Genomic DNA, 57671 nt, shown 5'->3' on the forward strand with positions numbered 1-57671 from the left:
GTCGAGTTCGTTCAGATCCAGCGCGTTTTCGAATTCGTCGCGGCTGTAGATCGCAAAATCCGCCTCGGTCGATTCCTTGAACTTATACGGGTTCTCCACCAGCTTCAGCAGGCTCCATTGCGGGAACCGGTTTGCGATGTCCGTCGTGAACTTGCGGTGCCGGACATGCGACGCGCCACGAATATCCGGGCCGTCGAAATTGGAAGCATAGATAATCACATAGCGCTGCGGCAGGGAGAAGAGCTGGTCGAGGTAATTGACGTAAATATTGTCGTCAACCAAATGGTAGAGAACGTCGAGTGACAAGGCGCAGTCGTAGGCGTCCTCGTGCATTTCCCAGTCAAGCGACTGATCGCCCAGCCAGACGAAATTGTAGTTCGGCTTATCTCTATACATCATCATCGTGCGTTCGATGACCGTCTTGGAGACATCGAAGCCGGTATAGCGGTCGAACGAGAAGTATTTCAGCTGATTGCCATCACCGGAGCCCATCTCCGCAAAGGATTTCAGCCCTTTCTTCCGGGCGAGACTATTCAGAAACTGGCCCTTGTACTTGGCGAGCACATCATAAGAGCCGGCACCCGAGTTGCCGCCATTGCGATAACGGCCCTCCCAATAGCCGGTGGAGTCAAAGGAAGGCGCAGCTTCCGATCGACGCATCGGCTGTTCCAGCGGCGTAACGGGAGCAAGCCGTTCCACAGATGGTGCCGGGATGGGTTGCGGCTGTGTCGGATAGGGCTGCTGCATCGGCTGCATCGGCTGCATCGCCACCTCGACAACCGGCATGGCTTCACGAACCTGCTGCACCGATATGGCCTGCGGAATAGGCGCGGGCTGTGGGGCCTGCTGTGCGGGGCCTGGCCGCTGCGCCAGCCAAAGCGGGACGGGCCGCTTCATATTTGAACCCGCCTGCTGTTCCAGGGATGCCCAATTCAAGGTCTTGGGTGCTTCTGCTACCCGGTCACCCATAACAACATCGAGTTCGCGCAGCTGCTTGGCGAGCGGGAATTTCTCGTGGACATATTGCGTCCATTGATGGGTCTGACCGGTAATGATCTTTTCGACGGCCTCATCCACCGACGAGAAACGGATTTCGTCGGGCCAGAATTCTTCCGCACCGGGATAATCATGGATCACCGGCAGGGCGCCGACAGCCATGGCTTCGGCGATGTTATAACCAAAGCTCTCGTGCACCGAGGTCGACAGTATCACGCCCTTGTCGGCGAGGAACGCCGGCATGTTGCGCTGCCAGCCATGGAAGAAGACGTTGCGGGTGAGGCCGAGCTTTTCCGTCGTGCGCTTCAGGTACGGCATCATGACGTACTCTTCCTGTTCGCCGGCCACATGCAGCGTGTAGGAAGGATCGCGCTTCACCAGCGAGTGCATGATTTGCAGGAACAGCGGCTGGTTTTTGCGCATGAAGGGCTTGGCGGCCCAGGCGATCTTTTTCTTGTCGAGCGAAGGGATCGGCTTGAACTTGTCGAGATTGAGGCCGTTCCACACGACGTGAGTACGGGTTTTCTGGGTGACCTGAGGCGCCCTGAGTTTCAGGACACGCAGCATGTCATGGGACACCAGAATCAGATCGTCGATGGCGCCGAAATCGATACGGTCGGGAAAATTCGATTCGACGATCTCGAAGCGATGCCAGCGCGCGATGACACGCTTGCCGCGCCGCTTGATGTTCTGGTTGATCGCGTGGACGAAGAGCTCGTTGCAGAATTCGAACCAGACGATGTCGGCCCATTCCACAGCCGTCTCGATCTCCTTGAAAGTCTTTGGCTGTATGGCCATGACTTCGTAGGTTTTTGACAGATGTTGGAATATGTCGCCGATGAAGCTATCGACTTCGATGATTATGGCCAGCTTTTTCTTCTGATGCATCTTCTGCTACCGTAAAAGAGACGAGTGGTTCTTAGTCTCGACCTGACGGACGACACGACCGACCTTCGTGTCCGCCGAGCACCGACGTTCTTGGCAATATTCTGAACGCGCGATTGTCCCCGCACAGAAATCCCAGCGCTGAGATTATGCCGGCCAACTTTCGCGAGGCTGGATTGCTCGAAATGCGTTCTGGGCGACAGTGTTCCGGGCGGCAAGCGGCCTTTGATTTCCCGCACAAGCTTCGCAAAAGGAATGGTGGCCAAAGTGCCGATCAAACGAGCTCGATCGCGAGCGAATCTCCGGGAGCCACGTCGTCTGACTGCTTTCCTCGGATCGGGCCGTTACCTGAGGTTCGGAATTAGGGAACAGTCCACATGTCATTGGCAGCGAACAGCCTGCATACGCCCGCCTACGAAGTGCATCCGGCGAGCCAGATACAATGGTCCGATGCGCCGCCGCTGACCCAGGACATGTTGAACGGCACATTCTGGAGCCTTGGCGACGTCAATCGCGGAATGTTTTCTCGCTTCATGGTTTTGGCGCCTGAAGGCATGATCGGCAATTATTTCGATCCGAGCGTCGACTTCTGGCATGTCATGGGTGGTCGGCTTTGCCTGATCGACAGGGATGGACTGCCGTCGGTCATCTTTGATTCCGCCCATATCGAGGGCGGCAATCTTATGGCGCTTGCTGGACGAGGCGTCGTTGGCGGCGTTGATGCGACCTATCTGCTCGTGCCGGCAGATCATCCTCCTCATCCGCTGTTTTCGACACCCGTGGGCGTCGAGCGCAAGGCAAACTTTCTTGTTCAGCCTCAGGAAGGATTGCGGCGTCCCAATCTGGTCGTTGTGCCGGCCGGTTCGAAGTCGCTCCATCCGCGCTGGTTCGAGAAGATCGATGATGCCTCGCGCAACTGGGATCTCTGCATCGGCTATTATGGTGCGGAGACGCCGGAAGTTTCCGGCAGCCCTTACGAATATCTGGCGCATCTGCCGAAGACCAAGAAGTTCAGGATCATCTACGACCTCTTCCATCAAGGCAGCCCGCTTTGGAATTACGAGCGAATCTGGCTGCCGGATGACGATCTGCTGTGCGACGGCGAGGACATCAACAGGATGTTCCATCTGTCGCACAAGCATGGTCTGGATCTGGCACAGCCGTCCCTCAAGAAAGGACCAGGCTCTTACCCCAATCATCCTTTGACGGTTCAGCGACCTAACAGTGTCGTGCGTTTCGAAGGCTTCGTCGAAATCATGTGCCCGGTCTTCTCGTTGCGTGCGCTGCATATCTGCATCGAGTCCATGAAGGATGTCGAATCCGGATACGGCCTCGACCATCTTTGGCCGTCATTCCTCGGGCGGCCGGTGGCACGCATGGCAATTATCGATGCCATCTCCGTCGCTCATACCCGGCCGCTGGGTGCGACCTACAACGTCAATGCAGCGGTGGAAGAACAGGCAGCACTCTTCAGGACGTATCAATATACGCCGCTAAAATACGCTGGCGTCTGGTAAGCGTGCCTGGATTTTTCCAAGTGCTGCCGACAGGTTCTTGCCGACGTCATCCTTATATATCCAATTCCGATTGCCATCTTCGATTGCAACCGCCACCGAGATTTGGTGGCAGCGAGAATTTAGAGCATGATTGATTTTTCCAAGGTAGATTTATTGATCGTCGGCGCCGGCTTTTATGGCGCGACGATTGCTGAGCGGGTGGCGAACGAGCTGCAGAAGAATGTGCTTCTGATCGACAGGCGCAGCCATATCGGCGGCAACGCCTATAGCGAGTTCGACGGCGAGACCGGAATTGAGGTTCACCGCTATGGTGCGCATCTCTTCCATACACCGAACGAACTGGTCTGGACCTATCTCAACAGATTTACCGCTTTCACCGACTATAAGCATCGCGTCTATTCGACCTATCGCGATCAGGTCTATTCGATGCCGATCAATCTCGGCACGATCTCGCAGTTCTTCAACCGGCGCCTTTCGCCCGACCAGGCGAGGGCACTGATTGCGGACCAGGCGGCTGAAATGGCCGGCCGCCATCCGGCCAATCTGGAAGAGAAGGCGATTTCGCTGATCGGCCGACCCCTATACGAGGCGTTCATCCGTGGCTATACGGCCAAACAGTGGCAGACGGATCCGCGGGATCTGCCGGAGCATATCATCACGCGCCTGCCGGTCCGCTACACTTTCGACAACCGCTATTTCAACGACAAATATGAAGGTCTGCCGGTCGACGGCTATACAGCGATCTTCGAGAGGATGCTGAAGCATCCCAAAATCCAGATCGCCCTCGACGTCGATTTCTTTTCGCTGAAATCCTCGCTGCCGGCCGGGCTTCCGATCGTCTATACCGGTCCTATCGATCGCTATTTCGATTATTCCGAGGGCGAGCTCGGGTGGCGGACCATCGACTTCGAAAAGGAGACGCTGAATACCGGCGATTTCCAAGGGATGGCGGTCATGAACTATGCCGACGAGACGATCCCCTACACACGTATCCTGGAGTTTCGCCACTTCAATCCGGAGCGCAACTATCAGAATGAGAAGACGGTCGTGGTGCGGGAATATTCACGCTCTGCAAGGCGCGTTGACGAGCCCTATTATCCGATCGACACGCGGCAGGACAAGGAGCTCTTCCTGCGCTATCGCGAGCGCGCCGGGGCGGAGACCAATGTCCATTTCGGCGGGCGGCTCGGCACCTATCGCTATCTCGACATGCACCAGGCGATCGGTGCGGCCTTGAAGGCGTTCGACAGCCGGATTGTTCCGCATTTCACCGAAGGACGCGCCATCGGTGGTGAGAAATAGCAGGCGGCAGGCGCTGGCTTACTTTCGGCATGTTTGAAGACGCGGCCGAAGGAAGATCTCTGTGGAAGCAATTGAATGATGAAAAGCCCGGCAACCAGGCTTTCTCTTTTTTCCTTAGGATCGTCTGCGGCGTTCGCGAGCGGGTGCCGCGCCGCCTTCGTTGGCGGTCTTGTTGCGAAGGGGGCCGATCCGTTCGATGATCGTTTCCAGCGTCGGGCGAGGGCCGGGTACGTAGCTGTCCAGCGCCTCCCGCATGGCGGCGAGATGACCGCAGGAGGTCCCGCAGCAGCCGCCGATGATCTTGGCGCCGGCATCGCGGGCAAGGCGGGCATAGTCAGCCATCAGCGGCGGCGTGCCGGAATAATGGATTTCGGCACCACGATATTCGGGAATGCCGCAATTGCCCTTGACGATGACGATTGCGGAAGCGTCCGCCTCGGTCATGTCGAGGAGGCTGGAGAGGATGTCGGAAGCGCCGACGCCGCAATTGGCGCCGACGGCCGCCGGGCCTGCGCCGATATCGGTCGCGACGGCATGAATGTCCTTGGGATGCAGGCCCATCATGGTCTTGCCGGCGGTATCGAACGAGCCGGTATAGGTGTAGGGCAGGCCGACCTTGGCGGCGGCTTCGGCTGCAGCCCGGATTTCTTCCGGCGACGACATCGTTTCGATCCAGGCGATATCGGCACCACCCGCCTGCAGGCCTTCCATCTGCTCGACGAAGGCGGCGACGGCATCTTCATAGGTCAGGGCGCCGAGCGGCATCAGCAACTCGCCGGTCGGTCCGACGGAGCCGCCAACGATGACCTTTCGGTCGGCCTTGTCGGCCACCGCTCGAGCGATCTCGGCAGCCGTCTTGTTGAGGCTATGCACGCGATCCTGCGCATGGTGTAGCTTCAGGCGATGACGGGTGCCGCCGAAAGTGTTGGTGAGGATGATATCTGCGCCGGCATCGACGAAATCCTGATGCAGCTTCGTGATCCGGTCCGGATGCTGTTCGTTCCAGAGTTCGGGGGCTTCACCGGCCTCAAGGCCCATGGCGAAGAGGTTGGTGCCGGTTGCGCCGTCGGCAAGCAGTACGCCCTTTTCGGCAAGGAGATCGGTCAGGGGATTGATGGCGACGGTCATGGTGCGTCCTCGGATACGTCGGATGTTCGATATCAAATGCAGATATAAACATTTCTTTATGTGAACACAACGACAAGATGGCTACCTCTATATCGACGCGGCAATGGCGGCAGAAAAAAGCGCCCCGGTGAGGGCGCTTTGCCGTTTGCGATGAAGATCAGCCGTCAGGCTGCCGCCATCTGTGCCGTCTCGTGCGATGTCGGCGTGACCATGGCGGCGATGATGCTTTGCAGATCGATCGTGCCGATAGGCTTGCCGCCCGCATCCGTGACGACGGCTCCTGTCTGGCCTGCCTCGGTGATCTGCTTGGCGGCGACTTCCAGCGTCATATCGCCGGGTACGCGCGCGCCGCCCGGCTCGCCGGCAAGCGGCTTCATGATCGTCTGGGTCTGGATGACGCGACCGCGGTTCACTTCCTTGACGAAGGCGGTGATATAGTCGTCGGCCGGCTGCAGCACGATCTGCTGGCCGGTGCCCTGCTGCACGACCTTGCCGTCGCGCAGGATCGCGATCTTGTCGCCAAGGCGCAGCGCCTCGTCGAGATCGTGGGTGATGAAGACGACGGTCTTCTTCAGCTCCTTCTGCAGATCGAGGAGTACGGTCTGCATGTCCACGCGGATCAGCGGGTCGAGCGCCGAATAGGCTTCGTCCATCAGCAGGATATCGGCATCGTTCGTCAGCGCCCTGGCAAGGCCGACACGCTGCTGCATGCCGCCGGAAAGCTGGTTCGGAAAGTGCCGTTCGAAGCCCTTGAGCCCGACGCGCTCGATCCAATACTGGCCTTTCTTCTCGCTTTCGGAGCGCGGCACACCCTGGATATCAAGGCCGTAGATCGTGTTTTCGATGACGGTGCGGTGTGGCAGCAGCGCGAATTTCTGGAACACCATCGCCGTCTTGTGACGACGGAATTCGCGCAGGTCGTTTTCGCTCATCTTGCAGACGTCCACGCCGTCATAGAGCACTTCGCCGGCCGTCGGCTCGATCAACCGGTTGATATGACGGATCAGCGTCGACTTGCCCGAGCCGGAGAGGCCCATGACAACGGTGATGGCGCCGGCCGGCATGTCGATGTTGATATCCTGCAGGCCGAGCACATGACCGTGCGTTTCATTGAGTTCGGCCTTGCCCAAGCCGTTCTTGACCTGATCGATATAGTTGCGTCCGCGAGGACCGAAAATCTTATAAAGGCTTTTGATCTGGATCGCGTGACTAGCCATGGATGACCTCCGAGTGCTTCTGGAGCCGTCTGCCATAGGCTTGGCTCGTGCGATCGAAAATGATGGCAATGGCGACCAGCGCGAAACCGTTGAGGAAGCCGACGGTGAAGAACTGGTTGTTGATCGCCTGCAGCGTATTCTTGCCGAGCCCGCCGACGCCGACCATCGAGGCGACGACGACCATGGCCAGCGACATCATGATGGTCTGATTGATGCCGGCCATGATGGTGGGCAGGGCAAGCGGGATCTGCACGTTGAAGAGTTTCTGGCGGTGCGACGAGCCGAAGGCATCGGCGGCTTCCAGCACCTCTTTGTCCACGAGGCGGATGCCTAGATTGGTCAGGCGGATCATCGGCGGAACTGCATAGATGACGACTGCGATAAGGCCCGGTACCTTGCCGATGCCGAAGATGACGACGACGGGAATGAGATAGACGAAGCTCGGCATGGTCTGCATGACGTCGAGGATCGGATTGACGATCGACTGCAGCCGGTCCGAGCGCGCCATCAGGATGCCGATCGGCAGTCCGATGACGATGGCGATGAGCGTACAGACCGTCACCATGGCGAGCGTGACCATCGTATCGGTCCAGAGGCCGAAGACGCCGATGAGGATCATGGAGATCGCTGTGCCGGCAACAATTTTAAGGTTGCGGCTGGCGGCATATACGACGAGCATCATGGCGACGAGTATGATGAACCAGGGCGTGTTGGTGAAAACCCATTCGAGATAGTTCAGAAACCATTGCAGCGGCTGCACGATGGCGTCGATGAGATTGCCGTAGGCGCGTACGGACGCCCTGAAACCGTCATCGATGTTCTTGCGTGCGAGACGTATGATCGACTCGTCTATTGCCGGAAAGTTGCAGAGCAAATTCGGCAGGATCGTACACTGGATAGCCATGTATTTCCCCTTCTTAGTCCGGTTCTGTCCCGCTGCGCTCGTGTGGCCATCACATGCGGGCAGCACTGCAGCGCTGCGACCGGTTCTTCAGGCTGCCCCTGAATTCTTACAGCATTCGCCGCCGTTAATCTGCACTCGTTGCGACCTTGCGTCATGTCGCTCTGTCGGTATGAGCGTCATACCGATTACGGCGCGCGAATGTGAAATCGGCGGCAGGCAGGCGCCTGCCGCCGATTCTGCAGCACGGATTAGAGCGACGCCTTGACCTTGGTGGCGACGTCCGGAGCAACCCACTTGGTCCACATGTCGGGGTAGGTCTTGAGGAAATACTTGGCGCCGTCCTCGTTGGTACCCTGATTGTCGGTCATCCAGGCGAGAACCTTGCCGACGGTGCCGTTATCCCATTTGCGGGTCTTCATGTAGTCCATGGCGATACCGGCCTTTGCGGCAAAGTCCTTGGTCACGACGGTATAGACGTCCGAAACCGGATAGGAGTTCACCTTCGGATTGGCGCAATCCTGCTGTGACGTGCAGGCATCCCAATCCTTCTTGTCATGCGGCACGTTGAAGCTCAGGCGAACCATCTCGTACTTGCCGAGGATGGCTGTCGGAGCCCAATAGTAGCCGAGCCAGCCGGTCTTCTTTTCGAAGGCATTGGCGATCGAGCCGTCGAGACCTGCCGCCGAACCGGTATCGACCAACGTGAAGCCGAGCTTTTCGGCGCCGAGGGCCTTGTAGAGATTGGCGGTCGAAATCTGGCAGTTCCAGCCGGCCGGGCAATTATATACCGCGCCCTTGGAAGAATCTTCCGGGGCAGGGAAGAGTTCCGGATGCTTCAGCGCGTCCTGAACGGTCTTGATATCCGGATGGGCGTCGGCGAGGAATTTCGGAATCCACCAGCCTTCCACGCCGCCATCGCTCAAGAGCGGTGCCGCCTCGATCAAGCGGCCTTCGGAAACGGCCTTGTCGAGCGCTGTGCGCACTGCGTTGACCCACAGCTCGGGCGCAACGTCAGGCTGGCCTTTTTCATCCATGGAGGTAAAGGTCGGCTGCGTGTCGCCGGTCACCAGAGTGACGTTACAGCCATAACCGTTTTGCAGGATGATCTTGTCGACCTGAGCGGCTACGCCTGCCGATGCCCAGTTCATTTCAGCGATGGATACGCTGCCGCAATCCGCGGCGTGCGCCGAGCCAGCCAAAGCATAGGCGCCGAATGCGAAAATGGCTGAAGCGAGAAGCTTCTTCATTGATATCGTCTCCCAATTTTTCGTTACGTTGCGGAAATCGACTCCAAACGCGTTCGATTTCTGTCGATCCCCTGTCAGCGCGGTCTGATTGCAACCGTTCATACGCCGCTGACGACGCCCGTACGGTCCCCTTTGCTGCCGTCGTGCATTTGGTCTTTTTGCGACCGCGGAACTCTGTCGCGGCCGGGCATTCTTTGCATCGACAAAGGGTAGCGTAAGGATTTGAAAGAAGAAATCAACAGCCTGCCAGCCGAAGGAAGTTATCACGCCCCTTGGAGAAGCTTAATTAAGCGCCTGAATTAGCCTGTTTTCTGCTATTCACGGCTGCAAAACAGGCATTGTGTGGCTTTCGTGAAGCTTTACCATCAAGACGGAATTAAATGGCGCTGGAATATCGCGTCCCTGAAAGACGTTTTGTATTCCATTTGCGTCGTTTGCGATTTCTCAACGCAAAGCGGAAAATTTTCAAAAAATTTTCAGATTCACTCTAATTTAAGCACTTAATAACCCTCCGGTAACGATGTCGGTTTATCAATCGATGCGTGGCGGGGGACATACCGCTGCTTCCCTGGATCAGGTATTGCGTACCGGGGAAAGCGAACCTTGTGGTGTTTGTGCAGGGAAGCCGGCGTTTTTGGCAAACCGCGTTGATCCTCGGATCGCGCGGTTTTCGCGCTTTAGAGGGTGCCGTTACGAGACAGTTTGATGTGCGGGAAGCAGGAGCCTGCTCCGATCCCGATAACGATCAAAAATAAAGCCGCCGATGCTGTTGCATGGCGGCTTCTCATGTATGGGGCTGGCAGCTTGACGCGCTCTCAGCCGACATTATAGGTGCGGATGAAGCCGATCGTGCCGAAGCGCGTGTCGAGTTGCTGCAGGCGGCTCTCCGGGCGGCGAACCGGAAGCTTGCCATTCCAGGCGATCTGAATGGAATTCTGTCTGTTGAAGATGAAGAGCATTGGGGTATCCTCCGACCGGACAGGCCGGTTTCGTTGTTTGTTTTCACGATGCAGATAATCCTCCTTCGCGTAACTCACAACGGATGAAATCGTCATCCAATGTCGCAAATAGAGCATGTTTGAAGGTGATGTATTTTTGTATCGTGGCCGCTCTTTCCGGCAGCTGGATATCGCGGCAAAATCAAGGCGGAATCTAGCGTTTTCAGTGGCTGTGGCGTATCGAGGTGGTGGGCAATGACAAGAGCGATCATGCTACAGGGAACCGGTTCCGATGTCGGAAAAACGGTATTGGTCGCGGGACTGTGCCGGCTGTTCGCAAACAGGGGCGTGAGGGTGCGCCCATTCAAGCCGCAGAATATGTCGAACAATGCCGCCGTTGCTGAGGATGGCGGCGAGATCGGACGGGCGCAGTGGCTGCAGTCGCTGGCGTCGCGCGTGCCATCATCGGTTCACATGAATCCGGTGCTGTTGAAGCCGCAATCGGAGACCGGCAGCCAGATCATCGTTCAGGGCAAGGTCTGGGGGCAGGCCAAGGGCAGGGACTATCAGGCGCTCAAGCCGCAATTGCTCGGCGCGGTGCTCGAAAGCTTCGCCACCATGCGGGCAGGGACCGATCTCGTCATCGTCGAGGGAGCGGGTTCGCCGGCCGAGATCAATCTGCGGCGCGGCGATATCGCCAATATGGGCTTTGCGACGCGCGCGAATGTCCCCGTCGTGCTGGTCGGTGACATAGATCGCGGCGGCGTGATCGCGTCACTGGTCGGCACATATCATATATTGCCAGAGGAAGACCGGCGGATGATCCGCGGCTATCTGATCAACAAGTTCCGTGGCGATGTCTCGCTGTTTGGTGAGGGCATAGAGGCGATTGGCAGTTTCACTAGATGGCAATGTCATGGCGTCGTCCCGTGGCTGAAGGCGGCGGCGCGTCTGCCGGCAGAGGATTCGGTCGTATTGGAGCGACTTGCTCGAGGTTCCTCCGGCGCGCTGAAGGTCGCCGTACCTGTGCTGTCGCGCATTGCCAATTTCGACGATCTCGACCCGCTGCGGGCCGAGCCCGATGTCGATCTCGTCTTCGTCCGGGCTGGCGAGCGTTTGCCCGCCGATGCGGGGCTTGTGGTATTGCCGGGCTCCAAGTCGACGATCGGTGACCTGCTCGATCTGCGCGAACAGGGATGGGATCGCGATATCGCTGCCCATGTGCGCCGCGGCGGTCGCGTCATCGGCATTTGCGGCGGTTATCAGATGCTCGGTCATACCGTCCACGATCCGCTCGGTATCGAGGGATCGGTGACCGAGACGCCCGGATTGGGTCTTTTGGATATCGAGACGGAAATGGCCCCTGAGAAGACGGTGCGCAACAGTCTTGCGGTCTCGAAAGAGTATGACGTGCCGCTGTCCGGCTATGAAATCCATCTCGGTGTGACGCGGGGTCCGGACTGCGAACGGCCATCGGCCATGATCGACGGGCGGCCCGATGGAGCGGTATCGCCCGATGGCCGCATCATGGGCACATATCTTCATGGGCTCTTCGGCAGCGACGCTTACCGGGCAAAGCTGCTGGCAAGCTTCGGCCTTTCCGGCGAGCGCGTGAACTATCGCGCCAGCGTCGATATGGCTCTGGACGAAGTTGCGGCAGAGCTGGAAAGCGTACTCGATCCGGCCTGGCTCGACGGTCTGGTCGCCTAGAGTTCGCCGGAAACTTCCCGCCGACGGCGGTCGAGTTCTTCGCTGTAGCGGCGCAGCGTATAGCTCTCCGTCAGCAGACCGATGACCTTGCGTTCGATCAGGTCGTTGACGACGACGAGCGCTTCGCTCTTGGTCTGCTCGAACATGGCGGCTGCCTGCTTGGCGTTCATCTGCGGCTGCAGGAATTCGTTGCGGAGCCGGATGAAATCGGAAAGACCGTGCTCCTCGTCGTCTTTTTCGATCGGGCTCGCATAGACGTCGGGCACGAGAACCATTCCGGAATATTTCTCGTTCTTGTCGATCAGGATGACGCGCTGCGCCGAGCCGATCGGAAAATTCTTGCGGAATTCCTCGATGCTCATGTCGATGCTGCCCGTATGCACGTCGGGGCGCATCATGCGGGCGACAGTGAGATTGCGGATCCAGCCGACGTCGTGGGCGCTGCGGATGCTCTCGCCACGCAAGTGGAAGCGCCATGTGGCGAAGGAGTAGCCGAAGGTCGTGCGCACCACGAGCGACGAGGTGATGACGGCGGCCAGCACCAGAGCAGTGATCGGAAAGTCCCCGGTGATTTCAAGCGCCAGGAAGGTCATGGTCAGCGGGCCGCCGATGATGGCAACAGCAAGCGAGCTCATGCCGACGACGGCATAGACGGCCGGCGTCAGCGTAGCGTGATCGAAATAGGGCGCGCAATAGGCGAAGATCTTGCCGAGCAGCGCGCCCATGAACAGCGAAGCGAAGAAGAGGCCGCCTCTGAAACCGGAGCCGATCGATATTGCGGAGGCGAGCGATTTCAGCAGGAATAGACCCGCCAAGGCGCCCAGCGTCACGTCCGTAGACAGATTGAGATGCAGCGCGCCATGGCCGGCCGAAAGGACTTGCGGCGAGATCAGCGCCAGTGTTCCGACGACCAGGCCGCCGAGCGCAGGCCGGAAAGGCGGCGCGATCGAGCTTTTGCGCGCCAGTTCCTCGACCCAGGCGACGCCCTGCATGATCAGGATGCCGATACCGGCGCAGAAGGCACCAAGCAGGATGGCCGGAAGATAATCCGCCGGAACGATCGTCCCGAAGTGATCGATATCGATGGCAAAGTCGTCGCCGGCAAGCAATCTTGCGATCATTGTGGATATCAGCGCCGAGACGACGACGGGTGTCAGGGTGACGATCGAATAGCTGCCGATGATCAGCTCGAAGGCATAGAAGGCGCCGGTGAGCGGCGCATTGAAGGCGGCTGCGATGGCGCCGGCGGCTCCGCAGCCGACGAGCATGCGCAGGTCAGCGCGGCGCATCTGCATCTTATAGCCGAATTTGGAGGCAATGCCGGCGGCGAGCTGCGTATACCCTGCTTCAAGCCCGACAGAGGCACCGAATCCATTCGAGATCAGATTCTGCACCGCGACGATGATGCTGTCGGTCAGCGACATGCGGCCGCCGTGCAGCGCATTGGCCTCGATCGGGTCGACCATCGGCTTCTTGCGCGTGCGCGATAATATGTAGAGCAATATGCCGAGAATGATGCCGCCGGCGATCGGCGCGATGAACAACACCGACTTGTCGGGGATCGCCATTGCCGCTGAGCTCAAGCGTTCATAGTCGGTTATGCCGTAGATGACGCTATGAAGCTTACGCGAGATATAGCTCATCGCGGTTACGGCGCAGCCGGATGCTATTCCCACTAACGCGCCGGCAAAAACAAGTCCCAATTCGCCACGACGCAGCAATGCCCTGAAGCGACCGAGATCGAATAGGACCGAGAAGACGCCGAGACGTCGCGGTTGGAATTTCTGCAGCATGGGAAGCGGACGATACGTTTTTACTCGAATGTGAGGGCTTACCCTCTATAAACTCCTAACATCAAAGAAATACGGCAAAAAAGCCGCTGGTTACATGGGAATTTTTGACCGATTTCGCAATCAGGTTGGCGCAGGTCGCATCCATGCCCTTGATTGACTTGAACTAAGTGAAAGCCTAATCATTGCGGCATAACGAATGGTTCCTGAGCGGCGATCTGTCGCATGGGATGAAAAGGGAATGTGAAGGGGCGGACCCAATCCGGGCGTTCTCATCACAGCCGACCCCGCGACTGTAGAGCGGTCAGGGTCTTTCGTTCGGTTTGAAGTCTATTCCGTTGATGGTTCGCATGGGGCGAACGGGGCGGGGCAGGCTCAAGTCGAAAAAGCCACTGGTGTGGCATCATGATCAACCGGGGCTGGACGCCTCTTATTCTACGAATCGTCCGCCTTTTCATGATGGATGCCGGGAAGGCGAGAAAGATCCGCTGGCGCACGATCGGGGGCGACCGGTTTTGGTCTGCCCCCGTCGCGGCGCCTTATCCGCGAGCCAGGAGACCTGCCATGCGTGCCGGGCGCAGAGCCTGTTCTGGGACGTAAGTTCCGCTGCCAGCACGGAGGTTGTCATGGCGCAAGACGAATTTTCGGCGTATAGGCGCCCGTTTCCCGGTTCCAGCGACATGCTGCCGACCTCCGCTTTTGCGTGGGAGCGGACATAGCGCATGTCGACTTCAATTTCCCAAGCGATCTTCGTCCTTGGCGGCGCGCGTTCCGGCAAATCCAGGTTTGCCGAATCTCTGATTTCGGACACTGGTCTCGAACGTCACTATGTGGCGACGGGACGCGCATGGGACGACGAGATGCGCGAGCGCATCGCCCAGCATCGTGCCGACCGCGGCGATCTATGGCAGACGCATGAGGAGCCGATGGATCTCGTCGGGCAGCTAGCCGCCATTGACGCCGAGGGGCGGGCAGTGCTTGTCGACTGCCTGACGCTATGGGTCACCAATCTGATGATGGCCGAGCGAGACATGGCGGCGGAATTTGCCGCTCTCACTGCATTTCTGCCAACTGCACGATCATGGCTCGTTTTCGTCTCCAACGAGGTGGGCTTGGGAATCGTGCCGGAAAATCGCATGGCGCGGGAATTTCGCGATCATGCCGGCCGCCTGCACCAGATGGTCGCGGCGGCGAGTGCCGAAGTTTATCTTATCGCAGCGGGCCTGCCGCTGAAAATGAAGGGTTGATCCATATGAACCAGGAAAAGATTCCCGCCACCGTCATCACCGGCTTCCTGGGAGCCGGCAAGACGACGATGATCCGCAACCTCCTGCAGAATACAGGCGGCAAAAAGATCGCGCTGATCATCAACGAATTCGGCGATCTCGGCGTCGATGGCGATGTGCTCAAGGGCTGCGGCGCGGAGAACTGTACGGAAGACGATATCATAGAGCTGACCAACGGCTGCATCTGCTGCACCGTCGCCGACGACTTCATCCCCACCATGACGAAGCTTCTGGAGCGCGATGCGCGCCCGGACCACATCGTCATCGAGACCTCGGGCCTTGCTCTGCCGCAGCCGCTGGTCGCTGCCTTCAACTGGCCTGATATCCGCACCCACGTGACCGTGGACGGCGTCATCACCGTCGTCGACAGCGCCGCCGTTGCCGCCGGCCGCTTTGCCGACGATCACGACGCTGTCGAGGCTGCCCGCGTCGAGGACGACTCGCTGGACCACGAAAGCCCGATCGAGGAACTGTTCGAAGATCAGCTGACCTGTGCCGATCTGATCGTGCTCAACAAGACAGATCTGATCGACATCGACGGACTCGGCCGTGTGCGCGCCGAGGTTGCCTCGCGCACCGCCCGAAAGCCGACAATCATCGAAGCAAAGAACGGCGATGTGCCGGCCGCCATCCTGCTCGGCCTCGGCATTGGCACGGAAGACGATATCGTCAACCGCAAATCCCATCATGAACTGGAGCACGAGGATGGGACGCCGCACGACCACGACGAGTTCGACAGCTTCGTTGTCGAGCTTGGTCCGATCGCCGATCCGGTGGCCTTCGTCGATGCGCTGAAGGGCGTGATCGCGGAGCATGACGTGCTGCGCCTCAAGGGTTTCGTCGATGTCCCCGGCAAGCCCATGCGCCTGCAGATTCAGGCCGTCGGCAGCCGCATCGACACCTATTTCGATCGCGCTTGGACGCCGGGTGAAGCCCGCGCGACCCGGCTTGTGGTGATCGGCCTGCACGAGATGGACGAGACGATCGTGCGCAAGGCGATCGAAGCGCTGGTCTGATCGATGCTGCGTCTTTGCCGTGCGATACCCCCCTCTGTCCCTTGCGGGACATCTCCCCCACAAGGGGGGAGATTGGAAGCTCGTGGCTGCTACATCGTAAAACAACCGATGTCGGGAGTAGCTGGGGCTTGGGGAGGTAAGTCCAGCGAAGCATGGCACCAAACAATCTCCCCCCTTGTGGGGGAGATGTCACGAAGTGACAGAGGGGGGTATGCCGCCGCATACTCTGACGCCTGATGCATCTCCTCCTGGCTCAAAAGGGAACGATCAGCGACGGCGAGGAGGCGATCGATCTCGGGCAGTCGCCCGGCGATATCCTCTTTCTGTCGGCTGCCGATACCGAGCTTGCGGCGATTGCCGCAGCGCATGGTGAGGGCGATCGTTCCCTTCGGCTTGCGAGCCTGATGAGCCTCAAGCATCCGATGTCCGTCGATACCTATGTCGACAGGACGGCTCGGCATGCGAAGCTCATCATCGTGCGGGCGCTGGGAGGGGCGAGTTACTTCCATTATGCTCTGGAAGCGCTGCACGCCTGCGCGGCGCGCCAGGGTGCCTTGATCGCAGTCTTGCCGGGAGATTCGAAACCCGATCCGGGGCTGATGCCATTCTCCAACGTCGCTCTCGATGATCTCAACGCGCTCTGGTCCTATCTGATCGAGGGCGGTGAGACGAATTCACGGGCGTTTCTTGTCTATGCCGAGGCGATGCTCTCGGGTGGCGAGAAGCCGATGCCTGCCGTACCTTTGATGAAGGCCGGCATCTGGTGGCCGGGCCGGGGCGTGATCGGCGTCGAGGAGTGGCGGAACGTTTCTGCGTTATGCGACGGTACCCCCTCATCCGCCCTTCGGGCACCTTCTCCCCGAGGGGAGAAGGTAGATGCTGAGAGTGCGGCGAATTTCCCCTCGCCCCAGCGGGGAGAGGGTGGCGCGCCAACGCCGGGTGAGGGGGCGTTACAAGCAGAAAAGCCATTGGTGGACCTCAAGGCCCCGACCGTCGCGATTTCCTTCTATCGCGCGCTCGTCCAGAGCGGAGAGACGAAGCCGGTCGAAGCTATGATAGAGGCTCTTATCGCCGAGGGCATGCGGCCGTTGCCGGTCTTTGCCTATAGCCTCAAGGATGCCGTGTCGGTCGGCATTCTCGAAAGCGTCTTTATGGAGCTGAAACCAAGCGTGGTCATCAATACCACTGGCTTTGCCGTTTCGGCGCCGGGCGCGGATCGTCAGGCGACGGTGCTGGAAACGAGTGATACCGTGGTTCTGCAAGCCATCTTCTCTGCTTCATCGAAGGAGGCATGGGAGGCATCCTCGCAGGGGCTTTCGGCCCGCGATCTCGGCATGAATGTGGCTTTGCCCGAGGTCGATGGGCGTGTCCTTGCGCGCGCTGTGTCCTTCAAGGCTGCTGCTCGCTACGACGAGCGGGTCGAGGCCAATATCGTCGCCAGCGAACCGCTCGAGGATCGCATGCGCTATACGGCGCGGCTCGCCGCCAATTGGGCGCGGCTGCGCAAAACGCCGCCCGGAGATCGCCGCGTTGCGCTCGTGATGGCAAACTATCCCAATCGCGATGGGCGCCTGGGTAATGGCGTCGGGTTGGATACGCCGGCCGGCACGATCGAGGTGCTGAGGGCGATGCGGGCGGTGGGTTACGGCATTGCCGATCTGCCTGCCGACGGCGATGCGCTGATGCGGCATCTGGCGGAAGGGCCGACAAATTCGGGGCATGATGGCCGCGTCGTTCGCGAGAGGCTTTCTTTTAGCGACTACAAGGATTTCTTCTCGTCGCTTCCCAAACAGATTCAGGATGAGATCATGGCACGCTGGGGCGAGCCTGCGGCGGACCCTTACGCGCTCGACAGCGGATTCGCCCTGCCGTTCGCGCACTTTGGCGATGTACTTGTCGGCATCCAGCCGGCTCGCGGTTACAATATCGATCCGAAGGAGAGCTACCACTCTCCCGATCTCGTGCCGCCGCACAGCTATCTCGCTTTCTATGCCTTCCTGCGCCGTTCTTTCGACGCGCATGCGGTCATCCACATGGGGAAGCACGGTAATCTCGAATGGCTGCCGGGCAAGGCGCTGGCACTGTCGGAAAGCTGTTATCCGGAAGCCATTCTCGGGCCGCTGCCGAACCTCTATCCTTTCATCGTCAACGATCCGGGCGAGGGTACGCAGGCCAAGCGTCGCACGAGCGCCGTCATCATCGACCACCTGACGCCGCCACTGACACGCGCCGAAAGCTATGGTCCACTGAAGGATCTGGAGGCGCTGGTCGACGAATATTACGAGGCCTCGGGCGGCGATCCGCGCCGCATCCGTCTGCTGCGCAAGCAAATCCTCGATCTTGTCGCCGATATCGGGCTGGATCAGGATGCGGGCATCGCCAAGGGCGAGGGTGAAGACGAGGCATTGCGCAAGCTCGACGCCTATCTCTGCGATCTCAAGGAAATGCAGATCCGCGATGGCCTGCATATTTTCGGTGTTTCGCCTTCCGGGCGGCTACTGACGGATTTGACGGTGGCGCTGGCAAGGGTGCCGCGCGGCCTGGGCGAGGGTGGCGATCACAGCTTGCAGCGGGCGATTGCTCGGGATGCTTTTGAGGGTGTGGAGCGTGGGGAGGGTACGGTAACCCCCTCTGTCGCGTTCGCGACATCTCCCCCACTAGGGGGGAGATCGGTAAGGCGTGGCACGCTCTCGCATCAAACCGAGATCGGATTCGCCGATGCTGTTAATAAAGATTTGGGACGGCCGAGCGACATATTCCCTCCAATCTCCCCCCTTGTAGGGGAGATGTCAGCAAAGCTGACAGAGGGGGGTATCTCTCCACAGAAGCCATTCGATCCTTTGGATTGCGACATGGCCACCGAATGGACAGGCCCGCGCCCGACGATCCTCCAAGATGTCTCGGATGCCCCCTGGCGCACCCAGGGCGATACCGTCGAGCGTATCGAACTGCTGGCCGCAAAGCTCGTGGACGGCGAAATAGCCTGCCCCGACAACTGGCCGAACACCCGCGTGGTCCTCGACGAAATCGCCTCGAAACTCCAGCCTTCCATCCTCGCTTGTGGCGATGCGGAGATCTCAGCTCTGCTCAAAGGCCTCGACGGCCGTTTCGTACCTCCCGGACCATCCGGCGCACCGACACGCGGTCGACCGGATGTTCTACCGACAGGGCGGAACTTCTATTCGGTCGATAGTCGCGCCGTGCCGACGCCGGCGGCTTACGAACTTGGAAAGAAATCGGCCGAATTGCTGATCCGCCGTTACGTGCAGGACCATGGCGAATGGCCCGTTTCCTTCGGACTGACGGCCTGGGGCACGTCGAACATGCGCACGGGTGGCGACGATATCGCGCAGGCGCTGGCGCTGATCGGCGTCAAGCCCGTCTGGGATATGACCTCGCGCCGCGTCACCGGCTACGAGATCATCGCGCCGGCAATGCTCAACCGGCCGCGTGTCGATGTTACGTTGCGTATCTCAGGCTTTTTCCGCGATGCCTTTCCCGAGCAGATCGCCTTGTTCGACAAGGCAATCCGTGCCGTCGGCATGCTTGATGAAGATGCTGCGGATAATCCCATTGCGGCGCGCATGCGGGGCGAGATCGCGCGGCTCGAAGCCGCCGGCCTCGATACGGTCTCCGCTAGCCGCAGGGCCGGCTATCGCATCTTCGGCTCCAAGCCCGGAGCCTACGGTGCCGGTCTGCAGGCGCTCATCGACGAGAAGGGATGGGAGCGGCGTGCCGATTTGGCCGAGGCCTATCTCGTCTGGGGCAGTTATGCCTATGGTGCTGGCGAAGAAGGAAGAGCCGAACGGGGCGTCTTCGAGGAGCGGTTGCGTTCGATCCAGGCGGTCGTGCAGAACCAGGACAATCGCGAGCATGACCTGCTCGACAGCGACGATTATTATCAGTTCGAGGGCGGCATGGCGGCGGCGGCCGAGCAGCTCGGCGGTGCGCGTCCCTCGATCTACCACAACGATCATTCGAGGCCGGAGAAGCCTGTGATCCGCTCGCTCGAAGAGGAGATCGGCCGTGTGGTGCGCGGGCGCGTCGTCAATCCCAAGTGGATCGAGGGTATCATGCGCCACGGCTACAAGGGCGCCTTCGAGATCGCGGCAACGGTCGACTATCTCTTTGCCTTTGCCGCGACGACGGGTGCTGTGCGCAATCATCATTTCGAGGCCGTCTATCAGGCCTTCGTCGCCGACCAGGGCGTGCGCGATTTCATGGCGGAGAAGAATCCGGCAGCACTTCGGGACATGCGCGAACGTCTGCTTGAGGCGATCGATCGCCAGCTCTGGACGCCGAGAAGCAATTCGGCGCGGTTCGATCTGGAAAGCCTGGATAAGGGCAAGGACGCGGCGGAATGAGTGCGATCGACGAGCTTCTGGTTGGTTTTCGGGATTACGTGCTGTCGCGCAGCGATCTGATGCTGCAGCATTTCGTGGAAGGCTTTGACTGGCCGGCGCAACCGCGCTCGCTTGCGACGCACGGCTTGCCCGTCGTCGATTACCTTCGGAAGCATGATCGGTTGGGGGAGGGTGCAGAAGGCGTGCTGTTCGACAGGCTCTTTCAAGCCGCGAACGAGCTGCATTGGGCCCAGACCTACAGCATCACAGATTTCGGCGCAGACTTTCTGCAGCGATATGGCTGGGTCGAGCTGTTCGGCACGCGCGGCCATTTTGCGAGCGAGGAGATGGCCGGCGGCTTTCTGCTGCTTGGTCCCAATGTGCATTATCCGAACCATCATCACGAGGCGGAGGAGATCTATATCCCTCTGACCGACGGCTCGCTATGGAGCAAGGACGCTCAGCCGTTCCTGCCACACTGGTCAGGCGAGATTATCCATCACCCCTCGAATATCCGCCACGCGATGCGCACGGAAGACCAGCCGCTTGTCGCGCTGTACCTCTGGCGCGGCGGCCCGCTGGCACAGAAATCGATCATATCAGGGAGAACGCAATGAGCGACGAATTGGCCGAAACCGGCACGGATGCACCGAAGAACGACGATGCCCGTCACGCCGACAAGATGGCCAAGAAGAAGGCCGCGCGCGACAAGATCATGGCGACCAAAAACGATGAGAAGGGTCTGATCATCGTCCACACAGGCAAGGGCAAGGGAAAGTCTTCCTCCGCCTTCGGCATGATCTTCCGCCATATTGCTCATGGAAAGCCGAGCGCCGTCGTGCAGTTCATCAAGGGCGCCATGTGGACCGGTGAGCGCGATCTGATCGAGAAGCATTTCTCCGATCTCTGCCAGTTCCATACCATGGGTGAGGGCTTCACATGGGAGACGCAGGACCGCGCCCGCGATGTGGCGGCGGCCTCGGCCGCATGGGAAAAGGCCAAGGAGCTGATCCGCGACGAGCGCAATTCCATGGTGCTGCTGGATGAGATCAACATCGCGCTGCGCTATGACTATCTCGACATCAACGAAGTGATTGAGTTCCTCAAGAACGAGAAGCCCTACATGACTCATGTGGTTCTGACGGGCCGCAACGCCAAGGAAGAGCTGATCGAGATTGCCGATCTCGTCACAGAGATGGAATTGATCAAGCATCCCTTCCGCTCCGGCATCAAAGGGCAGCCGGGCGTCGAGTTCTGATCGCTTGCCGGGCGTTTAGCTGCCCGGCAGCATCGCCTTCAGCGCTTCCGCCGTCTGCGGGTTTGCAGGAAAGAAGGACTCGATCGCGAGTTCCGACAGTGTGACGTCGACGGGCGTTCCGAAGACCGTCGTGGTGGATAGAAACGATAGATGTCCCGCTTCGGTGACAAGCTCCAGAGGCACGGCGATGCCTGCGAAATCTCGTTCCGGAGCCGCCGATTTCGGTGCAGGCGGTACCGGATAAACTGATAGTTCTGCAAGCAATTTTATCAGAACCGGATCGCCGGATACCGATATCTGTTGGCGTAGGCGCTCCAAGAGATGTGCGCGCCATTCGGGTAGATTGGCGATGCGGGATGCCAGACCTTGAGGATGCAGGCTCAATCGCAGAACATTAATTGGTGTCTCGGTCAACGAGGTATCGAGGACACCGGCAAGCAGCGGAGCGACGGCGGCATTGGCGGCGATCAGCGTCCAATGCCGGTCTACGGCTAGGGCTGGGAAGGGCTCGTGTCCCTTTAGAAGCATGTCGATGGCACGTCGTGCCGGAGCAAGCGCCGGATCATCCAGTTTGCGCTCTGGAAAGACCGGCGCAAATCCGGCTGCCAGGAGCATTGGATTGCGTTCGCGCAACGGCACCTCTAGCCTTTCGGCGAGATGCATCAGCATCTCGCGGCTTGGAAGCGCCCGCCCGCTCTCGATGAAGCTCAGATGTCGCTGCGATATATCGGCTTCAAGGGCGAATTCGAGCTGGCTCAGGCGGCGGCGTTGCCGCCATTCGCGCAGATGATCGCCGAGAGAGCGGGCCGGGTTCATCATGCGGCAGCCGGCAGCTGATCGATGAAGCCGTGAACGGATTTCAGTCGCTCGCCTTCGAGGATGGCGAAATCCGTGCCCTTGATCAGCGGTTCGGCATCGGCCGGACCGAAGCCCCAGGAGAAGCGAAGATTGTCGCCGTGGCGATCGCCGTTCGTGATGAGCGTGAAGCGGAAGCCGGGGAAGCGCTCGTGCGCCGCCGTGACCAGCGCGTGGATTTCTTCACGATTGTCCGCGCGCATCATCGGGTCGACATAGCTGCAGTCTTCCGTCCATGCCTCGGCGATGAGCGCGCGCCGGCGGTCGGCATCTGCCTCGTTCCAGATTGCGATGTAGCGGTCTGCAATGGTGTTCGCGTCAGTCATCGGTCAACTCCTTTGGATCGCCTGAACCGTTCAGGCAGGGCGATCATCGGCGCGTACCGAAGCACTATCAATTACGTCGGAGGTAATCAAAGGCGCGTTTCTTACAGTCCAAGCCAGATCCTGACGGGATGGGTGGGATCCGCCAGCAGCTTGATCGCAAAGGCGATGCAGACGATGACGAGCAGCGGCTTGATCAATTTCGCACCAATGCGCATGGCAAGCCGCGAGCCGAGCTGCGCGCCGAGAAATTGGCCGAACCCCATCGTCAGTCCGACTTTCCAGAGGATGGCACCGGAGAAGATGAAGACGATCAGGCCGCCGAGATTCGAGCCGAAATTGAGCAGCTTCGTATGCGCAGTCGCCTTCAGCAGGCCGAAGCCAGCGAGTGTGACGAAGGCGAGCATCAAGAACGAACCGGTTCCGGGGCCGAAGGCGCCGTCATAAAAGCCGATCAATGGCACCAGCGTCACGCCGAAAAGCCCAGCGCTCATGCGCCTATGCTTTTCAACATCGCCGAGATTGGGTTTCAGGGCGAAATAGAGCGCGATTGCGATCAGCAGGAAGGGCAGAATGATGCGCAGGACCTGGCTGGGCATGATGGTCGCAAGCATCGCGCCGAGCATGCCGCCGATGACTGCCATCAACGCCATGGGAAGCTGCTCGCGAAGTTTGACGTGTCCCTGCCGGGCATAAGCGATCGTTGCCGAAGCCGCGCCGCAGATCGACTGCACCTTATTCGTGCCAAGCGTCTGCAGCGGCGGAATACCGGCCAACAGCATGGCAGGCACGGTAATCAGCCCACCGCCGCCCGCAATGGAATCGACGAAACCGGCGAAGAACGCGGCGGCAAAGAGCAAAAGCAGGAGTTGAAATGTAATATCTGGCAAGGCGGGAACTCGGAGGCGGGGAAATCAGCGGCCTTCTGGCACTTCGCCCGCCGCAAGGCAATTGCTATCAGGACACACCAGGCGAAATTGACGTGTCGAAAGCTGCCCGCTACAGCTGTTCTATCGGTCGATGCTGCTGGGAGCGAATATGACGATCTATGCCGATTCCACCCGCCGCTATCTTCTGGGTCTTGGGTGCGAGCGCGGCACGGACTGGAATGAAGTGCGGATGCTTGCGGAAAGGGCATTCCAGGAGGTCGGGATCGGGAGGGATCAGGTTCTGGCCGTTGTATCAATCGACACGCGCATGGATGAACCAGCCATCCTCGAGACAGCCATGCATTTTCGCCTCCCGGCACGCTTCTTCAAGGCGGCTGCACTGGAGCGGGAGACACCCAGACTGAAGAACCCGTCCGAGATTGTTTTCGCCCACGTCGGTTGTCACGGCGTTGCAGAGGCTGCAGCGCTGGCGGCCGCAGGCCCTGATTCCGAGCTCGTGCTTCCCAAGATCAAGTCCGGCTTTGCTACGGCGGCGATCGCCAGGATTGCCTGAGTAGCGAATTCGCAACGCAAGTCTCGGAAATGATCAGCGGCAGATCTCGACGGCATTTCACCGCCGCCTGTTCTCGTGTATGCCGGTAGGTCAAGCGCTGGTCCCAAGCGAAGTAAATTTCCGGAAGATCAAGCTTATTCAATATGTTGGTAAGGAAAAATCATGCATAAGGTCATTTATGATACCGATCCTGGCGTCGATGACGCCATGGCGCTTCTCTTTCTGCATCGTCACCCGGGTATCGACCTTCTCGGCGTGACGACGGTTTTCGGCAATGCCTCCGTAGACACGACGACGCGTAACGCGCTGTTCCTGAAGCGCGAGTGGAATATTCCGTGTCCGGTCGCGCGAGGCGCCAGCGTTACCTTCGATTCTTCGCGGCACGAGCGCCCCTGGCCGACGATGGTTCACGGCCATAACGGTCTCGGCGATATCGACGTGCCTGAAACGATCGACCTGCCGACCGATCCGCGCCCCGCCTATCAATTCATCATCGACACGGTTCGCGCCCATCCGGGTGAGGTGACCCTAGTCGCCGTCGGCCGCATGACCAATCTCGCTTTGGCGCTGAAGCATGATCCCGAGATTGCCAAGCTCGTGAAGGGCGTGGTCATCATGGGGGGCAATTTCTATGTGCCGGGCAATGTTTCTCCCGTCGCTGAAGCCAATATTCACGGTGATCCGGAAGCTGCCGATTTCATCATGACGGCGGCCTGGAAAGTCGTCGTGGTCGGTCTCGATGTGACGTCGGTGACGACCATGAGCCGCGGCTATCTCGCTGATATGGCAAAAGCGGGCGGACCTTCGGTGCAGCTCCTGGCCGACCTGTCGCAGTCCTACATCGATTTCTACAAGCATGCGGTCGAAGACGGCATGATGGTCCACGACAGCTGCGCCTGCGTCTATATCGTGGCGCCCGAGCTGTTCGACACGATCGAGGGATCGATCCGCGTCGTCTGCGGCGGGATCGCCGATGGTCAGACTATTATCAAGCAGGACGGCCGCCGCTTTCCGCCGGGCGATTGGGATAATCTGCCCAGCCAGATCGCCTGCACCGGTATTCGCTCGCAGCAGGTTCTCGACCTGATCCGCGACGTGATTCTGGGCAAGGTACAGCATTAAACCCTGTGAAGGGGCGGCAACGCCCCTTCACAATTCGCTGAAGACCATTTTCCAGCTCTATCAAGAGCCTATTTGAGTGTCCGGAAATATCGAGTGCGGAGCGTCATGCGATTGGCAAACCCGATTTTCGTTTCCTGTCGTGGTTGGAAAAGCTCATAGCGTGCTGTCGCTCATGTCGAGGAGTTGCGTGACGTAATGTCCGCAATGGGAGCGATGTCGAACCGAGATCGCCTTATCCCGTTCTCAACATTGCAATTTCGCCCATCCGGGCATAGGACACATGGGATGAACGATATCGCTTTTTCCACTCTGCCGGCCCTGGAGCCGGGGTCGGTCTGGCTCGTTGGCGCCGGACCGGGCGATCCGGGGCTTTTGACCCTGCTGGCCGCCAAGGGGTTGGCCGAGGCAGATGTCATCGTGCACGACGCGCTCGTCAATGAAGATTGCCTAAAGCTCGCCCGTTCGGGCGCGGTGCTGGAATATGCCGGCAAGCGCGGCGGCAAGCCGTCGGCCAAGCAGCGGGACATTTCCCTGCGGCTAGTGGAACTGGCGCGGGCCGGCAAGCGCGTTCTGCGCCTCAAAGGCGGCGATCCCTTCGTTTTCGGACGCGGCGGCGAGGAGGCGCTGATGCTCGTTCAGCACGGCATTCCCTTCCGCATCGTGCCCGGCATCACGGCCGGAATCGGCGGTCTTGCCTATGCCGGTATTCCGGTTACCCATCGGGACGTCAACCATGCCGTTACCTTCCTGACCGGCCATGATTCGTCCGGCGTGGTGCCTGACGCCATTAATTGGGAGGCTATCGGCAAGGGATCGCCCGTTATCGTCATGTATATGGCGATGAAGCATATCGCGCAGATCAGCACGAATCTCATTGTCGCCGGCCGTTCGGCGGACGAACCTGTTGCCTTCGTCTGCAATGCGGCCACGCCCTCCCAGCAAGTGCTGGAGACGACGCTTGGGCGTGCGCCTGCCGATGTCGAAGCCTCTGGTCTCGAGCCGCCAGTCATCGTTGTCGTCGGCGAAGTGGTGAAACTGCGGCCATCGCTCGACTGGCTGGGCGCGCTTTCTGGTCGCACGCTGGTATCGCCGAGCGAAAGGCAGAGCGAGAGCGGACGCAAGGTGCCGGCATGAGCGGACTTCTGATCGCGGCACCCTCATCAGGCTCCGGCAAGACCACCTTCACGCTTGGTTTGCTGCGGGCATTGAGAAACAGGGGTGTTGCGATCGCACCTGGCAAGGCTGGACCCGATTATATCGATCCCGCATTTCACGCCGCGGCGGTTGGATCGCCCTGCCTCAATTTCGATCCCTGGGCGATGCGCGCCGAACTGATTTCAGCGAATGCCGCGCTTCATCGCGCCGGAGGGCGCATGCTTGTCATCGAGGGGATGATGGGGCTCTTCGATGGTGCTGCCGATGGTACGGGCACGCCCGCCGATCTTGCCGCTTTGCTCGGTCTTTCCGTCCTGCTCGTCGTCGACTGCTCGCGTATGTCGCAGTCTGTTGCGGCCATCGTCAGTGGCTTTGCCAATTTTCGCGCCGATATCCGCATTGCCGGCGTCGTTCTCAATCGTGTTGCCAGCGATAGGCACGAGAAAATGCTGCGTCAGGCGTTGAATGCGGCGCGGATGCCCGTCGTTGCCGTTATCCGCAGTGATGCAAGCCTAGCATTGCCAGAGCGGCATCTCGGTCTTGTGCAGGCGGGAGAGCATGGGGCACTTGAGCAATTTATCGAGGCGGCGGCAGAGGTCGTCTCGAAAGCCTGCGATTTCGATCTGCTCTTGCGGGCGGCGCAGCAGCATCTCGTTCGCACCTCCGCGGCCAATATTGCGCGGCTTATGCCCTTCGGCCAGCGCATTGCGGTGGCAAGAGATATCGCATTCGCCTTCTGCTATGAGCATATGCTGCTCGGCTGGAAGCGGCGCGGCGCGGAAATATCCTTCTTTTCTCCGCTCGCGGATGAAGTTCCCTCGGCTGATGCCGATGCCATCTATCTCCCGGGCGGCTATCCGGAATTGCACGCCGAAAAGCTTGCTGCCGCCCAGCATTTCAAGGATGGCGTGAAGGCGGCCGCGGCGCGCGGAGCACGCATCTATGGCGAGTGTGGCGGCTATATGGTGCTCGGCGAGGGGGTTGTGGATGCGGCAGGTACCCGCCATCAAATGCTCGGTCTTCTGCCAGTCGTTACCAGCTATGAGAAACGACAGCGCCATCTTGGCTATCGGCGCGTAATGCCGCTTGCTGGCTCCTTCTTCGACAAGCCGATGACGGCGCATGAGTTTCATTATTCGACCATCGTATCGGAAGGCGAGGCGGACCGCCTGTTTGCAGTCACGGATGCACTTAATGTCGATCTCGGTGCCGCCGGTCTGCAACGCGGCAATGTCGCCGGCTCCTACATGCACTTGATCGATCTAGCCGGTGAAGCCGCATGACCAACAGGATCGTCCACGGAGGCGGCATCACGGCTGCTGCGCGTCAGTATGGTGGGCGTCCGGAGGAATGGCTGGATCTATCGACCGGTATCAATCCCAATCCGGTGACATTACCGGAAATCCCCGTGGCGGCATGGCACAGGTTGCCTGACCAGCATTTGCAGGAGCGGGCGCGAGAAGCGGCGAGGAGCTATTACCGCAGCGGCGATATTCTGCCGCTGCCGGTTCCCGGCACGCAGTCCGTCATTCAATTGCTTCCAAGGCTCGTGAGTGACGGCAGCGTCGCGATCCTCTCGCCAACCTATGGCGAATATGCGCGCGCCTTCACGTTGGCCGGCCTGCAGGTTCGCCAGGTTTCGACCGTTGCCGAACTTACCGCCGATGACAGGCTGATCATTGCCGTCAATCCCAACAATCCTGATGGGCGGATGTTGCCCATCGACCAGTTGCGGGATTTGCATGACAGGCTACGGAGCCAAGGCGGGCTCCTTCTTGTCGACGAGGCCTTCGGCGATATGGAGCCGGCGGCGAGCGTGGCGCCTCTTGCCGCATCAATGCCGAATCTGATCATCTTCCGTTCGTTCGGAAAGTTTTTTGGCCTGGCCGGACTTCGGCTCGGGTTCGTGATTGCCGAGGCCGCGATCCTGACCCGTTTCGAGGATTGGCTCGGCCCTTGGGCGGTTTCCGGGCCGGCTCTTTCGATTGCTGCCTCCCTGATGGAAAGCGATACAAGCGCCATCCTAAACCGCATTCTTCAAAGGCATTCGGCGCTGCAGACGATTCTTCGCCGCGGAAAGCTGCAGGCTGCGGGAGGTACGGCGCTGTTTGCTCTTGTTGCAGACGACCGGGCCGAGGGCATATATACGCGTCTCTGCCGTCATCATATTCTCGTCCGCAAGTTCGATTACGCCCGCAATTGGCTGCGCTTCGGGCTTGCTCCGGATGAGGAAGCCGATCAAAGACTCGCCGGGGCACTAGAGGACTATTCGACATGACCGCCGACGAACATTTGCTCATTCTGGTCCTTGCCTTACTGCTTGACCGCTTCGTCGGTGATCCCGACTGGCTTTGGCAGCGCTTTCCGCATCCGGTCGTACTGTTCGGCAAGGCGATTTCGGCTTTCGATCAACGGTTCAATGCAAAGCATCTGCCGGGCGTGCTCCGTCGTCGTAATGGGCTGATGTCGATCGTCGCATTGCTGATGGGCGCTGCCATCGCTGGCTGGGCTATTCATGGATTTCTCGCCTTTTTCGGCTGGCTCGGCATATTGGTAGAGGCAGGATTGGTGGCGGTTTTCATGGCGCAGAAGAGCCTTGGCGATCACGTCGGCGAGGTATCGCGAGCGTTGCGCTCCGATGGTCTGGACGGCGGCCGTCTTGCCGTATCGCGCATCGTCGGCCGCGATCCCGAGACGCTGGATGAGCCGGGTATCTGCCGCGCGGCCATCGAAAGTCTTGCCGAGAATTTTTCCGACGGCGTCGTCGCGCCCGCCTTATGGTACGGGTTCTTCGGGCTTCCGGGCCTGTTTTTCTACAAGATGCTGAACACTGCCGATTCGATGATCGGGCACAAATCTGAGACTTATGTCGATTTCGGCCGGGCTGCCGCGCGTCTCGACGATATCGCCAACTGGCCGGCCGCGCGTCTCTCCATCCTGTTGATCGCCGCCGGCGCTCTGGTGAAGCGCGGAATCTCCGCGCTTGGAAATGCGATCCGCATCGCCGTCCGCGATGGTGGGCTGCACCGTTCGCCCAACTCTGGCCGGCCTGAGGCGGCTATGGCTGGCGCGCTCGATATTCAGCTTGCAGGTCCGCGAATCTATGGCGGTGAGCTCGTTCGCGAGCCGATGATCAACGGCTCCGGCCGCGATACTGCTACCGTCAACGATATCGAAGCCGGCATTTCCATATTCTATTCCGCCTGCACGATGCTGACGCTTCTCGCTTTCCTGGGTTTCCTGCTGCTCTTGTGAGTGTCTCTAAATTAAGCAATCGCTCACTATATGTATTAATTTGGTATAATCCGCATAGCGATAGAATCTCCCATCGTCTGAATTGCTTCATAAGGAAGCAAACAGTCGGAGGGGCAAGATGAAGCGTATCGTGTTCGCAGTAACGGCGTGCCTGTGCATTCAATTCCACACCGTTTCGGCCCAAGCCGGGACTGTTCTTGCAGTGGTCGATCTTCGATCGCAGACAATGACCGTTTCCGAGGATGGAGCTCTGAAGTATCGCTGGCGAGTGTCGACGGCGCGCAGGGGATATGTGACGCCGACCGGCTCCTACACGGCCAAATGGCTGTCCAGGGATCACCGCTCGAAGAAATATGACGATGCGCCGATGCCTTACGCTGTGTTCTTCAATGGCGGCTATGCCATTCACGGCACCTATGAGGTGCGGCGGCTCGGCCGGCCGGCATCGCATGGCTGCGTTCGGCTCGATACCCGCAATGCCGCCACCTTCTTTGCGATGGCGGCTGACGCCGGGCTTCACAATACGCGCATCGTGATTAGCGAATAGACTTGCTTCGTCGTTGCGGTTCGGCCGCAATGCTGCCATATCCCGCGTCCACGTCGAGCGCGATTTCACGGGTATGACGCGACCGTCATTTTGCTGTTTGCGCAACAGTGGCTTGCCAAATTGCCGGGGTTTCTGGTGGAAACCATTGGCTTTTGGAATGGATTTCCCTATGAGGGGGATGAATTATTATTTCAAGAGGTATGGGCAGTGACTGCTACATTTGACAAAGTTGCCGACATTATCGCTGAAACCAGCGAAATCGACCGTGACACCATCACCCCGGATAGCCACACGATCGACGACCTCGGCATCGACAGCCTGGACTTCCTGGATATCGTTTTCGCGATCGACAAGGAATTCGGCATCAAGATCCCGCTCGAGCAGTGGACGCAGGAAGTCAACGAAGGCAAGGTCTCGACCGAAGAGTACTTCGTGCTGAAGAATCTCTGTGCCAAGATCGATGAATTGCGCGCCGCCAAGGGCTGAGCAACATCCTTGCATTTTTTGACGCCCAGCCGCCTCTGAATATGGCGGCCGGGCGGTTTCATTCTTAAATAGCGTATCCCGCCCGCAGCATCTTGCCTTGCCGGGTTGGATCGGAGGCGTTGATGCTGCTGGAATATTTCCAGATGATCGACCGGATCGAATCCGTCGATCTGTCCAAGGGTCATTTGAAGGCTCGTTCCGTCGTTCCGGCGAAAAGCCCGGTCTTCGAGGGTCATTTCCCAGGCATGCCGCTCGTCCCCGGCGTTCTCCTTATCGAAACGATGGCGCAGGCCTCGGGCATGCTGGTGCTTGCGGCGACGAAATTCGCCTATATGCCTTTCCTGATGTCGGTCGATGGCGCCAAGATGCGGACTTTCGTGGAGCCGGAAGCCGAACTCGATATCGAAGCCGATCTCGAGCACGAGGGCTCGGGCTTCGCGGTCACCAAGGCGCGTATTACCATTGCTGGTAAGAAGGTTTGCGATGCGCAGTTGAAGCTGCGGACCATGCCGTTTAATGAGGTGCCGCTCGGCGATATCGTGCGCAAGCGGGCAGGCGAGGTCGGGCTTCTCGACGCCATCGCCGCCAACGGTTGATGCTGCCGGCTTGTTCGGCGCCGCATTCGAAGAGGATTGATGAATGAGCAAGGCTCAGAATGATGTGGTCATCACGGGTATCGGCATCGTTACCTGCCAAGGTGTTGGCAAGGACGCGCATGTCGCCCTGCTGAAGGCGGACAAAGCGCCGCCGACCATCGTCGAAACCGAGAAGTTCAAGCCCTATCCCGTGCATCCGCTGCCCGAAATCGACTGGTCGCAGCAGATTCCGAAGCGCGGCGATCAGCGGCAGATGGAAAACTGGCAGCGCATCGGCGTCTTCACGGCTGGATTGGCGCTTGACGATGCCGGCTTCAAGGATGATCTGGAAGCCTGCGGGACCATGGACATGATCGTTGCAGCCGGCGGCGGCGAGCGCGACACCAATGTCGATACGCTGATCGTCAACGAAGGCTTGAAGCGCAATGACCGCGAACTGCTGCTGAATGAGAAGCTGACGACCGAATTGCGGCCCACCTTGTTCCTGGCGCAGCTTTCCAACCTGCTTGCGGGCAATATCTCGATCGTCCACAAGGTGACGGGTTCGTCGCGCACCTTCATGGGTGAGGAAGCCTCTGGCATTTCCGCCGTCGAGACCGCGTTCCATCGCATCAAGTCGGGCGAGTCGAGCCATGCCCTGGTAGGCGGCGCATTTTCCGCCGAGCGCCTGGACATGATCCTGTTGATCGAGTCGATCAATGCGCATGCTATCGGTGACTGGCATCCTGTCTGGTCGCGCAAGCCGGAAGATGGCGGCGGAATGATCATGGGATCGCTCAGTGCCTTCCTCGTTCTTGAATCGCGTGCGCATGCCGAGGGTCGCGGCGCCCATATCTATGCGACCATCGATGCCGTCGAGGGTGATCGCGGCCGGCGCGACGAGGGTAAATTCGAGACACGGCTGGAGCGGATGCTCGCGCCAGCCAAGCAGACACCCGGCGATGCGACCGTCGTCTTTTCCGGCACGACGGCGATCCCCGATCTCGCCCAGCGCGAAAAAGCGGTACTCGATGCGCAGCTTCCGGGCTCGGCCATTCGCGCCTATTCCGGCGTTTCCGGCCACGGGCTCGAAAGCCAATTCCCGCTCGGACTCGCCTTCGCGGCATTGGCCGTCGCCAACCAGGCCAAGGTGCCGCCATTCGACGCTACGCATGAAAAGCCGATGACGGCGGGTGCCCGCAAGGCCGTGGTCACGACCGTCGGCCATGTGCGCGGCGAAGGCATTGCCGTATTGTCAGCTGAAGCGTGAGGAACAGGATATGACCGCTTACAAGGATCATCTCGGACGCCCGATCGTTGCCGTTACCGGCATGGGGATCATCACGTCGCTGGGGCAGGGCCTGCAGGACAATTGGAATGCATTGTCGTCTGGCACTTCCGGCATCCACGGCATCACCCGTTTTCCGACGGACGGGCTTTCGACGCGCATCGCCGGCACCGTGGATTTCATCGATATCCCCGTTCCGAACGCCGTCGAGCGCTCCTACGCGTTCGCCCGCGAAACGACCATCGAGGCCCTGGCCCAAGCCGGCATTTCCGGTGATTTCGATGCCCCGCTTTTCCTGGCCGCACCGCCGATCGAACCCGAATGGAGTGCCCGCTTTGAGCTGGCCGACCGTTCTCCTCCGGCAGATCATGAAGGGGACGCGTATGAACGCTTCCTTGCCGCCATGCGTCAGCGTCCCGATCCTGCCTTCCATGAAGCGGCTCTTTTCGGCGCCATTTCCGAGCGGCTTGCCGACCGTTTCGGCACGCGCGGCCTGCCGGTGACACTGTCGACAGCCTGTGCATCGGGCGTGACCGCCATCCAGCTCGGTATCGAGGCGATCCGCCAGGGGCGCACGACGCGGGCACTGACCGTCGCGACCGATGGTTCGCTCAGCGCCGAGGCGCTGATCCGCTTCTCGCTGCTGTCGGCGTTGTCGACGCAGAACGATCCGCCGACCAAGGCCTCCAAGCCCTTCAGCAAGGACCGCGACGGCTTCGTCATCGCCGAAGGGGCGGCGACGCTGGTGCTGGAATCGTTGGAGGCGGCAGTTGCGCGTGGTGCGAAGATCCTAGGGATCATGAAGGGCGCCGGCGATAAGGCTGATTCCTTCCACCGCACGCGGTCTTCGCCAGACGGCGGTCCGGCGATCGCTACGATCCGCGCAGCACTTGCCGATGCCGGTATGGCCGAGACCGATATCGGCTACATCAACGCTCACGGCACTTCGACGCCGGAAAATGACAAGATGGAATATGGCGCGATGTCCGCCGTGTTCGGCGAACGGCTTCCGAGCATTCCGGTTTCCTCGAACAAGTCAATGATCGGCCATACGCTGACGGCGGCGGGTGCAGTCGAGGCGGTGTTCTCGCTGCAGACGATGCTGACCGGCACGTTGCCGCCGACCATCAACTACAACAATCCGGACCCGTCGATCATTCTCGACGTGGTACCGAACAAGAAGCGTGAAAAGCAGGTGAATGCCGTTCTTTCGAACTCTTTCGGGTTCGGTGGTCAGAATGCCAGCCTTGTCATGGCGCTTGAACCGGCTTAATCGGACTTCTGAAAAACAGAATACAACTGCGCCCGAGAGGCGAGGGACTTTGCCATGCGTGCTTTGCAACTGATCGACGACCGCAAACTTGAGATCACCGATCTGCCAGAGCCGGAGGCGCCTGGTGCGGGTGAGGTGACCTTGCGCGTCAAGGCTGTCGCTCTCAATCACATCGACGTCTGGGGCTGGCGCGGCATGGCATTTGCCAAGCGCAAGATGCCGCTGGTCATCGGCGCGGAGGCTGCCGGCGTGGTCGAAGCGATCGGGCCGGGCGTTGCCAATGTCCTGCCGGGTCAGCTGGTGTCGATCTACGGCGCACGCACCTGCGGCCTCTGCCGCCATTGCCGCGAGGGGCGCGACAACCTCTGCGAACATGTCGGCGGCGTGCATGGTTTCCATCTCGATGGCTTCGCGCAGGAGAAGGTCAATCTGCCGGCTCGCCTGCTTGTTCCGGCGCCTCCCGGTGTCGATGCGGTGGGTGCAGCGCTTGCCCCGGTGACTTTCGGTACCGTCGAGCACATGCTGTTCGACAACGCCAAGCTGGAGCCCGGTGAAACGATCCTCGTTCATGCCGGCGGTTCGGGCATCGGCACGGCCGCCATCCAGCTTGCCAAGAAGATCGGCTGCACGGTCATCACCACGGTCGGCTCCGATGACAAGATCGAGAAGGCCAAGGCGCTTGGCGCCGATCACGTCATCAATTATCGCACAGACCGCTTCGAAGGCGTCGTGCGCAAGCTGACGAAGAAGAAGGGTGTCGACGTGGTCTTCGAGCATGTCGGTAAGGATACCTGGGCCGGCTCCATGCTTTGCATGAAGCGCGGCGGACGTCTCGTCACCTGCGGTTCGACATCGGGCGTTTCGACCGAAATGAACCTGATGATGCTGTTCCAGCAGCAGCTGAAGCTCCTCGGCTCCTTCGGCTGCCGCATGGAGAACATGGCCAATGCCATGCAAAAGATGGCGCGCGGCCTCGTTCATCCCGTAATCGATACCGAAGTCGGCTTCAATGACATCGATCGGGCGCTGGAGCGGATGGAATCGCGCCAGATCTTCGGCAAGATCATCCTGAAGATGGACTGAACCGCGTGAAGCTTTTCATCACCCGGATTGTCCTTGCGCTCAGAAATTTCCAGCAGTGGCTGGTGGCGCAGATCATTTTCGGTTTCCTCAATTTCCTGAAACTGTTTCCGGCGGATGCAGGCATCAACTTTGCCGACTGGCTGACCCGCAAGATCGGTCCGCGCATGCGCCGGCATCAATTGATGCTGACCAACCTGCGCAATGCCTTTCCGGAAAAGAGCGAGGCGGAGATCGATGAGATCGCGCGCGCAAGTTGGGGCAATATGGGCCGTCTGGCGGCTGAATACGTCTTTCTCGACCGGCTTTTCGACTTCGATCCCTTTAGCGACAAGCCAGGTCGCATCGAAGTTTTCGGTATTCCGATCTTTCTCGATCTCAGGGACAATCCGCGCCCGTTCATCGTCTTTACCGGCCATACCGGCAATTTCGAACTACTGCCGGTCGCGGGCGCTGCCTTCGGACTGACCGTGACCGTGCTATTCCGGCCGCCGAACAATCCCTATGTCGCTCAGAAGGTCTTCGACTTTCGCGCCAAGCGCATGGGCAATCTCGTGCCCTCCCACGCCGGGTCATCTTTCGCGCTTGCCAGGGAGCTGGAGGCAGGGCGCGGCGTCGGGGTGCTGGTCGACCAGAAATTCCGCAAGGGCTTGAAAACGTTATTCTTCGGCCGGGACGTAAAGACGAATCCGCTGCTGCCGAAGCTGGTGCGCCAGTTCAATTGCGAGGTCTATCCGGCCCGCTGCATCCGCTTGCCCGGCAATCGATACCGGCTGGAGATCGAGCCGAAGCTTGAAATGCCGCGCAACGAAGCCGGCGGTCTCGATCTGACCGCAACGGCGCAGATGCTGAACGACAAGGTCGAGAGCTGGGTGCGGGAAAACCCCGAGCAATGGCTCTGGTATCATGACCGCTGGAATATCAAGAAGAGCGTTTTCTAGGTATCCATTCCGGTGCGTTGCCGATAGTTCTGCATGTATAGTTGCATCCGGTCTTCGTGCAGTCATTACGCCCAGTAAGCCTTGCATTTCAGAAAGTTCTCCTTTCCCGAGAACTTCCGCTCATCTGGATTGAAAGTGGGGGTAAGTCATGTTAATTCACAATGTAGAAAGTTTGGTGAGAAAGCGGACACCAAGCTGAATATCCTTGGGCATGGCAACGCCGGGAAACGAGGCCCCTGCGTCCTGTTATGTTCTGGGACAGGAGGGCAATTTTGCTGGCACTCTTTCATGCCTTCTCCACGAAATGTAACCAGATTCAGCGTGCGATAAAACTTGGCGATGATGAGCTTGTAGCGTCACTTGATCGCGAATTGGAGCCACTTATCGCGGCTATCCTGGCCTATAAGGCCACGAGTCTGCTTGAAATTTACATGCAGCTCCAGTTCATGAACAATCTAATCCGGGAAGAATCGGACGATCGCTCGCGCGTCATGCGCAACTCCGCATCGCTGTCGGTGCTGATCGATCGCTATTTCGGCGGTGCAAATGAAGCAGCGGGCGAAGTTCTTAGGGCGTTTTCAAGCGAGAAAATCGATCGGGACGATGCGTTCGGCCTCGAAGAAAGCAGCGTTCTGAACGATGTCATTCTGGACAGCCTGCCGGATCGCGTTGCCGTCGTAACGCGGGACTATCGTTACCTCTACAGCAACGCCGCCAATTCGGAGTTTCTGAAGTCGAAGCCGATGGAACTCGTAGGACGCCACATCTCGGAATTCGTCGGTGCGGAAGATTTCGAAAGCAGCCTCAAGGCGAAGCTTGATGCCTGCTTTACCGGGGAGAAGGCGGAGTGCCTTTATCCCTCCTATCGTCAGATCGAATCTGGCAAGGTATTTCACTGCACCATGACGCCGTTGCGTGCAAAGGCGGACGTGATCGGCGCACTGCTCGTCATGCACGAGATCATCGCCGTTCCTGCAGGCATGCTGGTGGCCTGAACTCGCGTTCAGGCCCCAAACAACAGTTTTCCAATCATGTCGGGCATTGGGCGAAGGTGAGCTTCGCTTGATTTCACGCTGTCTCGGTCCGTTTCGATCGTATCGGACCGCGATTTATCGTTCGCCTGTTCGTTATCGCCGCTGCATTCGAAGCAGTGGCAGCGGAACCGGACCCCTTTCGGCTGTTTCATGCCGGCAGCCTGTTCCAGCTTGCAAAAGGATCGGGCAGATCTCGCCAGCGCTCAGGCGTGAAGCGGTCCGCCTTGACGAGGCAGGCATCCAGTTCGGCGGTAATCTGTTTTTCGCTCATCGGATCGGCGCCGATGAACACCAGCTCTTGGCGGCGGTCCCCCCAGATGGGATCGAGATAGGGTGCCAGCGCCCGCTGGAAGCCAGGATCGCGCGGCCATTGATCCTGCGGCACGGCCGCCCACCAGAGGCCCATCTTGCTCGTGCGGACGAGCGCACCCGCCTGGCTCATTTCGCCGACAAAGTAGGGTCGGGTCGCGAGCCAGAAGAAGCCCTTGGCCCTGACTACGCCCGGCCATGACCGATTGAGAAATGCTTGGAATTTAATAGGATCGAACGGTTTCTTCGCGCGATAGACGAAGGAGCGGATGCCATATTCCTCCGTTTCCGGAACGTGATCCTTGAAGCCGTGCAATTCCTTGTACCAGAGCGGATGGGTTTCGGCTCTATCAATGTCGAAGCGTCCCGTGCCGAGAACCTCCACCGGTTCGACCGCACCGAAATCCGCCTCGATGAGACGCGCATCGGGATTGAGGCCGACGATGATCTTGCGCGCGGCATCGCGTTGTTCAGCCGTTGCCGAACCAACCTTGTTGAGAATGACGACATCGGCAAATTCGATCTGCTCGACCAGCAGGTCGACGATGGTCCGGTTGTCGCCGTCGCCGGCGGTTTCGCCTCGATCGGCAAGGAAATCCGTCGATCCGTAGTCGGCGAGAAGATTGGCGGCATCGACGACGGTCACCATCGTGTCGAGCCGGGCAACGTCGGAAAGACTGCTGCCATCCTCGTCGCGGAACTCAAAGGTGGTGGCGACGGGCAGGGGCTCGGCGATGCCTGTGGATTCGATCAGCAGATAATCGAAGCGGTCTTGCTTTGCGAGTTGGCGGACTTCCTTCAGCAGGTCGTCGCGCAGCGTGCAACAGATGCAGCCATTGGTCATCTCGACGAGCTGTTCCTCCGTGCGGGAGAGATTGGCGCCGCCATCGCGCACCAGCGCCGCATCAATGTTGACCTCGCTCATGTCGTTGACGATGACGGCAACGCGCAAGCCCTCGCGGTTGTTGAGGATATGGTTGAGCAGCGTCGTCTTGCCGGCGCCGAGAAAACCGGAGAGAACGGTAACCGGGAGCTTCTTGTTCATGACAGCTTCCTTTGTAATGTAATATCATCACATATGTTGCGATGAAAAAAGCGAGCAGTATGCCCGCTTTCTTCGGTGATGTTCAGCCTTGCGCTGAAAGGCAGGTTTTCAGGGAGCTCGCAATGCCGCGCATTAGATCGAAATAGAGATCTGGCCCCTGCGGCAATGTTGAAGCTTCCGGGTCCAGGACACCAGATTTTGCCGTCGTGCCTTCCAGCACCACATTGACCAGCTTCGGTTCGAATTGCGGCTCGGCAAAGACGCAGGTCGCGCCGAGATCGGCGACCTTGCTGTGGATCTCGGCGACGCGCTGCGCGCCCGGAATGGTTTCCGGGCTGACCGTGATCGAGCCTGAGACGCGTACGCCATAACGGTGCTCGAAATACTGGTAGGCATCGTGAAAGACGATGAAGGGCTTGTCCTTAACTGGAGCGAGCGTCGAAGCGATTTCCGTATCGAGCGCATCAAGCTTGTCGTTCAGAGCTTTCTGGTTCGCTTGATAGGTCAGGGCGTTGACGGGGTCCGCCGCGACCAGGGAAGTGGTGATCTCGGAGACCATTGCCTTAGCATTGTGCGGATCGAGCCAGAGGTGAGTGTCGAACTCGCCGTGGTCATGATCGCGCCCATGGGCGTGATCGTCGCTGGCCTCATGCTCGTCGCCATCGTCATGCGGTTCGAAGGCGCCGCCTTCGCGGAACTTGAGTTTGGTAATGCCGGGCGCATCGTCAAGCTCGACGACGGTTGCGTTGGTACCGAGTGCGGCAAGCGGCTTCTGCAGAAAGGCTTCCATGCCCGGCCCAACCCAGAAGACCAATTTAGCCTCCTGAAGGCTGCGTGCATTCGAAGGCTTGAACGCGTAGGTATGCGGCGAAGCAGCACCATCGACGATCAGATCCGGCGTGCCGACGCCTTGCATGACGGCGGCGACTAACGAGTGGATCGGCTTGATGGAAACGACGACTTTCGGCACATCGGCTGCAGTTGCGGTCGTGCTGACGAGCAGGCCGGAAAGGAGAAGGGAGGCCGCGACGGGAAGAAGAGTTTTTGCTGCGTTCATGCCAGAAATGCCCTTGAATGGGTCTGTTATGTTATTACATCAATTGCGTTATGCTATAACGTGTGCGATAGCATGGCGCAATAGTGCAATTGGAAATTTCATGCTTTCTTCCATCGACAGCAAGAGCCGGCCACTGGTGTCGCTCCATGATGTCGGCGTCCGTCGCGACGGCCGCTGGCTGGTGCGCGGCGTCGATTTCTCCGTCAGTCGCGGCGAGATCGTCACCTTGATCGGCCCGAACGGTTCCGGGAAGTCGACCAGCGCCAAGACGGCGATCGGCGTGCTGAAGCCGGACGAAGGGCGCGTGGAGCGCATTGCCAATCTGAAGGTCGGCTATGTCCCGCAGAAGCTTGCCATCGATTGGACCCTGCCGCTCAGCGTGCAGCGATTGATGACTCTGACGGTACCTTTGGCGGAGCGCGAGCTGGTCGCGGCGCTGGAGGCAGTCGGCATAGGGCATCTCGCGAAAGCTGAGGTACAGCATCTTTCCGGCGGTGAATTCCAGCGAGCGCTTTTGGCGCGCGCCATCGCCCGCAAGCCCGATCTCCTCGTGCTAGACGAGCCCGTGCAGGGGGTCGATTTCAGCGGTGAGATCGCACTTTACGATCTCATCAAGTCCATCCGCAATTCGCAAGGCTGCGGTATCCTGCTGATTTCACACGATCTGCATGTCGTCATGGCGGCGACGGATACGGTGGTTTGCCTGAATGGCCATGTCTGCTGCCGCGGCACGCCGCAGACCGTCAGCCAGAGCCCGGAATATGTGAAGCTGTTCGGTACGCGGGCGGCACAATCGCTGGCGATCTACAGCCACCGTCACGACCATACGCATCTGCCGGATGGTCGTGTGCAGCATGCGGACGGTTCGATTACGGACCATTGCCATGCCGATGATGGCCATCACCATCATGAGCATAGCGATCATGACCACGATCACGACGATCATCGTCATGGCCATGACCATGCCGAGGGAGAGCGCCATGTTTGACGATTTCTTCCTGCGCGCCGTCGTGGCCGGGGTCGGGCTGGCGCTGACGACCGGGCCGCTCGGCTGCTTCATCATCTGGCGGCGCATGGCCTATTTCGGCGACACGATCTCGCATTCGGCACTGCTTGGCGTGGCGCTGTCGCTGCTCTTCCAGCTCAATCTGACACTCTCCGTCTTCGCGGTTGCAGCTCTCGTGTCGATCCTGCTGCTCTTCCTGCAGCGGCGGCAGGCGCTTTCGGCGGATGCGCTGCTCGGCATTCTCTCGCATGCGACGCTCGCGATCGGCCTGGTCATCGTCGCCTTCATGAGTTGGGTGCGGATCGATCTCATAGCCTTCCTCTTCGGCGACATTCTGGCCGTCAGCCAGTCCGATATCGCGGTGATCTGGGGCGGCGGCATTCTCGTTCTTGCGGCGATTGCCTGGCTCTGGCGGCCGTTGCTGGCCTCGACCGTCAATCCCGAGCTCGCCGAGGCGGAAGGATTGCGGCCGGAGCGCGCGAGGCTGCTTTTCATGCTACTGATGGCCGTGGTGATCGCAATCGCCATGAAGATCGTCGGTATTTTGCTTATCACTGCGCTGCTGATCATTCCCGCTGCCACAGCGCGCCGCTTTGCCGCCACTCCGGAAACGATGGCGGTTTTCGCCTCATTGCTCGGCGCCATCGCCGTTGTCGGCGGGCTTTTCGGGTCGCTGCGCTATGACACGCCGTCCGGCCCGTCGATCGTGGTTGCGGCGCTCGTTCTATTTATCTTCAGTCTGCTGCCCCTCGTTCGCAGGAGCGGCACGCCAGCAGCGCAACAGAGAGGACAGTCATCATGACCACTCCGATGCTCACCAAGAACCAGTCTCTCGTTTTCGATATCCTGACCAAGGCGGAAGCACCGCTCAGCGCCTATACCATTCTCGATAAGCTGCGCGATCAGGGTTTCCGCGCACCGCTGCAGGTTTACCGGGCGCTCGACAAGCTGCTCGAATATGGCGTGGTGCATCGGCTCGAGAGCATCAATTCCTTTGTCGCCTGCGCCCATCCCAACGAGGATTGCCATAGCCATGGCCTCGTCGCCTTCGCCATCTGCGAAAGCTGCGGCCAGGTAATCGAGTTCCACGATCACGAGGTGGATCATCGGCTGATGGACTGGCTGAAATCGCAAAAGTTCAAGGCAGAGAAGTCGACCATCGAAATTCGCGGTCATTGCGCCAATTGCGCGGCTTGAGCCACGGGCCGCACCGCATTCCGTGCCCTGTCAATTATTTATGAGAAAATTCTAATCTAATATTTTAAGATCACGTGCGAAGCGCTGCCAGTTGGCGACATAATGCTGGGCGGAACGGCGCAGGCCTTCGATTGCGCCTTCGTCCAGTGTGCGAATGGCTCTTGCCGGTGCGCCGACGATCAGGGAACCATCCGGAAATTCCTTTCCTTCGGTGACGAGCGCATTGGCGCCGACGAGGCAATTATTGCCGATCTTCGCGCCGTTCAGGATCGTTGCGCCCATGCCGATCAAGGAGTTGTTGCCGATGGTGCAGCCGTGAATGATGGCATGATGGCCGATGGTGCAGCCTTCGCCGATCGAAACAGGAAAGGCCGGATCGGTGTGGATCATGGTGCCTTCCTGAATATTCGTCGCCTTGCCTATGGCGATCAGTTCATTGTCGCCGCGCAGGACCGAGCCGAACCAGATGCCGACATCCTCGCCGATCTCGACCTTGCCGATGACGCTGGCATCCGGCGCGATCCAGTATCGATCCGGACCGGGCGTTTTCGGTGTCAGGCCGGCGAGGGCATAGAGCGGCATGGTCGATCCTCCTCGATCAAACGACGTTCAGGACAAGATTGGCGACGCCATCGACGGCGCAGCTGATCCGGTCACCGCGCGCGACAGGGCCGACGCCGGCCGGCGTGCCGGTCATGATAATATCGCCCGGGGCCAGCGTGAACAGCTTGGAGAGTTCGGCGATGATCTCAGGCACCTTCCAGATCATCTGTGAAAGGTCGCCTCTTTGTGCGGCCTCGCCATTGCGCATCAGCCAGATGCCGCCCTTGTCGGGATGGCCGACGCGGGTGGCCGGAGCCAATGCGGAGACGGGGGCCGAATGATCGAAGGCCTTGCCGATTTCCCAGGGGCGGCCGAGCTTCTTGGCCTCACCCTGCAGGTCACGGCGGGTGAAATCGATGCCGACGCCATAGCCATAGACGCAATCCAGTGCCTGTTCGACCGGGATGTCCGCGCCACCGCCGCGCAGCGCCACGACAAGCTCCACTTCGTGGTGCACGTCCGACGATAGCGAGGGATAGGGGAAATCGCTCGAGACAAGCAGATTGTCCGGGTTCTTCTGGAAGAAGAAAGGCGGTTCGCGGGTAGGGTCATGACCCATCTCGATGGCGTGGTCGGCATAGTTGCGGCCGACGCAATAGACACGGCGCACGGGGAAGAACTCGGTCTCACCTTCGATCGGCAGAAGGACAGGGGCAGGTGGCGGAATGACTGTCGTTAGTGGGGCGTTCATATGCGCTTTCGAAACTTTCATCTTTTTCAGAGGGCTGCTGCCGTCCGACTCCGTCGAGCAAGCTAGCATTATTGTTACAGCCGCGAAAACTGGCCTTTTTGAGGGATTTGGTGTAGAGCGCGGATCAGAAAGGTTTCCCATGTATAGCGACGCCCTGAAAACTGGCCGCAAGATCTTTGCGGTTGCCCCCATGATCGACTGGACGGATCGCCATTGCAGATACTTGCATCGGCAGATCAGCCGGCATGCATTGCTCTATACCGAGATGGTGGTGGCCGATGCGATCATTCATGGGCCGCGCGACCGGTTGCTCGGGCATGATGCCGCTGAACATCCCGTCGCGCTGCAGCTCGGCGGTTCCGATCCGGCCAAGCTTGCCGAGGCGCTGCGGATCGCCGAAGCCTATAACTACGACGAAATCAACCTCAACGTCGGCTGTCCCTCGGATCGGGTACAGTCAGGCACCTTCGGCGCTTGCCTGATGCTAACGCCGGAGACGGTCGCATCGTGCGTTGCCGCCATGAAGGCCGTATCGAAGGCGCCTGTTACCGTGAAATGTCGGATCGGCGTCGATGAGCAGGAGCCGGAAGAGGCTTTGCCGGAGCTGATGACGCGCGTGCTCGATGCCGGCGCCGATGCGATCTGGATCCATGCCCGCAAGGCTTGGCTAAAGGGCCTGTCGCCCAAGGAAAACCGCGAGATCCCACCGCTGGACTATGATATCGTCTATCGCATGAAGAGCCGTTGGCCCGATGTGTTCATCGGCATCAATGGCGGCATTCAGACGTTGGATCAAGCCGAAGCGCATTTGGCCCATGTCGACGGCGTCATGCTCGGTCGCGCCGCCTATCAGAATGCCGCCATTCTCGCTGACGTCGACCATCGCTTCTTTGGCCAACCGGCTGCCGAGGCCGACTGGAACGGACTGCGCGACCGGATGATGGACTATGTGGAGCGCCACATCGCCAATGGCGGTCGTCTGCAGCATGTTGCACGCCACATGGTCGGCCTCTTCACCGGCTTGCCGGGCTCGCGCCGCTATCGCCAGATCCTTTCCACCGATGCCAACAAGCCGGGGGCCGGGCCGGAGGTGATTGCGGCCGCTTTCGCCGCGGTGGATTTTGGCGTGGATTCGGAGCGGGTCAGCGCTTGATGGGGCTCCACGCGCCCTCGTGGTTCAAGGGCAGCTTTTGCTCCCACCCTGGGACAGAGCAATCGCATATGGACAGGTTAGCCCCTCATCCGTCCTCTCACAGTTTCGCTTCGCTTAACTGTTCGAGTCCACCTTCTCCCCGCATGCGGGGCGAAGGGGTTTGACGGGATCGCTCCCTCTCCCCGTCAAAACGGGGAGAGGGCTGGGGTGAGGGGCACTTTCTATTTTTATGCAATGGCCCTTGCCTCCAGGGGTAAGGAAGCAGTTTGATGTCAAAAGATCTCCTCACTCCCGTCATCCTCGGGCTCGACCCGAGGATCCACGCCCAAGCACGTGGGCGTGTCTAAATCGACAGAAGTGCTGGTTTCGCTTTGGGAGCCTATCCCTTTTCGCCAGAGGAGGCAGTGGGGCTCGTGCCTGGATCCTCGGGTCAAGCCCGAGGATGACGGAATGTTGGGATGCTCCGGGGCAGGCCACGGACTTGCGGTAAGTGCATAGCCTGCTTCAGGACGAGGACGCGATCCTCACATACGAAAAACGGCGCGGTTTGCACCGCGCCGTCCGAAAACCTTATTCAGGCAGTCACCCGGGGCTTAGTTAGCCTGGATGTTGACAGCCTTCGGGCCCTTGCCCATGCGATCCGGCTCGGTGTCGAAAGTGACCTGCTGGCCTTCGCGCAGAGACTGGATGCCGGAAGCCTGAAGAGCGGAGATGTGGACGAAAACGTCCTTCGCGCCGCCGTCAGGAGTGATGAAACCAAAACCCTTGTCCTGGTTGAAGAATTTTACGGTGCCCTTGGTGGCCATGGGGGATAGTCCTTTACCCATCAGTCTTAGTTTATCCGGATGAACCCGGACGGCTTTGCTTCCGCAACATGCGAAAGCCAGTCGAGAAGTTCACGTACGGGGAAAGAACGTCTGCGCGGGTCAGAAGACCCAACCGCTGCCTGCCGCAAGCGGATCACCAAATCAGTCCAGTCACCGGCATGCAAATGCCCGAGCATGCATATGGGTGACAGGGTTTTCAGAAAAAGGCAAGGGGCAATATCGGGGCAGGGTGGGAAACGGGTAGGATAGGGTGGGGAATTTCAAGGGGTTGGAGCAATGCAAGGCAGCTCTTCTAAAATGGTCGTTTAAGGCATGAATGCCTTAATGCGTAATCCCCGCTCTATTATGAAGAGCGCGACCCATTAGGTAGATAACTAAACTAGTGGACACAGCACGCTAGCGTCGCAGGGCATCATTTAAGCAGTGCATAATTTCCTTACCTAAGTCATAGCTCCGTTTTGCTTCCTCATAAGTTGCGTTGATTGGGATAATCCCACCGTGTACGAAGCTATGTCTCCAAGTTAAAATGTTTCCGTAGCTACTTTTAATAGAGCCATCGCCACTACGAAGTTTTTCTCTTTCGAGACGGTCAAGCATACTGTCAAATCTCTTTTGGTATTTACCGCCAAATTTTGGAATATGATCTTTGCGAATATCTTTTAACGAGATCCGACCGTTGAGTTTCTCATATTGAGCTTTTACATGAGCGCCAAATACTGGGTGCTTCCTTCGGGCGAAGTCGTAAAGAATTTCTTTGAATGCTTCCTCAAAGAAAGTGACCGCAGTAACAGATAGAAAACCGACAAACTTATTCTTGGATAACGGGTCGGTGGCAGCCTCGGCGCTTGCATCTAAAAGCGCCACATATATATCTGAGTTGCTTAATATGTCTTGATACGACATTTACCTAACTCATAAAAAGACTTTTAACATCGTTCATACGGTTTCTTACTACAGACGCATCACTGGTGTTGAAAAATATACTGTCGCGAAACGATGTGTTGTTAATCAGTTCGTCATATCTTCTCTTTGCCTGCTTGAAATCGCCATCATAATTTTTGATACATTCGCACATAATGCTATCAAGAGCTGCTAGGTTAATTGGGCCTCTGATATGGAAGGGTTTCTCGCCAAAATAATGAATTATTTTTTCGCAGACATCGAAAAATCTGTCTTTAAATTCCGTAAATTTTTTCGCTGTCGCCGATCTATTCTCCTTCATGCTCATGTTTAGAAACTCTTTCATCGGTTTCTCATACTTATCAGAATGTTCATACATTGCGAAAACGCGCAAAATTATCTCTACATCTCTCTGGTGTTTGTCGAGGCTTTTCTTACCTAGAATTTTGCGCCAATTAAGATTTCTATTTAAAGCATTGAGTTCAGTAACAATTGGCCCGTGAAATACAGAATTTCTAATTTCTTGGGCCTTGAGTGGTGTTCCGCCGGTATTTAAGCGCTCGAATATATGGAACGCAGCGGTATCGTCTTCCTTAGGTGCCATTTGCCGAATATTTACAACGCGAAGAACGGAGTTTGATAATTTTCGCTGATCTTTTTCTTCTAGGTCGACAAATCTCTTGTTTTTAAATGGACTTTTCTCACTTAGGCCAGTTAGGCGAAATACTTGTCGTCGGCCTTGGTAATCCTCATCTCCAAAGAAGCCACTGAGAAAAAGGATAAGTGATATAATTCTTTGTTGTCCGTCGATTACTAAGTTCTTATGCTCTTTATCGATGTAGAAAAATGCTTGAGGTACAGGTAATCCAAGTAGAAATGATTCTATCAGAAGCGAAGCTTGCTTGATAGTCCAGACATAATTTCGTTGAAAATCTGGTATAAGTATATCGTCGTTATCCCACATTCCCTTCAATACTTGAATAGTTAGGTCGGATGGATACGTTGCTATGTCGTATCTAATGAAAGAATCTTCTTCCTCTGCGGTTGCGTCAATTTCAATTTCTTCGATGTCGTCGTTCATTGATAACTCCGATAGTGTTATGGCTATTCTTAGAGTATCGAGCTATCAATGCAACTATCTCGTTACACTGTAACGCGGATCGGCGCCATCTAAACTTTGAGTTGCATGAGCCAAGGCATCAATCTCATTAATGACACTCTTCCTTCGAAAACGATACGAGCGCCAATCTTATAGCTGGACTAAAGTAAACACTGCACAAGACTCCGCTATTCCCCGCAGCTCATAGTCCCCCAAAGACACCAACGCCACATTCGTTTCCGCCGCAACCGCACCCGAGATCAGCACGTTGCGTCCGAGCGGCTTGCACAGGCTCTCCAGCCGGCTGACGAGGTTGACGGCGGGGCCGATGGCGGTGAAGTCCAGGCGGTCGGCGGCGCCGATGTTGCCCCAGAGCATGTCGCCGAAATGCAGCGCGACGCCGAAGGGGAGCTGCGGCAGGCCCTGGCTTGCGCGTGTCGCGTCGAGATGCGCCATGCCGGCGCGGATGGCGGTGGCGGCGCGCAAGGCCGCTTCGCAGGCTTCCTTCGGTGTTCCAGTAACCGGGAAGATCGCCAGCACGCCATCCCCCATGAATTTCAGCACTTCGCCGCCGAAGGCATGTACGGCACCGGCGACGCGGTCGAACCAGGCATCGAGCGCTGCGATCATGACGGTCGGTTCCGACGCTTCGGAAAGGGCCGTGAAATCCCGCAGATCGGCGCAGAGCAGGGCTGCGCGGATGATCTCGCCGCTATTGCGGCTGAGTGCACCGGCCTGGACGCGAGCCGCACTTCTGCGGCCAAGGTAGGCTTCGAGCAGGGTCGATAGGGTGGCGCGGGCGGCCAATCCCGCCAAGGGGGCTGCGGCAAAGCGGGCGATCTCGCGCAAGTTTTCGGCTTCGGAGGTGCTGAACGGCCGGGTGCCGGCCCAGGCAAGGACGGAATTGCCAGGCGCAATCCCGATCGTTTCCTCGCATATCGGGCCGAGATCACCGAGCCAATCGCGGCCGGCCTGTCCGAGCGCCGTGCCGGCGAAGCCGAGAGCTTCGGTCACTGCGCCGGTTTCGGCACGCCAGAGCCATGTATGTTGCGTGATGATCGGATGCGGTGCAGCAAGCGTCAGAGCACTGCCGGCAAGCGGGAGGCCGGCGGCCGACAGGTGTCCGCCCAGATCGGCCAGGAAGCGTTCGGGGCTGGGCGAGGTGCCGGCTTCGTCGACCAGCCAGGCAAGGGGGGCGGGCAAATCCATGCGGCGATCATGCCATGGCGCTTGCCGGCTGTCATCTGTGCCCATGTGACCACGCCAACGGCATTGGAAAGCAAAATGACATAGGAAACTGCTGTCGCCGGTCGGTGATATTGCGGATATCTGAGCGCCGAGCCTGATGATGCCGCCCTTAAAACATCATCAGCTCCTGCCGTCGTGGCCGCGCATGGGGTCCGGGCCGGGATCGCGTCCGGCGGCCGCCGCTGCCATACGATCAAGATAATGCGCCCAACCCTTTGCATGCGCTTCGCATTGTTCGACGGTCGGCAGGCCGGTATGGGTGAGGCGCACCAGCGTCCCGTCCGGCTGCTCTATCAGGTCGATCTCCACAAGGCTCGATCCGGGAGGCACCTCCTCGCTGCCTTCCCAGCCGAAGCTATAGGCGAGGCGATGAACCGGCACGACTTCGCGGCACGGGCGCCAGTGACATTGACGAGATAGATGCCGCCAGGCTCCGGCTCCGTCCGCGCTTCCGTGCCCATCCAACGCAGGATTTTTTCGGGATCGGTCAGCAATGCAAATATGGCTGCAGGCGGTGCCGAGACATGGGTCTCGCGACGGACGATCAAAGGCTCGGACATCAGACTTTCTCCCCAGGTTGCTATCGCTTCCCACCGGCCCGGTATGCGCCCAAGCGCCTTCCGTCTCCCCGTGGGCCTCCTCATATGATGGCATGTAGCGGCTGCGGCCTCGTCAGCAAGGCATTGCTCCATGCTTGAAGGCCTCAGCCTTCATAAAATCGGCAGCACCGGGCGGCAGATATCCGACAATCGCGGTCGCCTTATCGGCCGGGCCGTCCCGTCTTGCCTTTCGTCCGCCCCTTGCGCTGCTTCTCGTCCACCGGATCCTCATAGGAGCCGACGCCCGGCTTTGCCCGGGTGATCGGCTTGTCCGGCACCTTGCCCATGAGAGGCTTTTCAGTGCGGCCGACAGTCATCTCGTCCAGTGTATTCTTGCGGAAGAGCGGCGTGCCGGCATCGCTGCCCGGTCCCATTTCGTCGAGGCTCGGCTTGGCAAAATAGGAGCGAGAATCCGGTGCGGGTGGAGCGCGTTTGCCCGCTGCAGAACCGCGGCTTTCGAGGCTCTTTGCTTCCTCGCGCGCGAGCGGATCGTCCATGGCGGCGAGCTCGACGGCCTTGAGGCGCTTGATCTCGTCGCGCAGCCGTGCCGCCTTTTCGAAGTCCAGGTCGGCTGCGGCGTCGCGCATGGATTTTTCCAGTGCGTTGAGATGGGCCTGCAGATTGTTGCCGACGAGGTGGCCGCCATCGGCAAAGCCCTTGCCGGCAGCGCCGCCGATATCGGCGCGGACATGGTCCTTTTCATAGACGCTGTCGAGGATGTCGGAAATCTTGGCCTTGACCGATTCCGGCGTGATGCCGTGTTCCTCGTTGTAGGCCATCTGCTTTTCGCGGCGGCGGCTGGTCTCGTCCATCGCCCGCTGCATTGAGCCGGTAATGGTATCGGCATAGAGGATGACCTTGCCGTCGACGTTACGCGCGGCACGGCCGATCGTCTGGATCAGCGACGTTTCCGAGCGCAGGAAGCCTTCCTTGTCGGCATCGAGGATGGCGACGAAGCCGCATTCCGGAATATCGAGGCCCTCGCGCAGCAGGTTGATGCCGACGAGCACGTCGAAAGCGCCGAGGCGAAGATCGCGGATGATCTCGATGCGCTCCAGCGTGTCGATGTCGGAGTGCATGTAGCGCACGCGCACACCCTGTTCGTGCAGATATTCCGTCAGGTCCTCGGCCATGCGCTTGGTCAGCACGGTGCAGAGGGTGCGATAACCCTTGGCGGCAGTCTCGCGGATCTCGCCGAGAACGTCATCGACCTGGGTGCGGGCGGGGCGCACTTCGACCGGCGGGTCGATCAGGCCTGTGGGCCGGATGACCTGTTCGGCGAAGACGCCGCCCGATTGTTCCATTTCCCAGCTGCCGGGTGTCGCCGAAACCGCGATCGTGTCCGGGCGCATGGCGTCCCATTCCTCGAAACGCAACGGACGGTTGTCCATGCAGGAGGGCAGGCGGAAGCCGTATTCGGCAAGCGTCGCCTTGCGCCGGAAGTCGCCCCGGTACATGCCGCCGATCTGGCTGACCGAGACGTGGCTTTCGTCGATGAACAGCAGGGCATTGTCGGGGATATATTCGAAGAGTGTCGGCGGCGGTTCGCCGGGATTGCGGCCGGTCAGGTAGCGCGAATAGTTCTCGATGCCGGCGCAGGAGCCGGTCGCTTCAAGCATTTCGACGTCGTAACGGGTGCGCTGTTCCAGGCGCTGCGCCTCGAGCAGGCGTCCGGCCTTTTCCAGTTCGGCCAGCCGGATTTTCAACTCTTCCTTGATCGCCTTGATGGCGCCGTTCAGCGTCGGGCGCGGCGTGACATAGTGTGAATTGGCGTAGATCTTCACCGATTTCAGGTCGCCGGTCTTCTGGCCGGTCAGGGGATCGAATTCGGTGATGGCGTCGATCTCGTCGCCGAACATGGAGATGCGCCAGGCGGCATCCTCCAAGTGGGCCGGGAAGATTTCGATCGTGTCGCCGCGAACGCGGAAGGAACCGCGGATGAAGTCCATGTCGCGGCGCTTGTATTGCTGCGCCACTAGGTCGGCCAGAAGCTGGCGCTGGTCCAACCGATCGCCGACATTCATCTGGAAGGTCATCGCCGTATAGGTCTCGACCGAGCCGATACCGTAGATGCAGGAGACCGAGGCGACGATGATGCAATCGTCTCGCTCCAGCAGCGAACGCGTCGCCGAGTGGCGCATGCGATCGATCTGCTCGTTGATCGAGCTTTCCTTCTCAATGAAGGTGTCGGAGCGCGGCACATAGGCTTCAGGCTGGTAATAGTCGTAGTAGGAGACGAAATACTCGACCGCATTATCCGGAAAGAAGTTCTTGAACTCGGAATAGAGCTGTGCCGCGAGCGTCTTGTTCGGCGCGAGGATGACGGCGGGGCGCTGGGTCGCCTCGATGACCTTAGCCATCGTAAAGGTCTTGCCCGAGCCGGTGACGCCGAGCAGCACCTGGCTGCGGTCGCCATTCTCCAATCCTTCGACGAGGTCACGGATCGCCGTCGGCTGGTCGCCTGCGGGCTGGTATTCCGAAGCCATGCGGATCCGGATGCCGCCTTCGGATTTCGCTGGCCTGGCAGGCCGGTGCGGCGTCCAAAGCTTGCCGTCCTTGAAGAGCGGATTGCCGCTCTCGATGAGCTTCGACAGCGCCTCCACGGTCGCCGTCACACCGCTCGTCGCGATCTTGTCGGCATCCTCAAGCGCAATATCGAGGCCGGCCACCGGATTGAGGCCGGCAGCAGCACGCGTCTTCGGGTCGGTCGAGCCGCCCATGGAGACGCCGCGCGCGGTCTTGCCGGCGGTGATTTCCACCTTCTTGCGGTGCTTGCCGGCCTTCGAGGCAATCTCGCGCTGGGTTTCGACGCTGGATGCCTCCGCATCGGCTTCGAGTTGCTTCACCCAATCGGCAACGCTGCCGCTGAGCGGCGTGCCTTCAAACGGTGCCTGCGGCGCCTCTTCGAAACCGGTCGGGGCGGGGGACTTTTTCGGTGATTTGGCCATGGGGCGAATATGGCGACAGATCGCGCAGATGTGAAGGGGTAAAGGGTACAAAAGGGAAACAAAGTGGCGGATTTTTCCATTCGCCGGAGATGTCAAATATGTTACAACCCAAGGGCGGCCGATGCGTTATCGCTGATCCGAAGTCCGCATAGCGCGATCCTCGCAGGCGCCAAGGGAGGAACCAGCCGCAACGTCGACATGCCCGGCTATTGCCGGGTTCCCCCAGCTTCGACGGCATCCGGTATTGCCCGCCTCGCCGCCGCCATCCGGTCGGAGGATCATGATGACCGCATTGGATAGCTTACGTTCCCTGTCCCCCCAGCAACGAAACACCGTGATCGCAGCCTATCTGGGCTGGACATTGGACGCTTTCGATTTCTTCATTTTAGTTTTCGTTCTCAAGCATATAGCCGAAGAATTTCACACGGACGTTCCGGCGGTTGCCGTGGCGATCTTTCTTACCCTCGCCATGCGGCCGCTCGGCGCCCTGATCTTTGGGCTTGCGGCGGATCGCTTCGGCCGGCGCACGACCCTGATGGTCGACGTGCTGCTTTACTCCGTATTCGAATTTCTGACCGGCTTTTCGACCGGTTTGACGATGTTCCTCGTGCTGCGCGCGCTCTTCGGCGTCGCCATGGGCGGCGAATGGGGTGTGGGTGCGTCACTCGTGATGGAAACCATACCCGAGGATTCGCGGGGTCTTGTGTCCGGTATCCTGCAGGCGGGCTATCCCTCGGGCTATCTGATCGCCTCGATCGTCTTCTTCCTGCTGTTTCCGATCATTGGCTGGCGCGGCATGTTCTTCGTCGGCGCGGTGCCGGCGCTGCTGGTGCTCTATATCAGACGCAATGTGGAGGAATCTCCGGCCTTCCTGCAGCGGCAGGCCAAGCCGCAACGGCCGTTCCTCACCGTGCTGCGTGAGAATATTCCACTGTTCCTCTGGGCGGTGCTTCTCATGACCGCGTTCAATTTCTTCAGCCACGGCACCCAGGATCTTTATCCGACCTTCCTGGAAACCCAGCGGCAATATGATTCCTATACGGTCGGCGCCATTGCCATCGTCTACAATATCGGCGCGATCGTCGGCGGTCTGACCTTCGGCTCTTTGTCGCAGCGTTGGGGCAGGCGGCGGACCATCGTCATCGCGGCACTGCTAGCCATACCCGTCGCCCCACTCTGGGTGTGGGGTCAGGGGCCGGTCATGCTCGCAATCGGCGCCTTCCTGATGCAGCTGTTCGTGCAGGGCGCCTGGGGCATCATTCCGGTGCATCTCAACGAATTGTCGCCGGATGAGGTACGCGGCACCTTCCCCGGATTTGCCTATCAGCTCGGCAATCTGCTGGCTTCGGGCAATGCCTCGATCCAGGCCGGGCTTGCCAAGCAATGGGGCGGCGATTATGCGCTGGCGCTGTTGATCGTCGCCTGCATCGTCGCCGTGGTCGTTGCTGTTTTCGCCGGCTTTGGCTTCGAGAAGAAGGGTGTTCGGTTTGGCGGGAAGGATGCGGGCCAAGCGGATAGCGCCGTGCGGGCTTGAACGGGCTCGCCATCAAGGTCACGAGGGCCGGATGATATCGCCGGCCTCGTTTATTTTCCGCAAATTTCCGAGATCTTAGCCTGGGCAAAGCCGCGGGCAAGCTCCTGCAGTCCACCGACCGAGGATATCAGTTCGCCGATCGGGCCATTGATGCCGAGGTGCAGGTCGGTGATGTGGCATGCGCCGACGTCGACGGTCATGGAGGCGTCGAGCTCACCCTTGATCGTCGTTTTCAGTACACCATGCGATTTGCAGGCCATCTCGGCATGGGCATTGATCTGGACGCCTCCGCTCGGGCCGTCGCAGACATCGAGCGACTTCACTTCGAACTTGTCCTTGTGATCGACGCCGGGCAGTTTCTTGCAGGGATCGGCCTCATTCACGGACTTCTCGATCTCGGGGCCAAATTTGCTCTGCAGCAGCGACCAGCACGAGCCGGGCGCCGCCTCCGCCGGCATTGCCGTCATCGGAAGCGGAGAGAGCGGCAGCACGACTGCCGAGGCCAGCAAAGCCATGCGAAGCGGCGGCAGAAGCGAGAAGGGGGGCATGAGATATTTCAGGTTCACGGCGGTCTATCCTCTGAAAAGAAGAAGCAGCAAATCAAGGCTGGCGCGGTGACAGTCTTCTCTCTCTTCCTTCGCCAAGGCAATCCCCCGACTTGACGATTACCATCTGACGGGTACCAGCATGCTTTGGCGCGTTTCGCCGACGGCGGGGCAAATTTCCGACAAGGCATGAGAGATTCCGGTCGGCCAGTGCCGCGCGTCATATCGGAATAGTCTGTACGCCCGATGGATCCTCCGGCGGTTCGTCTGTGTCTCCGTCGTAACCCAGATGCTTCGCCTTGCGGAACCACTCTGCCGCCTTGGCCGCATTAGCGGCAACGCCATCGCCGTCGCGGTACATCATGGCGAGATTATAGGCCGCGCCGGCATAGCGATGTTCGGCTGCTCGCTCGAACCAGTAGATCGCCTTCGGACCATTCTTGGTAACGCCTTCGCCATCGCGGAACATGACGCCAAGATTGTATTCGGCCTCGACATCATTCTGCGCCGCTGCCTTCAGGAACCATGCGATTGCCTGGGCATCATCCTGCCTGATCCCGTCGCCATCGGCATACATGGCACCGAGATTGAATTGCGCGCTCGCATCGCCCTGTTCGGCCGCCTTCTTGAACCAGGAGAAGGCCGCAGCGCCGTCCTTGGCGACGCCTTCGCCGTCGCGATACATGATGCCCAGATTGTATTGCGCCTCGACTTTTCCCTGCTCTGCCGCCCTGCGGTACCAGATGACGGCCTTGCCCTTATCCTTGTCCGCGCCGTCGCCCTGATCGTACATGGTGCCGACATTGAACTGAGCATCGGCATCGCCCTGTTCGGCGGCTTTGCTATACCAGGCAAACGCCTGCGCCTTGTCCTGCGCTACGCCTTGGCCGGTGTCGTAGACGACACCGAGATTATATTGCGCATTGAGGTATCCCTGTGCTGCGGCCTTCTTGTACCAGACAATGGCCTGGCTCTTGTCGGCAGTGACGCCTTCGCCCTGATCGTACATGGTGCCGACATTGAACTGCGCTTCGGCATTGCCTTGATCGGCGGCCTTCCTGTACCAGCTGAGGGCGAGCGTCAGGTTCTTCTCGACGCCGTTGCCGTCCTCGTACATTTGTCCGAGCTTCAGCTGTGCGGCGGCATTGCCCTTGTTCGCCAGGGGACGCCAGTAATCCAGGCCGGATTTGATATCGCCGCGATCGTAGCTGTTTCGTCCGACATCGGCTTGTGCCGCTCCCATGGACGCCAGCGCGAAGAGCAAACCTGCTGCCCCCTTCTTCCAATTCACGATCTACCCCTCAGTCGAAATCCGTTGAATTAACATGCCGAGCGCTTCGCGACCGTTAAGGCACGAGCACCATCAGCAAATGAAACAAGAGCCAGCCCGTGCTGACGCCCGTACCCTTTTTGCCGGCAGCCCCTTGTCCAAGCGGTCCGAGATCCTTGATCGGGCCGTCGCCATTGGCTTCCATGTAGCTGAGTCCATGCTGCGCTTCCGGCAGTCCCTTAGCCGCTGCCTTGTTGAACCAGTCGGCAGCGATCTTGGAGTCCTTTGGCACGCCATAGCCGTTATAATACAGATATCCAAGGCCGTATTCCGCCCGAGCATCGCCCTGATCAGCTGCTTTGCGAAACAGAGCGGCTGTTTGGCCATAGTCCTTAGGAACGCCAGCACCCTGATAATAAAGGTAGGCGAGCGCATATTCGCCCTGTGAATTGTTCTGGTCGGCCGCCTGGCGATACCAATTTGCGGCGGCCGATTTGTCAGCCGTCGTCCCTTGACCGTTTTCGTACATATAGCCGAGTGCGTATTGGGCGTCAGCGTGACCCTGGCTCGCAGCCTTCTGGTACCAGTCGAAGGCCTTGCCATAGTCTCTGCCAACGCCGCGGCCGCCTACATACATGTAGGCGAGGGCATATTGACCCTGTGCGTCGCCTTGTTCGGCGGCCTTGCGATACCATCTCACCGCGCCGTCATCATCAGTCTTCACGCCCTGGCCGTTCGCGTAGAGGTAGCCGATGGCATATTGCGCATCGGGGCGGCCCTGATCGGCAGCTTTGCGATACCATTGCAGTGCCTGCCTGTAGTCTCGGGCAACGCCTATCCCGTTTGCGAGACTGTAGCCGACGGCATATTGCGCGTCGGCGCGGCCCTTTGCGGCCGCCTTCATATACCAGGAATAGGCTTCGGCATCGTTCCGTCCGACACCCTTGCCGTTGGCATAGGCATAGCCGACTGCATACAGACCCTGCGCATTTCCTTGATTGCCGGCCTTTTTATACCAGGCGACGGCCTGCTCCTGGTCTTCTTCCGTGCCTTGACCATTGTCGTACATATAGCCGATTGCATATTGGGCGTCGGGCCGACCCTGGTCGGCAGCCTTGCGATACCAGCCGAGTGCAACCGCCTCGTCCTGATGCACGCCGAGGCCATTGGCATACATATAGCCGAGCGCATATTGCGCCTGTGCCTGTCCCTGGGCGGCGGATTTCTGATACCAGGTGACGGCGTCTTCATTATTGACCGCCATGCCGCGGCCATTGGCATAGGAATAGCCGATGGCATATTGGGCATCGGCATCGCCGGCTTGTGCCGCCCTCAAATACCAGTCGTTTGCCTGTTTCGGATCCGCATCGACACCCCGGCCGCTGGCATACATGTAGGCCAGTGCATATTGCGCCTGCGCATTGCCTTGCTCGGCCGATTTCCGATACCAATCGACGGCCTGGGCGTCATCCTGTTCCACGCCCTGGCCGTTGGCGTAGCGATAGCCGAGACCGTATTGAGCGGCCGGATTGCCCTGTTTTGCGAATTCCACCCAGTATTTCAGGTCGATCTTCGTATTGGCGGGGCCAGGGGCAGGATCCTCAGCGTAAGCAAGCCAGGGCAGCGAAAGAACAAGCGCCAGTCCCAATGCATAGCTCTTCGTCTTCAAGGCTTGAGTCTCCCACCTGCGTCCCAGACGTAATCGATCTGAACAATATGGCGATGTCTTGGTCAAGGATCGCAGGAACCCAGATAGCAGTGGATTTAATGCCCCATGACGGATGCGATCACTATACCGGAAGCACGTCGTAGAGGCGGAAGATCCATGTGATCTGGTAAATCAGTCCGACGATCACGAATGCGGCCTGGAAGCGCCGGTTGGCGGTGATCGAGGCGACGACGCAAAGCACGATATAGACGATATTGCGCGTCGGATATTCCCAGCCGAGCGACCGGAAATAGGCTTCACCCTTCAGCAATGTGTCGATGAGGTCGACGGCGTAGGTGACGGCGAGCAGGCCGAAGAACCAATGGCGGCGGGAGATGAAATATTCCTCGAAGCCGCCATAATCCTCGACCGAGGGCGGATTGAGCAATACGCAGAGAAAATAGAAGAGGCAACAGAAGCAGATGAGGAAGAGGTAGACGCCGAAATTGATCTGCGCGACCGATTGCAGCCGATACTCCCACCACCAGAAATGGATGATGAAGAGGAACATGGACAATACCCAGCCGATATGGACCGGGTAGATCTTGTTCTTACCCGGCGACTGCACGAAACCGGCAAGCCGGGTCAGAAGCTGGGCGAGCGAAAGGCCGATCACCATGCTCATGACCGTCCTGATATAGACGTAGACTTCCGGTGTGTGCGCGGAATCCATCGCGTTAGCTCTCCTCTGGTACAGCCTTCGGCAAGCCGTATTCATCGAGCGCGACCATGATGAAGGTCGCAGCCGTAACCTTCTCCAGGCTGTTATAGCGGGCGCGGTGTGCCCATGCTTCGACGCTCAGCGTGATCGAGGTACGGCCGACGCGTTCGATATCGGTGAAGACGCTCAGTGTATCGCCAATCTTGACCGGCAGTTCGAAGGCCATCTCCTTGACCGCAGCCGTGACTACTCGCCCGCGCGCCCGTTCGGCGGCGCGGATACCGCTTGCCAAGTCCATCTGCGCCATGACCCAGCCCCCGAAAATATCGCCGGCAGGATTAGCATCGGCGGGCATGG

51 protein-coding genes, 1 pseudogene and 1 riboswitch (1 of these 53 running past the window's edge) are annotated in these 57671 nt (G+C 59.2%); of the genes and pseudogenes, 27 read left to right on the forward strand and 25 right to left on the reverse strand.

Translation table 11 applies throughout. From position 1 onward, the window contains the following. Positions 1 to 1884 (reverse strand): glycosyltransferase (locus AC13RM_RS15620; RefSeq protein WP_488555248.1); only part of this gene is annotated, 1884 nt, incomplete at its 3' end. Between the two features lie 374 nt (positions 1885 to 2258). Here AC13RM_RS15620 and AC13RM_RS15625 point away from each other — a divergent pair. Both AC13RM_RS15625 and glf read left to right on the forward strand, forming a co-directional pair. After that, positions 2259 to 3398, forward strand: a complete 1140-nt coding sequence (locus AC13RM_RS15625; RefSeq protein ID WP_374817358.1) for a DUF707 domain-containing protein — start codon at positions 2259 to 2261, stop codon at positions 3396 to 3398. 126 nt (positions 3399 to 3524) lie between these two features. Continuing rightward, positions 3525 to 4700 carry a UDP-galactopyranose mutase gene (gene glf / locus AC13RM_RS15630; RefSeq protein ID WP_374817356.1) on the forward strand — a complete coding sequence of 392 codons (1176 nt, stop codon included), beginning with the start codon at positions 3525 to 3527 and terminating at the stop codon, positions 4698 to 4700. A gap of 114 nt (positions 4701 to 4814) precedes the next feature. Here glf and bmt read toward each other — a convergent pair whose 3' ends face one another. From bmt to AC13RM_RS15655, 5 genes are all read right to left on the reverse strand, one after another. After that, positions 4815 to 5828: a betaine--homocysteine S-methyltransferase gene (gene bmt, locus AC13RM_RS15635; protein WP_374817353.1), complete on the reverse strand. Its 1014-nt coding sequence runs from the start codon at positions 5826 to 5828 to the stop codon at positions 4815 to 4817. A gap of 164 nt (positions 5829 to 5992) precedes the next feature. Beyond that, the gene (locus tag AC13RM_RS15640; RefSeq protein ID WP_374817351.1) at positions 5993 to 7045 is read right to left on the reverse strand and encodes a quaternary amine ABC transporter ATP-binding protein; all 1053 of its coding nucleotides are present in this window, start codon (positions 7043 to 7045) and stop codon (positions 5993 to 5995) included. After that, the gene (locus AC13RM_RS15645) at positions 7038 to 7949 is read right to left on the reverse strand and encodes an ABC transporter permease (RefSeq protein WP_095435152.1); all 912 of its coding nucleotides are present in this window, start codon (positions 7947 to 7949) and stop codon (positions 7038 to 7040) included. Before AC13RM_RS15645 ends, AC13RM_RS15640 begins: the two co-directional genes overlap by 8 nt. Positions 7950 to 8197: 248 nt before the next feature. Continuing rightward, the gene (locus tag AC13RM_RS15650) at positions 8198 to 9196 is read right to left on the reverse strand and encodes an ABC transporter substrate-binding protein (protein ID WP_113230629.1); all 999 of its coding nucleotides are present in this window, start codon (positions 9194 to 9196) and stop codon (positions 8198 to 8200) included. Between the two features lie 815 nt (positions 9197 to 10011). After that, on the reverse strand, positions 10012 to 10155 hold the full coding sequence (locus AC13RM_RS15655; protein WP_092716115.1) for a hypothetical protein: 144 nt from the start codon (positions 10153 to 10155) through the stop codon (positions 10012 to 10014). Between the two features lie 234 nt (positions 10156 to 10389). On the opposite strand from AC13RM_RS15655, the gene AC13RM_RS15660 reads away from it, so the two are divergent. After that, positions 10390 to 11844: a cobyric acid synthase gene (locus AC13RM_RS15660; protein WP_374817348.1), complete on the forward strand. Its 1455-nt coding sequence runs from the start codon at positions 10390 to 10392 to the stop codon at positions 11842 to 11844. On the opposite strand, the gene AC13RM_RS15665 is transcribed toward AC13RM_RS15660, so the two are convergent. Next, complete coding sequence (locus tag AC13RM_RS15665) at positions 11841 to 13637, reverse strand: chloride channel protein (RefSeq protein WP_374817346.1); 1797 nt, start codon at positions 13635 to 13637, stop codon at positions 11841 to 11843. The two genes, AC13RM_RS15660 and AC13RM_RS15665, sit on opposite strands and share 4 nt — an antisense overlap. Positions 13638 to 13817: 180 nt before the next feature. Next, positions 13818 to 14215, forward strand: a riboswitch (cobalamin riboswitch). A 141-nt stretch (positions 14216 to 14356) separates the two neighbouring features. Here AC13RM_RS15665 and cobU point away from each other — a divergent pair. The 5 genes from cobU (at position 14357) to cobO (ending at position 21537) form a co-directional block, all read left to right on the forward strand. Next, positions 14357 to 14881: a bifunctional adenosylcobinamide kinase/adenosylcobinamide-phosphate guanylyltransferase gene (gene cobU / locus AC13RM_RS15670; protein ID WP_374817344.1), complete on the forward strand. Its 525-nt coding sequence runs from the start codon at positions 14357 to 14359 to the stop codon at positions 14879 to 14881. A 5-nt stretch (positions 14882 to 14886) separates the two neighbouring features. Beyond that, entirely contained in the window at positions 14887 to 15936 is a 1050-nt protein-coding gene (gene cobW, locus AC13RM_RS15675) for a cobalamin biosynthesis protein CobW (RefSeq protein WP_374817342.1), read from the forward strand. Positions 15937 to 16172: 236 nt separating this feature from the next. After that, the gene (gene cobN, locus AC13RM_RS15680) at positions 16173 to 20300 is read left to right on the forward strand and encodes a cobaltochelatase subunit CobN (protein ID WP_488555249.1); all 4128 of its coding nucleotides are present in this window, start codon (positions 16173 to 16175) and stop codon (positions 20298 to 20300) included. After that, entirely contained in the window at positions 20297 to 20896 is a 600-nt protein-coding gene (locus tag AC13RM_RS15685; protein WP_488555250.1) for a dimethylsulfonioproprionate lyase family protein, read from the forward strand. Before cobN ends, AC13RM_RS15685 begins: the two co-directional genes overlap by 4 nt. Beyond that, a complete protein-coding gene (gene cobO, locus AC13RM_RS15690) occupies positions 20893 to 21537 on the forward strand; it encodes a cob(I)yrinic acid a,c-diamide adenosyltransferase (protein ID WP_440478108.1) in 645 nt (214 codons plus the stop codon). The genes AC13RM_RS15685 and cobO overlap by 4 nt, the downstream gene beginning before the upstream one ends. Positions 21538 to 21552: 15 nt before the next feature. On the opposite strand, the gene AC13RM_RS15695 is transcribed toward cobO, so the two are convergent. From AC13RM_RS15695 to AC13RM_RS15705, 3 genes are all read right to left on the reverse strand, one after another. Continuing rightward, a complete protein-coding gene (locus tag AC13RM_RS15695; RefSeq protein WP_488555251.1) occupies positions 21553 to 22356 on the reverse strand; it encodes a helix-turn-helix domain-containing protein in 804 nt (267 codons plus the stop codon). After that, a complete protein-coding gene (locus tag AC13RM_RS15700; protein WP_095435143.1) occupies positions 22353 to 22718 on the reverse strand; it encodes a nuclear transport factor 2 family protein in 366 nt (121 codons plus the stop codon). The genes AC13RM_RS15695 and AC13RM_RS15700 overlap by 4 nt, the downstream gene beginning before the upstream one ends. Positions 22719 to 22819: 101 nt before the next feature. Next, a complete protein-coding gene (locus tag AC13RM_RS15705; protein ID WP_488555252.1) occupies positions 22820 to 23605 on the reverse strand; it encodes a TSUP family transporter in 786 nt (261 codons plus the stop codon). Between the two features lie 148 nt (positions 23606 to 23753). Between AC13RM_RS15705 and AC13RM_RS15710 the strand changes: the two genes are divergently transcribed. From AC13RM_RS15710 to AC13RM_RS15775, 14 genes are all read left to right on the forward strand, one after another. Then, complete coding sequence (locus AC13RM_RS15710; protein ID WP_488555253.1) at positions 23754 to 24158, forward strand: cobalamin biosynthesis protein; 405 nt, start codon at positions 23754 to 23756, stop codon at positions 24156 to 24158. A gap of 162 nt (positions 24159 to 24320) precedes the next feature. Next, on the forward strand, positions 24321 to 25280 hold the full coding sequence (locus tag AC13RM_RS15715) for a nucleoside hydrolase (protein ID WP_285171508.1): 960 nt from the start codon (positions 24321 to 24323) through the stop codon (positions 25278 to 25280). Positions 25281 to 25565: 285 nt separating this feature from the next. Next, on the forward strand, positions 25566 to 26414 hold the full coding sequence (gene cobA / locus AC13RM_RS15720; protein WP_374817336.1) for a uroporphyrinogen-III C-methyltransferase: 849 nt from the start codon (positions 25566 to 25568) through the stop codon (positions 26412 to 26414). Then, positions 26411 to 27718 (forward strand): cobyrinic acid a,c-diamide synthase CobB, encoded by a 1308-nt coding sequence (locus AC13RM_RS15725; RefSeq protein WP_488555254.1) that lies wholly within the window; start codon positions 26411 to 26413, stop codon positions 27716 to 27718. Before cobA ends, AC13RM_RS15725 begins: the two co-directional genes overlap by 4 nt. Beyond that, entirely contained in the window at positions 27715 to 28713 is a 999-nt protein-coding gene (gene cobD / locus AC13RM_RS15730; RefSeq protein WP_488555255.1) for a threonine-phosphate decarboxylase CobD, read from the forward strand. The genes AC13RM_RS15725 and cobD overlap by 4 nt, the downstream gene beginning before the upstream one ends. After that, positions 28710 to 29690: an adenosylcobinamide-phosphate synthase CbiB gene (cbiB, locus tag AC13RM_RS15735; protein ID WP_488555256.1), complete on the forward strand. Its 981-nt coding sequence runs from the start codon at positions 28710 to 28712 to the stop codon at positions 29688 to 29690. The genes cobD and cbiB overlap by 4 nt, the downstream gene beginning before the upstream one ends. Before the next feature lie 118 nt (positions 29691 to 29808). Beyond that, complete coding sequence (locus AC13RM_RS15740) at positions 29809 to 30237, forward strand: L,D-transpeptidase (protein ID WP_488555257.1); 429 nt, start codon at positions 29809 to 29811, stop codon at positions 30235 to 30237. A 207-nt stretch (positions 30238 to 30444) separates the two neighbouring features. Next, entirely contained in the window at positions 30445 to 30723 is a 279-nt protein-coding gene (locus tag AC13RM_RS15745; RefSeq protein WP_069613139.1) for an acyl carrier protein, read from the forward strand. 122 nt (positions 30724 to 30845) lie between these two features. Further along, positions 30846 to 31319 carry a 3-hydroxyacyl-ACP dehydratase FabZ family protein gene (locus tag AC13RM_RS15750; protein ID WP_113230645.1) on the forward strand — a complete coding sequence of 158 codons (474 nt, stop codon included), beginning with the start codon at positions 30846 to 30848 and terminating at the stop codon, positions 31317 to 31319. Positions 31320 to 31362: 43 nt separating this feature from the next. After that, positions 31363 to 32568: a beta-ketoacyl-ACP synthase gene (locus tag AC13RM_RS15755; RefSeq protein WP_488555258.1), complete on the forward strand. Its 1206-nt coding sequence runs from the start codon at positions 31363 to 31365 to the stop codon at positions 32566 to 32568. 10 nt (positions 32569 to 32578) lie between these two features. Continuing rightward, entirely contained in the window at positions 32579 to 33859 is a 1281-nt protein-coding gene (locus AC13RM_RS15760) for a beta-ketoacyl-ACP synthase (RefSeq protein ID WP_285171523.1), read from the forward strand. Between the two features lie 54 nt (positions 33860 to 33913). Continuing rightward, complete coding sequence (locus tag AC13RM_RS15765; RefSeq protein WP_095435131.1) at positions 33914 to 34942, forward strand: zinc-binding dehydrogenase; 1029 nt, start codon at positions 33914 to 33916, stop codon at positions 34940 to 34942. A gap of 5 nt (positions 34943 to 34947) precedes the next feature. Next, positions 34948 to 35880, forward strand: coding sequence for a lipid A biosynthesis lauroyl acyltransferase (locus AC13RM_RS15770; protein WP_488555259.1), 933 nt, complete (start codon positions 34948 to 34950; stop codon positions 35878 to 35880). Positions 35881 to 36152: 272 nt separating this feature from the next. Beyond that, positions 36153 to 36875: a PAS domain-containing protein gene (locus tag AC13RM_RS15775; RefSeq protein ID WP_440478835.1), complete on the forward strand. Its 723-nt coding sequence runs from the start codon at positions 36153 to 36155 to the stop codon at positions 36873 to 36875. A gap of 187 nt (positions 36876 to 37062) precedes the next feature. Here AC13RM_RS15775 and AC13RM_RS15780 read toward each other — a convergent pair whose 3' ends face one another. Continuing rightward, positions 37063 to 38268 (reverse strand): GTP-binding protein, encoded by a 1206-nt coding sequence (locus AC13RM_RS15780; RefSeq protein ID WP_488555260.1) that lies wholly within the window; start codon positions 38266 to 38268, stop codon positions 37063 to 37065. A gap of 82 nt (positions 38269 to 38350) precedes the next feature. Beyond that, positions 38351 to 39325: a zinc ABC transporter substrate-binding protein ZnuA gene (gene znuA, locus AC13RM_RS15785; protein ID WP_113230652.1), complete on the reverse strand. Its 975-nt coding sequence runs from the start codon at positions 39323 to 39325 to the stop codon at positions 38351 to 38353. Positions 39326 to 39425: 100 nt separating this feature from the next. On the opposite strand from znuA, the gene AC13RM_RS15790 reads away from it, so the two are divergent. From AC13RM_RS15790 to AC13RM_RS15800, 3 genes are read left to right on the forward strand one after another with little or no spacing between them, the layout of a single operon-like run. After that, a complete protein-coding gene (locus AC13RM_RS15790) occupies positions 39426 to 40313 on the forward strand; it encodes an ATP-binding cassette domain-containing protein (protein ID WP_162738124.1) in 888 nt (295 codons plus the stop codon). Further along, positions 40306 to 41133 carry a zinc ABC transporter permease subunit ZnuB gene (gene znuB, locus AC13RM_RS15795; RefSeq protein WP_488555310.1) on the forward strand — a complete coding sequence of 276 codons (828 nt, stop codon included), beginning with the start codon at positions 40306 to 40308 and terminating at the stop codon, positions 41131 to 41133. The genes AC13RM_RS15790 and znuB overlap by 8 nt, the downstream gene beginning before the upstream one ends. Next, positions 41130 to 41528 (forward strand): Fur family transcriptional regulator, encoded by a 399-nt coding sequence (locus AC13RM_RS15800; RefSeq protein ID WP_041677490.1) that lies wholly within the window; start codon positions 41130 to 41132, stop codon positions 41526 to 41528. The genes znuB and AC13RM_RS15800 overlap by 4 nt, the downstream gene beginning before the upstream one ends. A 51-nt stretch (positions 41529 to 41579) precedes the next feature. On the opposite strand, the gene AC13RM_RS15805 is transcribed toward AC13RM_RS15800, so the two are convergent. Further along, entirely contained in the window at positions 41580 to 42110 is a 531-nt protein-coding gene (locus AC13RM_RS15805) for a gamma carbonic anhydrase family protein (protein ID WP_488555261.1), read from the reverse strand. Positions 42111 to 42126: 16 nt separating this feature from the next. Continuing rightward, a complete protein-coding gene (locus tag AC13RM_RS15810; protein ID WP_488555262.1) occupies positions 42127 to 42822 on the reverse strand; it encodes a fumarylacetoacetate hydrolase family protein in 696 nt (231 codons plus the stop codon). 154 nt (positions 42823 to 42976) lie between these two features. Between AC13RM_RS15810 and dusA the strand changes: the two genes are divergently transcribed. After that, complete coding sequence (dusA, locus tag AC13RM_RS15815; RefSeq protein ID WP_488555311.1) at positions 42977 to 43975, forward strand: tRNA dihydrouridine(20/20a) synthase DusA; 999 nt, start codon at positions 42977 to 42979, stop codon at positions 43973 to 43975. Between the two features lie 593 nt (positions 43976 to 44568). Here dusA and AC13RM_RS15820 read toward each other — a convergent pair. From AC13RM_RS15820 to uvrB, 6 genes and pseudogenes are all read right to left on the reverse strand, one after another. Continuing rightward, on the reverse strand, positions 44569 to 44781 hold the full coding sequence (locus AC13RM_RS15820) for a cold-shock protein (RefSeq protein WP_004109325.1): 213 nt from the start codon (positions 44779 to 44781) through the stop codon (positions 44569 to 44571). A 417-nt stretch (positions 44782 to 45198) separates the two neighbouring features. Continuing rightward, the gene (locus AC13RM_RS15825) at positions 45199 to 45705 is read right to left on the reverse strand and encodes a HEPN domain-containing protein (RefSeq protein ID WP_488555263.1); all 507 of its coding nucleotides are present in this window, start codon (positions 45703 to 45705) and stop codon (positions 45199 to 45201) included. Positions 45706 to 45709: 4 nt separating this feature from the next. Next, a complete protein-coding gene (locus tag AC13RM_RS15830; RefSeq protein ID WP_488555264.1) occupies positions 45710 to 46783 on the reverse strand; it encodes a DUF262 domain-containing protein in 1074 nt (357 codons plus the stop codon). Between the two features lie 168 nt (positions 46784 to 46951). Beyond that, positions 46952 to 48010, reverse strand: a complete 1059-nt coding sequence (locus tag AC13RM_RS15835) for an adenylate/guanylate cyclase domain-containing protein (protein WP_488555265.1) — start codon at positions 48008 to 48010, stop codon at positions 46952 to 46954. 159 nt (positions 48011 to 48169) lie between these two features. After that, positions 48170 to 48609, reverse strand: a pseudogene (locus AC13RM_RS15840) (SRPBCC family protein). A gap of 200 nt (positions 48610 to 48809) precedes the next feature. Continuing rightward, positions 48810 to 51596: an excinuclease ABC subunit UvrB gene (gene uvrB, locus AC13RM_RS15845; protein WP_488555266.1), complete on the reverse strand. Its 2787-nt coding sequence runs from the start codon at positions 51594 to 51596 to the stop codon at positions 48810 to 48812. Positions 51597 to 51879: 283 nt separating this feature from the next. On the opposite strand from uvrB, the gene AC13RM_RS15850 reads away from it, so the two are divergent. Then, positions 51880 to 53130, forward strand: a complete 1251-nt coding sequence (locus tag AC13RM_RS15850) for an MFS transporter (protein WP_285174047.1) — start codon at positions 51880 to 51882, stop codon at positions 53128 to 53130. A gap of 50 nt (positions 53131 to 53180) precedes the next feature. Here AC13RM_RS15850 and AC13RM_RS15855 read toward each other — a convergent pair whose 3' ends face one another. From AC13RM_RS15855 to AC13RM_RS15875, 5 genes are all read right to left on the reverse strand, one after another. Next, positions 53181 to 53696 (reverse strand): hypothetical protein, encoded by a 516-nt coding sequence (locus tag AC13RM_RS15855; protein ID WP_374817295.1) that lies wholly within the window; start codon positions 53694 to 53696, stop codon positions 53181 to 53183. Between the two features lie 199 nt (positions 53697 to 53895). Then, positions 53896 to 54966 carry a tetratricopeptide repeat protein gene (locus AC13RM_RS15860; protein WP_374817293.1) on the reverse strand — a complete coding sequence of 357 codons (1071 nt, stop codon included), beginning with the start codon at positions 54964 to 54966 and terminating at the stop codon, positions 53896 to 53898. 55 nt (positions 54967 to 55021) lie between these two features. After that, positions 55022 to 56614 (reverse strand): SEL1-like repeat protein, encoded by a 1593-nt coding sequence (locus AC13RM_RS15865; RefSeq protein ID WP_374817291.1) that lies wholly within the window; start codon positions 56612 to 56614, stop codon positions 55022 to 55024. 121 nt (positions 56615 to 56735) lie between these two features. Beyond that, positions 56736 to 57326, reverse strand: coding sequence for a hypothetical protein (locus AC13RM_RS15870; protein ID WP_374817289.1), 591 nt, complete (start codon positions 57324 to 57326; stop codon positions 56736 to 56738). Between the two features lie 4 nt (positions 57327 to 57330). After that, positions 57331 to 57671 carry the 3' portion of an acyl-CoA thioesterase gene (locus tag AC13RM_RS15875; protein ID WP_374817286.1) on the reverse strand. 49 nt of this gene lie beyond the right edge of the window, so only the last 341 of its 390 coding nucleotides appear in the window; its start codon lies off the right edge, out of view; the stop codon is at positions 57331 to 57333.

The sequence above is a fragment of the Martinezella sp. CNPSo 3732 genome, assembly GCF_057784515.1.

What these genes read in the sequence shown, in the direction of transcription:
- AC13RM_RS15625 (WP_374817358.1), top strand. Translation starts at nt 2,259, where the DNA reads ATGTCATTGGCAGCGAACAGCCTGCATACGCCCGCCTACGAAGTGCAT.
- glf (WP_374817356.1), top strand. Translation starts at nt 3,525, where the DNA reads ATGATTGATTTTTCCAAGGTAGATTTATTGATCGTCGGCGCCGGCTTT.
- bmt (WP_374817353.1), bottom strand. Translation starts at nt 5,828, where the DNA reads ATGACCGTCGCCATCAATCCCCTGACCGATCTCCTTGCCGAAAAGGGC.
- AC13RM_RS15640 (WP_374817351.1), bottom strand. Translation starts at nt 7,045, where the DNA reads ATGGCTAGTCACGCGATCCAGATCAAAAGCCTTTATAAGATTTTCGGT.
- AC13RM_RS15645 (WP_095435152.1), bottom strand. Translation starts at nt 7,949, where the DNA reads ATGGCTATCCAGTGTACGATCCTGCCGAATTTGCTCTGCAACTTTCCG.
- AC13RM_RS15650 (WP_113230629.1), bottom strand. Translation starts at nt 9,196, where the DNA reads ATGAAGAAGCTTCTCGCTTCAGCCATTTTCGCATTCGGCGCCTATGCT.
- AC13RM_RS15655 (WP_092716115.1), bottom strand. Translation starts at nt 10,155, where the DNA reads ATGCTCTTCATCTTCAACAGACAGAATTCCATTCAGATCGCCTGGAAT.
- AC13RM_RS15660 (WP_374817348.1), top strand. Translation starts at nt 10,390, where the DNA reads ATGACAAGAGCGATCATGCTACAGGGAACCGGTTCCGATGTCGGAAAA.
- AC13RM_RS15665 (WP_374817346.1), bottom strand. Translation starts at nt 13,637, where the DNA reads ATGCTGCAGAAATTCCAACCGCGACGTCTCGGCGTCTTCTCGGTCCTA.
- cobU (WP_374817344.1), top strand. Translation starts at nt 14,357, where the DNA reads ATGTCGACTTCAATTTCCCAAGCGATCTTCGTCCTTGGCGGCGCGCGT.
- cobW (WP_374817342.1), top strand. Translation starts at nt 14,887, where the DNA reads ATGAACCAGGAAAAGATTCCCGCCACCGTCATCACCGGCTTCCTGGGA.
- cobN (WP_488555249.1), top strand. Translation starts at nt 16,173, where the DNA reads ATGCATCTCCTCCTGGCTCAAAAGGGAACGATCAGCGACGGCGAGGAG.
- AC13RM_RS15685 (WP_488555250.1), top strand. Translation starts at nt 20,297, where the DNA reads ATGAGTGCGATCGACGAGCTTCTGGTTGGTTTTCGGGATTACGTGCTG.
- cobO (WP_440478108.1), top strand. Translation starts at nt 20,893, where the DNA reads ATGAGCGACGAATTGGCCGAAACCGGCACGGATGCACCGAAGAACGAC.
- AC13RM_RS15695 (WP_488555251.1), bottom strand. Translation starts at nt 22,356, where the DNA reads ATGATGAACCCGGCCCGCTCTCTCGGCGATCATCTGCGCGAATGGCGG.
- AC13RM_RS15700 (WP_095435143.1), bottom strand. Translation starts at nt 22,718, where the DNA reads ATGACTGACGCGAACACCATTGCAGACCGCTACATCGCAATCTGGAAC.
- AC13RM_RS15710 (WP_488555253.1), top strand. Translation starts at nt 23,754, where the DNA reads ATGACGATCTATGCCGATTCCACCCGCCGCTATCTTCTGGGTCTTGGG.
- AC13RM_RS15715 (WP_285171508.1), top strand. Translation starts at nt 24,321, where the DNA reads ATGCATAAGGTCATTTATGATACCGATCCTGGCGTCGATGACGCCATG.
- cobA (WP_374817336.1), top strand. Translation starts at nt 25,566, where the DNA reads ATGAACGATATCGCTTTTTCCACTCTGCCGGCCCTGGAGCCGGGGTCG.
- AC13RM_RS15725 (WP_488555254.1), top strand. Translation starts at nt 26,411, where the DNA reads ATGAGCGGACTTCTGATCGCGGCACCCTCATCAGGCTCCGGCAAGACC.
- cobD (WP_488555255.1), top strand. Translation starts at nt 27,715, where the DNA reads ATGACCAACAGGATCGTCCACGGAGGCGGCATCACGGCTGCTGCGCGT.
- cbiB (WP_488555256.1), top strand. Translation starts at nt 28,710, where the DNA reads ATGACCGCCGACGAACATTTGCTCATTCTGGTCCTTGCCTTACTGCTT.
- AC13RM_RS15740 (WP_488555257.1), top strand. Translation starts at nt 29,809, where the DNA reads ATGAAGCGTATCGTGTTCGCAGTAACGGCGTGCCTGTGCATTCAATTC.
- AC13RM_RS15750 (WP_113230645.1), top strand. Translation starts at nt 30,846, where the DNA reads ATGCTGCTGGAATATTTCCAGATGATCGACCGGATCGAATCCGTCGAT.
- AC13RM_RS15755 (WP_488555258.1), top strand. Translation starts at nt 31,363, where the DNA reads ATGAGCAAGGCTCAGAATGATGTGGTCATCACGGGTATCGGCATCGTT.
- AC13RM_RS15760 (WP_285171523.1), top strand. Translation starts at nt 32,579, where the DNA reads ATGACCGCTTACAAGGATCATCTCGGACGCCCGATCGTTGCCGTTACC.
- AC13RM_RS15765 (WP_095435131.1), top strand. Translation starts at nt 33,914, where the DNA reads ATGCGTGCTTTGCAACTGATCGACGACCGCAAACTTGAGATCACCGAT.
- AC13RM_RS15780 (WP_488555260.1), bottom strand. Translation starts at nt 38,268, where the DNA reads ATGAACAAGAAGCTCCCGGTTACCGTTCTCTCCGGTTTTCTCGGCGCC.
- znuA (WP_113230652.1), bottom strand. Translation starts at nt 39,325, where the DNA reads ATGAACGCAGCAAAAACTCTTCTTCCCGTCGCGGCCTCCCTTCTCCTT.
- AC13RM_RS15790 (WP_162738124.1), top strand. Translation starts at nt 39,426, where the DNA reads ATGCTTTCTTCCATCGACAGCAAGAGCCGGCCACTGGTGTCGCTCCAT.
- znuB (WP_488555310.1), top strand. Translation starts at nt 40,306, where the DNA reads ATGTTTGACGATTTCTTCCTGCGCGCCGTCGTGGCCGGGGTCGGGCTG.
- AC13RM_RS15800 (WP_041677490.1), top strand. Translation starts at nt 41,130, where the DNA reads ATGACCACTCCGATGCTCACCAAGAACCAGTCTCTCGTTTTCGATATC.
- AC13RM_RS15805 (WP_488555261.1), bottom strand. Translation starts at nt 42,110, where the DNA reads ATGCCGCTCTATGCCCTCGCCGGCCTGACACCGAAAACGCCCGGTCCG.
- AC13RM_RS15810 (WP_488555262.1), bottom strand. Translation starts at nt 42,822, where the DNA reads ATGAACGCCCCACTAACGACAGTCATTCCGCCACCTGCCCCTGTCCTT.
- AC13RM_RS15820 (WP_004109325.1), bottom strand. Translation starts at nt 44,781, where the DNA reads ATGGCCACCAAGGGCACCGTAAAATTCTTCAACCAGGACAAGGGTTTT.
- AC13RM_RS15825 (WP_488555263.1), bottom strand. Translation starts at nt 45,705, where the DNA reads ATGTCGTATCAAGACATATTAAGCAACTCAGATATATATGTGGCGCTT.
- AC13RM_RS15830 (WP_488555264.1), bottom strand. Translation starts at nt 46,783, where the DNA reads ATGAACGACGACATCGAAGAAATTGAAATTGACGCAACCGCAGAGGAA.
- AC13RM_RS15835 (WP_488555265.1), bottom strand. Translation starts at nt 48,010, where the DNA reads ATGGATTTGCCCGCCCCCCTTGCCTGGCTGGTCGACGAAGCCGGCACC.
- uvrB (WP_488555266.1), bottom strand. Translation starts at nt 51,596, where the DNA reads ATGGCCAAATCACCGAAAAAGTCCCCCGCCCCGACCGGTTTCGAAGAG.
- AC13RM_RS15850 (WP_285174047.1), top strand. Translation starts at nt 51,880, where the DNA reads ATGACCGCATTGGATAGCTTACGTTCCCTGTCCCCCCAGCAACGAAAC.
- AC13RM_RS15870 (WP_374817289.1), bottom strand. Translation starts at nt 57,326, where the DNA reads ATGGATTCCGCGCACACACCGGAAGTCTACGTCTATATCAGGACGGTC.